Source organism: Streptomyces sp. NPDC013187 (genome assembly GCF_042899705.1).
Taxonomy (GTDB): domain Bacteria; phylum Actinomycetota; class Actinomycetes; order Streptomycetales; family Streptomycetaceae; genus Streptomyces; species Streptomyces hawaiiensis_A.
Genome location: NZ_JBIBAF010000025.1, coordinates 1 through 56,023, shown reverse-complemented (window position 1 = coordinate 56,023; position 56,023 = coordinate 1). Strand labels below are relative to the sequence as shown.

51 protein-coding genes and 4 pseudogenes (1 of these 55 cut by a window edge) are annotated in these 56,023 nt (G+C 70.8%); 31 read left to right on the top strand and 24 right to left on the bottom strand.

Going from position 1 to position 56,023, the window contains the following annotated elements; translation table 11 throughout:
- A protein-coding gene (locus tag ACFY5B_RS36925) for an IucA/IucC family protein (RefSeq protein ID WP_389978739.1) crosses the window boundary here: on the bottom strand, positions 1–909 show its 5' portion. Its footprint begins 585 nt before the window's first position; 909 of the gene's 1,494 nt are visible here — the first part of the coding sequence; its start codon is at positions 907–909; the stop codon falls past the left edge of the window.
- A gap of 101 nt (positions 910–1,010) precedes the next feature.
- On the opposite strand from ACFY5B_RS36925, the gene ACFY5B_RS36920 reads away from it, so the two are divergent.
- Entirely contained in the window at positions 1,011–2,546 is a 1,536-nt protein-coding gene (locus ACFY5B_RS36920; protein ID WP_389978736.1) for an IucA/IucC family protein, read from the top strand.
- Between the two features lie 63 nt (positions 2,547–2,609).
- Positions 2,610–2,981 (top strand): (2Fe-2S) ferredoxin domain-containing protein, encoded by a 372-nt coding sequence (locus tag ACFY5B_RS36915; RefSeq protein WP_389978733.1) that lies wholly within the window; start codon positions 2,610–2,612, stop codon positions 2,979–2,981.
- A 135-nt stretch (positions 2,982–3,116) separates the two neighbouring features.
- Here the strand turns inward: ACFY5B_RS36915 and ACFY5B_RS36910 are convergent, their stop codons facing one another.
- The 4 genes from ACFY5B_RS36910 to ACFY5B_RS36895 all read right to left on the bottom strand — a co-directional run bounded on the left by ACFY5B_RS36910 (position 3,117) and on the right by ACFY5B_RS36895 (position 6,666).
- Entirely contained in the window at positions 3,117–3,536 is a 420-nt protein-coding gene (locus ACFY5B_RS36910; RefSeq protein WP_389978730.1) for a universal stress protein, read from the bottom strand.
- Positions 3,537–3,538: 2 nt separating this feature from the next.
- Positions 3,539–5,038 (bottom strand): APC family permease, encoded by a 1,500-nt coding sequence (locus tag ACFY5B_RS36905; protein ID WP_389978727.1) that lies wholly within the window; start codon positions 5,036–5,038, stop codon positions 3,539–3,541.
- Between the two features lie 151 nt (positions 5,039–5,189).
- Complete coding sequence (locus tag ACFY5B_RS36900; RefSeq protein WP_389978724.1) at positions 5,190–5,738, bottom strand: DUF1360 domain-containing protein; 549 nt, start codon at positions 5,736–5,738, stop codon at positions 5,190–5,192.
- Positions 5,716–6,666 (bottom strand): Rieske 2Fe-2S domain-containing protein, encoded by a 951-nt coding sequence (locus ACFY5B_RS36895; RefSeq protein WP_389978721.1) that lies wholly within the window; start codon positions 6,664–6,666, stop codon positions 5,716–5,718. Before ACFY5B_RS36895 ends, ACFY5B_RS36900 begins: the two co-directional genes overlap by 23 nt.
- 283 nt (positions 6,667–6,949) lie before the next feature.
- On the opposite strand from ACFY5B_RS36895, the gene ACFY5B_RS36890 reads away from it, so the two are divergent.
- The 3 genes from ACFY5B_RS36890 to ACFY5B_RS36880 all read left to right on the top strand — a co-directional run bounded on the left by ACFY5B_RS36890 (position 6,950) and on the right by ACFY5B_RS36880 (position 9,562).
- On the top strand, positions 6,950–8,233 hold the full coding sequence (locus ACFY5B_RS36890) for a cytochrome P450 (RefSeq protein WP_389978820.1): 1,284 nt from the start codon (positions 6,950–6,952) through the stop codon (positions 8,231–8,233).
- A gap of 97 nt (positions 8,234–8,330) precedes the next feature.
- On the top strand, positions 8,331–9,245 hold the full coding sequence (locus ACFY5B_RS36885) for a HipA family kinase (protein WP_389978817.1): 915 nt from the start codon (positions 8,331–8,333) through the stop codon (positions 9,243–9,245).
- The gene (locus ACFY5B_RS36880) at positions 9,242–9,562 is read left to right on the top strand and encodes a SelT/SelW/SelH family protein (protein WP_389978719.1); all 321 of its coding nucleotides are present in this window, start codon (positions 9,242–9,244) and stop codon (positions 9,560–9,562) included. The genes ACFY5B_RS36885 and ACFY5B_RS36880 overlap by 4 nt, the downstream gene beginning before the upstream one ends.
- A 7-nt stretch (positions 9,563–9,569) precedes the next feature.
- Here ACFY5B_RS36880 and aceB read toward each other — a convergent pair whose 3' ends face one another.
- Positions 9,570–11,195 (bottom strand): malate synthase A, encoded by a 1,626-nt coding sequence (gene aceB, locus ACFY5B_RS36875; protein WP_389978716.1) that lies wholly within the window; start codon positions 11,193–11,195, stop codon positions 9,570–9,572.
- Positions 11,196–11,441: 246 nt separating this feature from the next.
- On the bottom strand, positions 11,442–12,056 hold the full coding sequence (locus tag ACFY5B_RS36870) for an NTP transferase domain-containing protein (protein WP_389978713.1): 615 nt from the start codon (positions 12,054–12,056) through the stop codon (positions 11,442–11,444).
- A gap of 242 nt (positions 12,057–12,298) precedes the next feature.
- On the opposite strand from ACFY5B_RS36870, the gene ACFY5B_RS36865 reads away from it, so the two are divergent.
- Positions 12,299–12,628: a DUF5955 family protein gene (locus ACFY5B_RS36865; protein WP_389978710.1), complete on the top strand. Its 330-nt coding sequence runs from the start codon at positions 12,299–12,301 to the stop codon at positions 12,626–12,628.
- A gap of 95 nt (positions 12,629–12,723) precedes the next feature.
- Here the strand turns inward: ACFY5B_RS36865 and ACFY5B_RS36860 are convergent, their stop codons facing one another.
- Entirely contained in the window at positions 12,724–13,521 is a 798-nt protein-coding gene (locus tag ACFY5B_RS36860; protein WP_389978707.1) for an IclR family transcriptional regulator, read from the bottom strand.
- Positions 13,522–13,758: 237 nt separating this feature from the next.
- On the opposite strand from ACFY5B_RS36860, the gene allB reads away from it, so the two are divergent.
- Together allB and alc are read left to right on the top strand one after the other, a co-directional pair.
- Positions 13,759–15,099, top strand: a complete 1,341-nt coding sequence (allB, locus tag ACFY5B_RS36855) for an allantoinase AllB (protein ID WP_389978704.1) — start codon at positions 13,759–13,761, stop codon at positions 15,097–15,099.
- Between the two features lie 35 nt (positions 15,100–15,134).
- Positions 15,135–16,250, top strand: a complete 1,116-nt coding sequence (alc, locus tag ACFY5B_RS36850) for an allantoicase (RefSeq protein ID WP_389978701.1) — start codon at positions 15,135–15,137, stop codon at positions 16,248–16,250.
- A gap of 280 nt (positions 16,251–16,530) precedes the next feature.
- Here alc and ACFY5B_RS36845 read toward each other — a convergent pair whose 3' ends face one another.
- Complete coding sequence (locus tag ACFY5B_RS36845) at positions 16,531–17,274, bottom strand: SDR family oxidoreductase (protein WP_389978698.1); 744 nt, start codon at positions 17,272–17,274, stop codon at positions 16,531–16,533.
- 131 nt (positions 17,275–17,405) lie between these two features.
- Between ACFY5B_RS36845 and ACFY5B_RS36840 the strand changes: the two genes are divergently transcribed.
- The 3 genes from ACFY5B_RS36840 (at position 17,406) to ACFY5B_RS36830 (ending at position 19,470) form a co-directional block, all read left to right on the top strand.
- Positions 17,406–18,227 carry an AIM24 family protein gene (locus tag ACFY5B_RS36840; protein WP_389978696.1) on the top strand — a complete coding sequence of 274 codons (822 nt, stop codon included), beginning with the start codon at positions 17,406–17,408 and terminating at the stop codon, positions 18,225–18,227.
- A 93-nt stretch (positions 18,228–18,320) separates the two neighbouring features.
- A complete protein-coding gene (locus ACFY5B_RS36835) occupies positions 18,321–18,947 on the top strand; it encodes a dihydrofolate reductase family protein (protein ID WP_389978694.1) in 627 nt (208 codons plus the stop codon).
- Positions 18,948–19,074: 127 nt separating this feature from the next.
- Positions 19,075–19,470: a ribonuclease gene (locus tag ACFY5B_RS36830; RefSeq protein ID WP_389978691.1), complete on the top strand. Its 396-nt coding sequence runs from the start codon at positions 19,075–19,077 to the stop codon at positions 19,468–19,470.
- A 39-nt stretch (positions 19,471–19,509) separates the two neighbouring features.
- Here the strand turns inward: ACFY5B_RS36830 and ACFY5B_RS36825 are convergent, their stop codons facing one another.
- Positions 19,510–19,710, bottom strand: coding sequence for a hypothetical protein (locus tag ACFY5B_RS36825; RefSeq protein WP_389978689.1), 201 nt, complete (start codon positions 19,708–19,710; stop codon positions 19,510–19,512).
- Positions 19,711–19,888: 178 nt separating this feature from the next.
- Between ACFY5B_RS36825 and ACFY5B_RS36820 the strand changes: the two genes are divergently transcribed.
- Positions 19,889–21,163: a sensor histidine kinase gene (locus ACFY5B_RS36820; protein ID WP_389978686.1), complete on the top strand. Its 1,275-nt coding sequence runs from the start codon at positions 19,889–19,891 to the stop codon at positions 21,161–21,163.
- Between the two features lie 46 nt (positions 21,164–21,209).
- Complete coding sequence (locus tag ACFY5B_RS36815; protein WP_389978683.1) at positions 21,210–21,887, top strand: response regulator; 678 nt, start codon at positions 21,210–21,212, stop codon at positions 21,885–21,887.
- Between the two features lie 271 nt (positions 21,888–22,158).
- Here ACFY5B_RS36815 and ACFY5B_RS36810 read toward each other — a convergent pair whose 3' ends face one another.
- Positions 22,159–23,181: a Gfo/Idh/MocA family oxidoreductase gene (locus ACFY5B_RS36810; protein ID WP_389978814.1), complete on the bottom strand. Its 1,023-nt coding sequence runs from the start codon at positions 23,179–23,181 to the stop codon at positions 22,159–22,161.
- A 128-nt stretch (positions 23,182–23,309) separates the two neighbouring features.
- Here ACFY5B_RS36810 and ACFY5B_RS36805 point away from each other — a divergent pair, with 128 nt between their 5' ends.
- The 10 genes from ACFY5B_RS36805 to ACFY5B_RS36760 all read left to right on the top strand — a co-directional run bounded on the left by ACFY5B_RS36805 (position 23,310) and on the right by ACFY5B_RS36760 (position 36,187).
- Positions 23,310–24,047 carry a GntR family transcriptional regulator gene (locus ACFY5B_RS36805; protein ID WP_389978811.1) on the top strand — a complete coding sequence of 246 codons (738 nt, stop codon included), beginning with the start codon at positions 23,310–23,312 and terminating at the stop codon, positions 24,045–24,047.
- Between the two features lie 108 nt (positions 24,048–24,155).
- Positions 24,156–25,304 carry an ROK family glucokinase gene (locus ACFY5B_RS36800; RefSeq protein WP_389978680.1) on the top strand — a complete coding sequence of 383 codons (1,149 nt, stop codon included), beginning with the start codon at positions 24,156–24,158 and terminating at the stop codon, positions 25,302–25,304.
- Positions 25,301–25,882 (top strand): sugar kinase, encoded by a 582-nt coding sequence (locus ACFY5B_RS36795; RefSeq protein ID WP_389978677.1) that lies wholly within the window; start codon positions 25,301–25,303, stop codon positions 25,880–25,882. The genes ACFY5B_RS36800 and ACFY5B_RS36795 overlap by 4 nt, the downstream gene beginning before the upstream one ends.
- Positions 25,883–25,999: 117 nt before the next feature.
- Entirely contained in the window at positions 26,000–28,870 is a 2,871-nt protein-coding gene (locus ACFY5B_RS36790) for a DEAD/DEAH box helicase (RefSeq protein ID WP_389978676.1), read from the top strand.
- A 52-nt stretch (positions 28,871–28,922) separates the two neighbouring features.
- Positions 28,923–31,238, top strand: a complete 2,316-nt coding sequence (locus ACFY5B_RS36785) for a hypothetical protein (protein ID WP_389978673.1) — start codon at positions 28,923–28,925, stop codon at positions 31,236–31,238.
- A 372-nt stretch (positions 31,239–31,610) separates the two neighbouring features.
- Positions 31,611–32,099, top strand: coding sequence for a GNAT family N-acetyltransferase (locus tag ACFY5B_RS36780; protein ID WP_389978670.1), 489 nt, complete (start codon positions 31,611–31,613; stop codon positions 32,097–32,099).
- A 417-nt stretch (positions 32,100–32,516) separates the two neighbouring features.
- A complete protein-coding gene (locus tag ACFY5B_RS36775; protein ID WP_389978667.1) occupies positions 32,517–32,669 on the top strand; it encodes a hypothetical protein in 153 nt (50 codons plus the stop codon).
- 373 nt (positions 32,670–33,042) lie between these two features.
- Entirely contained in the window at positions 33,043–34,749 is a 1,707-nt protein-coding gene (locus tag ACFY5B_RS36770; protein WP_389978664.1) for an alpha/beta fold hydrolase, read from the top strand.
- Entirely contained in the window at positions 34,746–35,327 is a 582-nt protein-coding gene (locus ACFY5B_RS36765; protein ID WP_389978661.1) for a hypothetical protein, read from the top strand. Before ACFY5B_RS36770 ends, ACFY5B_RS36765 begins: the two co-directional genes overlap by 4 nt.
- A 95-nt stretch (positions 35,328–35,422) precedes the next feature.
- On the top strand, positions 35,423–36,187 hold the full coding sequence (locus ACFY5B_RS36760) for a class I SAM-dependent methyltransferase (protein ID WP_389978658.1): 765 nt from the start codon (positions 35,423–35,425) through the stop codon (positions 36,185–36,187).
- A gap of 258 nt (positions 36,188–36,445) precedes the next feature.
- Here ACFY5B_RS36760 and hisG read toward each other — a convergent pair whose 3' ends face one another.
- The 7 genes from hisG to ACFY5B_RS36725 all read right to left on the bottom strand — a co-directional run bounded on the left by hisG (position 36,446) and on the right by ACFY5B_RS36725 (position 43,501).
- Positions 36,446–37,345, bottom strand: a complete 900-nt coding sequence (gene hisG / locus ACFY5B_RS36755) for an ATP phosphoribosyltransferase (protein WP_389978655.1) — start codon at positions 37,343–37,345, stop codon at positions 36,446–36,448.
- 9 nt (positions 37,346–37,354) lie between these two features.
- Positions 37,355–38,059, bottom strand: a complete 705-nt coding sequence (locus tag ACFY5B_RS36750) for an SDR family oxidoreductase (protein WP_389978652.1) — start codon at positions 38,057–38,059, stop codon at positions 37,355–37,357.
- Positions 38,046–38,771 (bottom strand): phosphoribosylaminoimidazolesuccinocarboxamide synthase, encoded by a 726-nt coding sequence (locus ACFY5B_RS36745; protein ID WP_389978649.1) that lies wholly within the window; start codon positions 38,769–38,771, stop codon positions 38,046–38,048. The genes ACFY5B_RS36750 and ACFY5B_RS36745 overlap by 14 nt, the downstream gene beginning before the upstream one ends.
- A gap of 43 nt (positions 38,772–38,814) precedes the next feature.
- Positions 38,815–39,990, bottom strand: coding sequence for an adenosylhomocysteinase (locus tag ACFY5B_RS36740; protein WP_389978646.1), 1,176 nt, complete (start codon positions 39,988–39,990; stop codon positions 38,815–38,817).
- Between the two features lie 75 nt (positions 39,991–40,065).
- Positions 40,066–41,271, bottom strand: a complete 1,206-nt coding sequence (locus ACFY5B_RS36735; RefSeq protein ID WP_389978643.1) for an MFS transporter — start codon at positions 41,269–41,271, stop codon at positions 40,066–40,068.
- Positions 41,268–42,344 (bottom strand): HD domain-containing protein, encoded by a 1,077-nt coding sequence (locus ACFY5B_RS36730; protein ID WP_389978640.1) that lies wholly within the window; start codon positions 42,342–42,344, stop codon positions 41,268–41,270. The genes ACFY5B_RS36735 and ACFY5B_RS36730 overlap by 4 nt, the downstream gene beginning before the upstream one ends.
- Positions 42,338–43,501, bottom strand: a complete 1,164-nt coding sequence (locus ACFY5B_RS36725) for an NAD(P)-dependent oxidoreductase (RefSeq protein WP_389978637.1) — start codon at positions 43,499–43,501, stop codon at positions 42,338–42,340. Before ACFY5B_RS36725 ends, ACFY5B_RS36730 begins: the two co-directional genes overlap by 7 nt.
- A gap of 341 nt (positions 43,502–43,842) precedes the next feature.
- On the opposite strand from ACFY5B_RS36725, the pseudogene ACFY5B_RS36720 reads away from it, so the two are divergent.
- Positions 43,843–44,121, top strand: a pseudogene (locus tag ACFY5B_RS36720) (LacI family DNA-binding transcriptional regulator); the annotation flags it as partial.
- 63 nt (positions 44,122–44,184) lie between these two features.
- Positions 44,185–44,964 carry a LacI family DNA-binding transcriptional regulator gene (locus ACFY5B_RS36715; protein ID WP_389978808.1) on the top strand — a complete coding sequence of 260 codons (780 nt, stop codon included), beginning with the start codon at positions 44,185–44,187 and terminating at the stop codon, positions 44,962–44,964.
- Between the two features lie 277 nt (positions 44,965–45,241).
- Here ACFY5B_RS36715 and ACFY5B_RS36710 read toward each other — a convergent pair whose 3' ends face one another.
- The 3 genes and pseudogenes from ACFY5B_RS36710 to ACFY5B_RS36700 all read right to left on the bottom strand — a co-directional run.
- A complete protein-coding gene (locus tag ACFY5B_RS36710) occupies positions 45,242–46,426 on the bottom strand; it encodes a GTP-binding protein (RefSeq protein ID WP_389978634.1) in 1,185 nt (394 codons plus the stop codon).
- Between the two features lie 4 nt (positions 46,427–46,430).
- Positions 46,431–46,601, bottom strand: coding sequence for a 50S ribosomal protein L32 (gene rpmF / locus ACFY5B_RS36705; protein ID WP_389978631.1), 171 nt, complete (start codon positions 46,599–46,601; stop codon positions 46,431–46,433).
- Between the two features lie 191 nt (positions 46,602–46,792).
- Positions 46,793–46,930: pseudogene (locus ACFY5B_RS36700) on the bottom strand (transcriptional regulator); the annotation flags it as partial.
- A gap of 95 nt (positions 46,931–47,025) precedes the next feature.
- Between ACFY5B_RS36700 and ACFY5B_RS36695 the strand changes: the two are divergent.
- Positions 47,026–49,014, top strand: a complete 1,989-nt coding sequence (locus tag ACFY5B_RS36695) for a heavy metal translocating P-type ATPase (protein WP_389978628.1) — start codon at positions 47,026–47,028, stop codon at positions 49,012–49,014.
- Positions 49,011–49,427 (top strand): (2Fe-2S) ferredoxin domain-containing protein, encoded by a 417-nt coding sequence (locus ACFY5B_RS36690; RefSeq protein WP_389978625.1) that lies wholly within the window; start codon positions 49,011–49,013, stop codon positions 49,425–49,427. Before ACFY5B_RS36695 ends, ACFY5B_RS36690 begins: the two co-directional genes overlap by 4 nt.
- Positions 49,428–50,324: 897 nt before the next feature.
- Here ACFY5B_RS36690 and ACFY5B_RS36685 read toward each other — a convergent pair.
- A pseudogene (locus ACFY5B_RS36685) lies at positions 50,325–50,699 on the bottom strand (IS5/IS1182 family transposase); the annotation flags it as partial.
- Between the two features lie 5 nt (positions 50,700–50,704).
- A complete protein-coding gene (locus tag ACFY5B_RS36680) occupies positions 50,705–52,534 on the bottom strand; it encodes a pentapeptide repeat-containing protein (RefSeq protein WP_389978623.1) in 1,830 nt (609 codons plus the stop codon).
- 267 nt (positions 52,535–52,801) lie between these two features.
- On the opposite strand from ACFY5B_RS36680, the pseudogene ACFY5B_RS36675 reads away from it, so the two are divergent.
- From ACFY5B_RS36675 to ACFY5B_RS36665, 3 genes and pseudogenes are all read left to right on the top strand, one after another.
- Positions 52,802–52,975, top strand: a pseudogene (locus ACFY5B_RS36675) (IS5/IS1182 family transposase); the annotation flags it as partial.
- A 157-nt stretch (positions 52,976–53,132) separates the two neighbouring features.
- Positions 53,133–53,423: a hypothetical protein gene (locus ACFY5B_RS36670; protein WP_389978620.1), complete on the top strand. Its 291-nt coding sequence runs from the start codon at positions 53,133–53,135 to the stop codon at positions 53,421–53,423.
- Complete coding sequence (locus ACFY5B_RS36665; protein WP_389978617.1) at positions 53,420–53,764, top strand: hypothetical protein; 345 nt, start codon at positions 53,420–53,422, stop codon at positions 53,762–53,764. Before ACFY5B_RS36670 ends, ACFY5B_RS36665 begins: the two co-directional genes overlap by 4 nt.
- 365 nt (positions 53,765–54,129) lie before the next feature.
- Here the strand turns inward: ACFY5B_RS36665 and ACFY5B_RS36660 are convergent, their stop codons facing one another.
- On the bottom strand, positions 54,130–54,987 hold the full coding sequence (locus ACFY5B_RS36660) for a hypothetical protein (protein WP_389978614.1): 858 nt from the start codon (positions 54,985–54,987) through the stop codon (positions 54,130–54,132).
- Positions 54,988–55,577: 590 nt separating this feature from the next.
- On the opposite strand from ACFY5B_RS36660, the gene ACFY5B_RS36655 reads away from it, so the two are divergent.
- Positions 55,578–55,799: a hypothetical protein gene (locus ACFY5B_RS36655; RefSeq protein WP_389978826.1), complete on the top strand. Its 222-nt coding sequence runs from the start codon at positions 55,578–55,580 to the stop codon at positions 55,797–55,799.
- The last annotated feature ends 224 nt before the right edge of the window (positions 55,800–56,023 follow it).

Genomic DNA, 56,023 nt, shown 5'->3' with positions numbered 1-56,023 from the left:
GGCCGCCGCCGCGCCCAGGGTCCGGGTGACGTGCAGCAGGCCGTCCGTGCGCGCCGCCAAAGTCGCGGCGAAGTCCGACAGCACCGCCGATGCGGCGACCGAGGGCAGGGAGATGTCCCGCACCGAGGACGTCAGCCGGGCGCTCAGCGAGGTCTTCACCTGCGGCCCGCCGGGCAGGGCCAGTGTCCGCAGGGACATCAGCGGATGCGCGGGGCGCCGCTCCTCGCACGTCCGCTTCAGCACATGCCCCGCCTGCCACGGATGCACCGGCAGCACCACACTGCCCCCGTCCCGCAGCTCGTCCGGCCACACGCCCGTCACCAGGCACTCTTCCGCCCGCACCGGCACCAGCCCCAGCTCCACGACCGGCCGGTGCTCGGGCGCGTAGGCCAACTGTTCGGCCACCGAGAAGCCGGGCCGGGACCGGCACGTCGGATGGAACGGGTGCCCGTCGACGATCCGCTGCTCCCACTCCCAGTCGCTCTCCGGCCAGTCCTCCCGGTCATCCTCCTGCCCCGCCCGCGACAGCGCCAACGAGGCGACGCTGTGCCCGAGTTCGGCTGCGAAGGAAGCCGAGTGCGGTACGGCGAGGTCCGTCATCAGCCGCGCCGGATCCGCGTACGCCGCCTCGCCCAGCCGTACGACGGTGACGTACGCGCCGGTCGCGTACGGATCCGGCCGGGGGCCGTGCAGCCGGCGGCCGTCGGACAGGGACAGCGTCAGGCCCTCCCGGGCCGGCTCCCGGCGGGCGACCCAGGGCAGCGGCTCGTGGGCGAGACCGCGCCACAGCCGGGACAGCACGGCCGCCCGGGCGCCGGGCAGGGCGGCCTCGTACCGCGGCAGGAGCCCGGGTCGTACGACGGACAGTTCGTCGGCGACCTCGGCCTCGGCGGTGGGGGGACGGTGCACGGGCGGGCTCCTCGGGTACGAATAGGGGCGTCACAGCGGAATGGCGACGACCGACATACTGATCATCTCCGCCCGGAACGCTGGAAGGACCACAGGGACGAGTGGAACGCGTGGACCTCATGCCCCCGCCCGCCGACGACGACTCGGCCCCAGGTGACGACCCGGCCACCGGGTCCCTCGCCGACGCATATGCCGCTGTCCCCCTGCTGAACTGCCTGCTGCGGGAGGTCGCCCGGCCGGTGCGCCGGGAGGGCGACCGGCGCGTCCACCGGCTGCCCGGCACCGACCGGCTGCTGCGGGTGCGCGGAACGCGGCGGCCCGCCGAGCCGGAGATCGAGGTCGGGGGCGCCTGGCAGCGCGTCGGCCACACCGAGCTGGTCAAGCTCGTCGCCGAGGAACTGCGCCGGCACACCGGGCTGTCCAACCACGAACTGCCCGCCGAGATGCTCGACAGCCGCGACGCCGTGGCCGCCCTGCTCGACGCCCGGGCCCGGGCCACCCCGCCCGACGACCTCTACCTGCGCTCCGAGCAGTCCCTCCTGACCGGCCACACCCACCACCCGGCCCCCAAGGCGCGCGGGGGCGGTCCCACCGCCCGCTGGCTGCCGTACGCGCCCGAGGCGTACGCCCGCTTCCCGATCACCCTGCTGGGGCTGCGCGAGGACACCGTCGTCGAGGAGGGCGACACCTCCGCCCTCGACGGACTGGGCACGGCCCCGCCCGGCTACCGGCTGCTCCCGGCCCACCCCTGGCAACTGGAGCTGTCCGCCCCCGAACTCGCCACCGCCTTCGCGGACGGCAGGCTGATCCGGCTCGGCACCGCCGCCTGGGATGCCTGGCCCACGGCCGCGATCCGCACGCTCTACACGCCCGAGCGGGATTTCTTCCTCAAGTTCAGCCTGGACGTGCGCATCACCAACGACATCCGCCGCCTGTGGCGCCACGACCTGCTCGCCCTGCGCAGGTCGGACGCGGCCGTGTGCGCCGCCTTCCAGACGTTCGGCGGGCCTTCCGCCTGGCTCGGCGACCGCGGCTACCGCACCGCCGACTTCGCCTTCGAGGCCCTGGCCGTCCTCGTCCGAGACGGCTTCGCCGGCCGCCTGCTGCCCGGCGCGGCACCGGTGCTCGCCGCCGCTCTCGTCGAGGGCTTCGACGGCAGCCCGCTCGACCGCGCCGCCGACCCAGGCGTCTGGTGGGCGGCGTACCTGGCCCAAGTCGTGCCCCCGGCGCTGACGGCGTTCGCCGAGCACGGTGTCGTCATCGAGGCCCACCTGCAGAACACGCTGGTCGCCGTGGACGCCGACGGGCTGCCGGTGCAGGCGCTGTACCGGGACGCCGAGGGCGTGAAGCTGCTGCCGGACGTGACGCGGCAGGTGGGCTGGGAGCGGCTCGTGTACTGCCTGATCGTCAATCACCTCATCGAGATCGCCGGCGCCCTCGCCGAACGGCACCCCGGGTTCGACCCCTGGCCCGCAGCCCGCCGCGAACTCGCCCGTCACGACCTCCCCGAGATCCGCACCCTGCTCACCTCTCCGACCCTCCCCGCGAAGACCAACCTGCTGCTGCGCTGGACCGGCGCGGACGGTGCCGACGCCCGCTACCGGCCCCTGCCCAACCCGCTCGCGCAGGGAACCTGACCCACCGGGGCCCGGCGCCCGCATGAAAAGATGATCACCACAGCCAGCGAGAGAGGGGGTGGCATGTCCGCGACGCCGGACGCAGGGGTGCCCTGCCGCATCGTCGTCTGCCGTGACTGCTGCTGCGGCAGCCCCAAGGTCACCGGCGTCGACCACGCCGCCCAGACCGAGCGCCTGCGCGAGGCCGCGCCGGTGCGCGTCTCCGACTGCCTCGACGTCTGCGACCAGGCCAACGTCATCGTCGTCCAGCCCTCCGTCGAGGGCCGGGCCGCCGGGGGCCGTCCGGTGTGGCTGGGGCTGGTCAACGACCCGGCCGCCACCGAGGACGTCGTGTCCTGGGTACGGGCGGGCGGCCCCGGCGTCGCGCCGGTGCCCGACATCCTCGACCTGTACGTCTTCAGCCCGCTCACCAGACGCGCCGCCGACAGCTCATGAAACTCGCGCTCATGAAGCAGGGCTCATGAAGCAGGGCTCATGAAGCAGGGGTCATGAAAGAGGGCCTGTTGACCAGGGCTCATGACACGGGCCGCATGACACGGGCCGCATGGCACGGCCGGCGTGGCAGGAGCCTCATGACTCCGTCGCCGGAACGCAGAGCACCGGCACGCCGGACAGGTGCAGCAGCTTGTGCGGGGTCGAGCCCAGCAGCGCCCCGCGCACCGGGCTCTCGCCCCACGTGCCCACCACGATGACCCGGGCGCCATGACGTGCCGCCGCCTCGATCAGCGCCTGCGCGGGCCGCTCGTCGATGAGCTCCACCGACGTCCGCACCCCGGCCTCGTCGGCCACCCGTACCGCGTGGCCGAGCGCGGTGTTGCCGGCCTCGCGGACGGCCTCGTGATGAGCGCCGTACTCCTCGCCCGTGACGCCGGGGGCCGCGACGCCGTAGACGATCACCAAGGGTTCGTCGTACGCGGTCGCCACCTCGATGGCGACGCGCAGTGCGCTGAGGGCACCCGGGGACTCGTCGTAGCCGAGGACCACCGACATCTTCAGGACTCCTTGCCGTCGACGAGGGCCGGGTCGACCACGCCCGGGTGTTCCGACCAGAAGGCGGGCGCCGTCAGCCGCCACACGACCATCAGGACGACGCCCGCGACGACGATGCCGATGCCGATGACGAGCGGCGGACCGATCCCGAACCAGGAGACGCCGCTGTAGGAGTTGTCGGGGTCGGACATGTCCGCCACGGATTCGACCAGCAGCCACGCCAGCAGTCCCGCGCCGATCAGCGGTCCGAGGCCGATCAGGAAGAGGTTGCGGGCACTGCGGGTCAGCTGGCGGCGGTAGTAGACCGCGCAGGCCAGACCCGTGAGGGCGTAGTAGAACGCGATCAGCAGGGACAGGGCGGTGAGGGAGTCGAAGAGGGCGTTCTCACTGATGTGGAACAGGACGAGGTACCAGACGACGGCGATGCCCGCGACCCACCAGGTACTCACGTCGGGGGTGCGGAAGCGCGGGTGGATGTGGCCGAAGTGCGCGGGCAGCGCGTGCCGGCGAGCCATGGACAGGCCCGTGCGCGAGGCCGGGATGATCGTCGTCTGTGTGGAGGCGAGCGCGGACGTCGACACCGCCAGCAGCACCACCCAGTCCCAGCCGCCCATCGCCTCCTCGGCGAGCAGCGCGAAGACGAACTCCTCCTCCGCCGCGTTCTCGGCCAGGTAGTCCGTGCCCGCGTAGGCGACGACCGCGAAGGCGACCGCGACATAGGTCACCACCAGCAGCACCGTCGACCAGACGGCCGCCTTGCCGGGGGCGGTGGCCGAGTCCTCGACCTCCTCGGTGAGGTTGACCGCCGACTCCCACCCCCAGTAGATGAACACGCCCAGCAGCAGGGACGCGGTCAGTGACGCCCCGCCGGCTCCGAACGGGTCGAGCCAGCCGAACTCCGGATCGATGGCGTCGAGGGTGCCGGTGTCCGCGTAGACGCGGGAGAGCGCCACCACGGCGAAGGCGAGCAGGCAGGCGACCTGAGCCAGGATGAGGACGTTCTGCACCTTGGCCGAGATCTCGGTGCCGATCACGCAGACGGCCGTCATCACCAGGATGAGCAGCACCGTCAGCACCTGGCGCACCACGTCGTGTTCCGCCCAGCTGTCGAGGCCGACGGCGAGCAGGAAGAACGTCACGGCGACGTCCGCGAGCGATCCGACGACCAGGACGCCGGTCATCGTGATGGCCCAGCCGCCGAGCCAGCCCGCCCACGGCCCCATGGCCCGGGTGACCCAGGAGAACGTCGTGCCGCAGTCCTGGTCGACCTTGTTGAGGTAGTAGAACGCCGAGGCGATCAGCAGCATGGGCACGAACGACGCGAGCATCACGCCGGGGGCGTAGATGCCGACCAGCGCCACGACGGGACCGATCACCGCCGCCACGGAATACGCGGGGGAGGTCGCGTTGAGCCCGATGACCAGGGCGTCGAGGAATCCGATCGCATCGGGCTTCAGGCTCGCCTCCGGGGGCGGGCCCGAGTCCGTGATGTCCTTGGCCATGCTCCCTCGCTCCCGTTGTGTGTGCGTCCATACAACAGGCACTTTCGAGGGACTTTGGTGATTTATGTACCTTCAGTGCGTCATGTCGCTTCCGGGCCCCAGGCCGCGCGCCGGCACGAGCGCGACGGACGTACGGCGCGGGCGGCCGCGGTCAGTCGCCGGTCGTCTTGTCCAGCAGCGCGCCGTACGCGAGCTGCAGCGTGTCCGCCCCGGCCAGGGCGGTGAGCGTGCCCATGGCCGTACGGGTCGCGCGCGGCCAGAGCAACTGGCCGGCGGTCAGCGCCGAGGCGACCCAGACGCTCATGCAGAACGGGCAGGTCGCGAGCTCGCCGGCGGTGTGCCTGCCCTGCTCGGGCTGAGCCTCCTCGTGCAGCTCGGCGGGACCCTGCGGCCCGACGTACCGGGTGAACGGGGCCCGCAACGGGCTGGTCACCGATGCCTTCGTGAGCAACCGGCTGAGCCGGAAGGTGGCCACCGAGGTCAGGACCACGTCCCAGGCCTCGGGCCGCTCCGGCAGCGGGCGCCCGCGACGTCGTACCGCCGTGGCCCATGCCGCCGTGAACGCGGTGAATCCCGCCATGGCCGCGGTGTAGCCGCCCAGCGGCCGGTCGTGCCCTGCCGCGTAGTCCCCGTGGGCGCGCCGGAGGGCTCCGCGCAGCCGGCGCGCGAGTCGGCTCTCAGGTCCTGTCGCCGTACCCATGGGCGGCCCCCGTTCGTGCTGCGTTCCGTCGCCCGGCAGGTTCCCCGTTCCCCGCGTGCCTCCCACCGTCCTGGTGACGCAGGCGCACCTCGACATGGCCGTCGGTGACCCGCGTTTCGAAGGAGGGCTGGGGCGCGGTGGCCGGTCCGCGCACGTTCCAGCCGTCGGAGAGCCGGAAGACGCTGCCGTGCCACGGGCACCGCACACATCCGTCGGCGACGGTGCCCTCGGACAGCGGCCCCGCGAGGTGGCTGCACCGCTCGGCGAGTGCGTGGATCGCCCCACCGGTCTCGCGCACCACGAGCACCGGCACGTCGTCCACGCTGCGCCGCACCGCCTCACCGGCCGGGAACTCGGCCACGGCCCCGATCCGGTGCCAGCCCTGCGAGACGACGTTCGGGACCTCCTCGGCGTGGTTGGCGCCGGAGGCCTGCCGGTAGGCCAGGTGGCCGCCGAGCATGCCGCCGATCCCGACCGCGGTCAGCCCCAGGAAGCCGTACGCCCGGCCCGCGCCCTCGCGCCCCTTCAGGCGGCAGGCGAGCGAGGCGGCGTACAGGCCGACGGCCGCCGTGTTGGACAGGGCGTGCACCAGCCCGACGCGCTGCTGCGTGCGGTGCAGCTCCGCCCAGTCCACCCAGCCCGCCAGGGCCGCGGGGGCGGCGGCGCCCAGTCCGACCCCGACCAGCAGCCGTGATTCGCGCGAGCGGCCGGGGCGCAGATCCAGGACGGCCGCCGACAGCCAGCTTCCGATCGGCACCTGCACCAGCAGCGGATGCGCCGGGTGCCCCAGCGACCTGCCGTGCAGCAGGTCCCGGCCGCGTCCCAGGGGCAGCGCCCGCACGCCCCTGCGGAGCGTCGCTATCACCGCATCGGCCCTGGCCTCCCGCTCCAGGCGGTCCAGCACCCACAGGACCCGGTTCTGCCGCATCAGCCGACGAGGTGGGGTTGCTCTCATGCGTCGCCGGGTCCCCACCGCCACCGGCGGCAAACGGAGCGCGGTGCGGCGGTGTTCCCGGCCCGCCGGCCGCCCGGGGACCGCGCGGATCCGGCCGTCGCCGTCGGCGGACACCCCTGCCGGTGCGGGCGGGCGCGTCGCGTCGGCGGACACCCTGCCGGTCCGGGCGGGCGGGCGCGTCGCGTCGGCGGACACCCTGCCGGTGCGGGCGGGCGCGTCGCGTTTCCCTGCAGAGCCGGCGGGCACCCGCCGCGCCATGAATCCCGGTCGCAGTCCACTGATCGCCGACAGCTCTCTCGCTCTCCTCGCCAAGGGGTACGCGTGGCTGCCCGATCGGAGGCGCCGCACCTCCGCCCCTCTCGTGCGCACCCGGCTCATGGGACAGCCGGTCGTCGCCCTGCACGGCCCCGAGGCGGTGCGGTTCTTCTACGACGAGCGGCACGTGGAGCGCCGCTCGGCGCTGCCCGGACCGGTACTGAGCACGCTGTTCGGGCACGGAGCCGTGCACACCCTGGACGGGCCGGACCACCGCGTGCGCAAGGACATGTTCCTGTCCCTGCTCACCGGTGCGGAGGCGGTCGCCGGTCTGGTGGACCGCGTCGCCGCGGAGTGGGACGAGGCGGTGGAGTCGTGGTCCGGCCGCCGGGTCGTGCTGTTCGACGAGACGAGCCGCGTGCTCACCCGCGGCGTGTGCCAGTGGGCCGGACTCGTGGTCGAGGACGTCGGGCCACTGGCCCGGGACCTGGTCGCCATGGTCGACGGTTTCGCCACGGCGGGCCCACGCCACTGGCGGGCCCGCCGGGCACGGGCCCGCTGCGAGACCTGGCTGGCACGTCTGGTCGAGGACGTGCGGGCGGGGACCGCCACCGCGCCGGCCGGGTCGGCCCTGGAGGGGATCGCCCGCCACCGGGACGCCGACGGCCGGCTCCTCGACCCGCACACGGCCGCGGTCGAACTGCTCAACGTCATCCGCCCGACCGTCGCGGTGTGCTGGTTCGTCACCTACGCCGGGCACGCACTGCGCCTGAGGCCCGGGCTGCGGGACCGCCTGACCGGCGACGACCCCGCTCACGCCGTGGCGTTCGCCCACGAGCTGCGGCGCTTCTACCCCTTCGCGCCCTTCGTCGGCGGCCGGGCCGTCACCGACCTGGAGTGGCGCGGCGAGCCCATCCGGTCCGGCACGCTGGTCCTGCTCGACCTCTACGGGCAGAACCACGACCCCGCCCTCTGGGACGATCCGTACACCTTCGAACCCCGGCGTTTCCTCGAGCGGCCGCCCGCGGACGACGACCTGATCCCCCAGGGCGGCGGCGACCGGACCACCGGCCACCGCTGCCCCGGTGAAGACGTCACGATCGCGCTGCTGCGCGCCCTGGTGCCGCGGCTGGCCCGCCTGGAGTACGAGGTGCCCGACCAGGACCTGCGGATCCCGCTGAACCGCATGCCGGCCCGGGTCCGCAGCGGCTTCGTCATGGACGCCGTCCGGGCGCCCGCGCCCACACCCGCACCCGCTCCAGCGGCCACGCCTGCGGCACCCTGAGGCCGGCCGGGATCCGCCCGCGGCCAGGGCCGCTGCGCGGCCGTCCCGCCCGGTTACCATGGCCCCTTCGGATTCTGCCCCCGTGGAGCCCTGGACCATGCTGAGAGAGGTCACCGCGACCCGCTACGTCGAACCCCTGCGGTCCGGCGGCTCCGTACCCGGTGTCATCGAGGCGGACGACCTCGGCACCTATGTCGTCAAGTTCACCGGCTCCGCGCAGGGCCGCAAGGCGCTCGTCGCCGAGGTCATCGTGGGGGAACTGGCCCGCGCCCTGGGCCTGCGCTTCCCCGAGCTGGTTCTGGTGCACTTCGACCCGTCGATCGCCGACCACGAGCCGCACCAGGAGGTGCGGGGTCTGCACGCGGCCAGTGCGGGCGTCAACCTCGGCATGGACTACCTGCCGGGCGCCCGGGACCTCACGCCGGAGATCGCCCGGATCTTCCCCGTCGCTCCGCTGGAGGCGGGGAGGATCGTCTGGCTCGACGCCCTGACCGTGAACGTCGACCGCACGGTGCACAGTTCCAACCTGATGCTCTGGCCCACCCTCGGCGTCGCGCCCCCGCGGCTATGGCTGATCGACCACGGCGCCGCCCTCGTCTTCCACCATCGCTGGGACGCCACCGACCCCCGCAAGGCCTACGACTTCCGGCATCACGCCCTCGGCCACCACGGCCCCGACGTCCGGGCCGCCGACGCCGAACTGGCGCCCCGGGTCACCGAGGAACTGCTGTGGCGGATCCTCGCCGAGGTCCCGGACGCCTGGCTCGCGGACGAGCCGGGCTTCGCCACCGCGGACGAGGCGCGCGAGGCCTATGTGACGTACCTCCACGCACGCGTGCGGGCCTCCGCGGCCTGGCTGCCCACCGACTTCCCCAGCCGGGAGGAGCTCGCCGCCGAGGAGGCCCTGCGGGCGGCGAGGAACCAGCAAGGACGCCCCGCGTGGCTCAGGCAGGTGCCCGACCTGCACGGCAAGCCCGCGGCACAGCAGGATTGGTCGGTGCACCTCGGATGACGGACGTTCAGCGAATCGAGAGCGAACCGCCGGAGGACTCCCCCGGCGCCTCGCGGCGGGTCGAGATCGAGTACTGCACCCAGTGCCGTTGGCTGCCCCGCGCGGCCTGGCTGGCGCAGGAGCTGCTGACGACCTTCGAGGCCGAACTGACAGAACTGGCCCTGAAACCCGGCACCGGCGGGGTGTTCGTCGTCCGCGTCGGCGACGAGGTCGTCTGGGACCGGCGCGAGCAGGGCTTCCCGGAGCCGACGGCCGTGAAGCGGGCCGTACGCGACCGAGTGGCCCCGGGCAGAACCCTGGGCCACTCGGAGCGGTAGCGGCTGTTCAGCCCTTGAGCTGCTCGTAGGCCGGCAGCGTCAGGAAGTCGGCGTAGTCCTCGTCGAGGGAGACCGTCAGCAGCAGGTCGTGCGCCTGCTGCCAGTTGCCGGCCGCGAAGGCCTCGTCGCCGATCTCGGCCCGGATGTTCGCGAGTTCCTCGGCGGCGACCTTGCGGGCCAGGTCGGCGGTGACCTGCTCGCCGTTGTCGAGGACCACCTCCGCGTTGATCCACTGCCAGATCTGGGAGCGGGAGATCTCGGCGGTGGCCGCGTCCTCCATGAGATTGAAGATGGCGACCGCGCCGAGGCCGCGCAGCCAGGCCTCGATGTAACGGATGCCGACCTGCACGGCGTTGACCAGCCCCGCGTAGGTGGGCTTGGCGTCGAGCGAGTCGATGGCGATGAGGTCGGCCGCCTTGACGTCGACGTCCTCGCGCAGCCGGTCCTTCTGGTTGGGCTTGTCGCCGAGGACCTTGTCGAAGGACTCCATGGCGATCGGCACCAGGTCGGGGTGTGCGACCCAGGAGCCGTCGAAGCCGTCGCCGGCCTCGCGGTCCTTGTCGGCGCGGACCTTCTCGAAGGCGACCTTGTTGACCTCGGCGTCCCGGCGGGACGGGATGAAGGCCGCCATGCCGCCGATGGCGTGGGCGCCGCGCTTGTGGCAGGTGCGGACGAGGAGTTCGGTGTACGCGCGCATGAAGGGGGACGTCATCGTCACCGCGTTGCGGTCCGGCAGGACGAACCTGGCGCCGCCGTCACGGAAGTTCTTGACGATGGAGAACAGGTAGTCCCAGCGGCCGGCGTTCAGCCCCGAGGCATGGTCGCGCAGCTCGTAGAGGATCTCCTCCATCTCGTAGGCGGCGGTGATCGTCTCGATGAGGACGGTCGCGCGGACCGTGCCCTGCGGGATGCCGCAGTACTCCTGCGCGAAGACGAACACCTCGTTCCACAGGCGGGCCTCCAGGTGGGACTCCGTCTTGGGGAGGTAGAAGTACGGTCCCTTGCCGAGGTCCAGCAGGCGCTGGGCGTTGTGGAAGAAGTACAGGCCGAAGTCGACGAGGGCGCCGGGCACCGGGGTGCCGTCGGCGTCGACGAGGTGACGCTCGTTCAGGTGCCAGCCGCGCGGGCGCATGACGACCGTGGCGAGCTCCTCGTTCGCCTTCAGGGCGTACGACTTGCCCGACTTCGGGTCCGTGAAGTCGATGTTCCGGGTGTAGGCGTCGATCAGGTTGACCTGGCCGCCGACCACGTTCTCCCAGGTGGGCGCGGAGGCGTCCTCGAAGTCCGCGAGCCACACCTTCGCGCCCGAGTTGAGGGCGTTGATGGTCATCTTGCGGTCGGTGGGACCGGTGATCTCGACCCGGCGGTCGTTCAGCGCGTCCGGGGCCGGGGCGACCCTCCACGAGCCGTCGGCGCGGATCGCGGCCGTCTCCGGAAGGAAGTCGAGGGCGGAGGTGCGGGCGATCTCGGCACGGCGCTCGGCGCGGCGGGCGAGGAGTTCGTCACGCCGGGGCGTGAACCGCCGGTGCAGCTCGGCCACGAAGGCGAGCGCCGCTTCGGTGAGGACCTCCTCCTGCCGGGGCAGGGGCTCGGCGTCGACGATGGCCAGCGGGGACGGCGCTGGAGCGGACATGAACGGTCACTTCCTTCAGCGAGCTGTGAAGACGAGCCGGCGTGCTCGGCACCGGGTGCCAGTCTTCCCGGATACGGCGTTCGGCGCCCGCGATGGGGGTGCCCCCGGCTCGAGCGAAGCCGAGAGCTGGGGGAAGACGGGCGCTTCTGAACAGTGGATACTAGTTTCCTCATGGTGGAAGTTCAATCGTCTGTTGATGTCGAGACTCTCCGAGTCGAGGCAAGGTGGCGCTCCGTGCCACCCCGTTCACTCAAGGTGGGCCAGATCGGCTTCGGTGTCGATGTCGAAGGGCCGGGCGACGTCCCCGCACTCGACGAGGGCGATCGTCTGCCGGTGCTCCCGCAGATAGGCGCGTGCCCCCCGGTCTCCGGTGGCAGTCGCGGCGATGCCCGCCCAGTGCGCGGTACCGAACAGCACCGGATGGCCTCGCACACCGTCGTACGCGGCGCAGGCGAGCGTCTCCTCGCCCTCGAACGCCGCGAGGACCCGGGTCACCGCCTCGGGACCGATGCCGGGCTGGTCCACGAGTGCCACCAGGGCGGCCCGGGCGCCCGTGCCGGCGAGCGAGTCGAGCCCGGCACGCAGGGAGCTGCCCATGCCCCGTGCCCAGCCGGGGTTGTCGACCAGGGTGCAGCCCGGCAGTGAGGCCCGTGCCCGCACGTCGTCGGCCTGTGCGCCCAGGACGACGTGGACGGCCGCGCAGCCGCCCTCCCGCAGCACCCGCACCGCGTGCTCCACGAGGGGCCGTCCCCGGTGCGGGAGCAGTGCCTTGGGCCGACCGCCGAGCCGCCGCCCGCCACCGGCCGCGAGCAGCAGTCCCGCAACCGCCTGCGTCCCGCCCGTCGTCTCCCGTGTCGTCATGACTCCTGCATACCGCACGCCTCGTACGGGGGTGCGACGGCGCGAGGCGCGCGTCGGACAGGCGTACGCCCTGGGCCAGAAAGTAACTCAGCGAAACAAGTCGATGACGCAATGGACTGGCGCCCGGCGGCCCGCGTCGTTTACTGTCGCCCGCACCGACCGGCCGGGCGCCCGACGGCTGCCCGGGGTGGGGGACTTCGGTCGGACGGACGCGCGCGCGTCGAGGTGCGAGGGGGAGGACTGTGTTGCGGAGCGTCGAGCAGAAGCGGCAGGGGCCTGTGACCGGCGGTGGCGAGGACCCGCGCGTGACGGAGCTGCGCTCCGCCGTGTCGCGGTTGCGCCGCCGACTGGCCGCCCATCCCGGCGAGTTCGCCGACCGGACCATCGCCGAGGAGGAACTGGCCGCAGTGGCCGCCATGGCCGCCGACGGCATCCCCGAGATCCCCCGCCTGCGCCGCTCCCTCCTGCTCATCGCGGGCGCGATCGGCTCGGTGAGCGCGCTGTCCGTCGAGCTGACGGAGGTCCGGCGGGCTGTGGACCTCTTCGGGGGGCCGGTGCGGGGCCAGGGCTAGAGCGCCCGCATCCGCGCGATCGCCCCGTCGCCCGGGCTCGGGCCGGCGGGCGCGGGGCAGGGGCTGGGGTGCCCGCTGCCCCGATGTTCAGCCTGTTACGCGGGGCTCTGGCTGGCGAGCGCCACGGACAGTTCCCCCGCGACCTGCTGGAGCACCGGCACGATCTTGTCCGTCGCGGCCTCCGTGACCCGGCCCGCCGGGCCCGAGATGGAGATGGCCGCGGCGGTGGGGGAGTCGGGTACGGGAACCGCCAGGCAGCGCACCCCGATCTCCTGCTCGTTGTCGTCGATGGCGAAGCCCTGCCGGCGCACGTCCTCCAGGGCCGCGAGGAACCCGTCGGGTGTCGTGATCGTCTTCTCCGTCGCGGCGGGCATGCCCGTACGGGAGAGCAGCGCCCGCACCTCCTCGGGCGGGAAACCGGCGAGCAGGGCCTTGCCGACGCCCGTGGAGTGCGGCAGCACCCGCCGGCCGACCTCCGTGAACATGCGCATCGAGTGCTTCGAGGGCACCTGTGCCACGTAGACGATCTCGTCCCCGTCGAGCAGAGCCATGTTCGCCGTCTCGCCGGTCTCCTCGACCAGGCGCGCGAGGTAGGGCCGTGCCCAGGTGCCCAGCAGTCGTGAGGCCGACTCGCCGAGGCGGATCAGGCGCGGGCCGAGCGCGTACCGCCGGTTGGGCTGCTGACGTACGTAGCCGCATGCCACCAGCGTGCGCATCAGGCGGTGGATGGTCGGCAGGGGCAGGCCGCTGCTCGCGGACAGCTCGCTCAGGCCTACCTCGCCGCCCGCGTCCGCCATCCGTTCGAGCAGGTCGAAGGCGCGCTCCAAAGACTGGACGCCGCCGTTGGCGGAGGACCGGGCGGAGTCGGTGGTGCTGGCGCTGGACGTCGGCACGGCGCGTTCCTTTCGGGGCGGGCGGGAAGGGCAGAAGCCTACCCGGCAGTCGGTTGACTCCCCGCTTGTACGTAGCTACGTTCTGCGTACTGGAAGTTTAATTCCGCTTTGTGGAAACGTCCAGGAGTGTTCGAGAAAGGGCGCCGCGGTCAAGTGTGCCCTTGACTGCGCGGAAGAGGGAGTGAAGACTCCTTCAACAGAAAGTTGAATTCCGTTAAGCGGAAGTAAGGGGTTCGGGTGTCCGACGCTGAACTGGTGCTGCGCTCGACGCGAGTCATCACCCCCGAGGGAACGCGTGCCGCATCCGTGGCGGTGGCCGACGGCACGATCACGGCCGTCCTCCCGTACGACGCGCCCGTCCCGGAGAACGCCCGCTTGGAGGACCTGGGCGACCACGCCCTGCTGCCCGGCCTGGTCGACACCCACGTGCACGTCAACGACCCGGGCCGCACCGAGTGGGAGGGCTTCTGGACCGCCACCCGCGCCGCGGCCGCCGGTGGCATCACCACCCTCGTCGACATGCCCCTCAACTCCCTCCCGCCCACCACGACCGTCCCGCACCTGCGCACCAAGCAGCAGGTCGCCGCCGACAAGGCGCACATCGACGTCGGCTTCTGGGGCGGCGCCCTGCCCGACAACGTCAAGGAACTCCGGCCGCTGCACGAGGCCGGAGTGTTCGGCTTCAAGGCCTTCCTGTCGCCGTCCGGCGTGGACGAGTTCCCGCACCTGGGGCGCGACCCCCTCGCCCGCACCATGGCCGAGATCGCAGCCTTCGACGGACTGCTCATCGTGCACGCCGAGGACCCCCACCTCCTGGCCACCGCCCCCCAGCAGCCGGGCCCGAAGTACGCCGACTTCCTCGCCTCCCGGCCCCGGGACGCCGAGGACACCGCCATCGCCCAGCTCATCCGCGAGGCGAAGGCCCTCGACGCGCGCGTGCACGTCCTGCACCTGTCCTCCAGCGACGCCCTGCCGATGATCGCCCAGGCGCGGGCGGAGGGCGTCCGCATCACCGTGGAGACCTGCCCCCACTACCTGACCCTCACGGCCGAGGAAGTCCCCGACGGCGCCAGCGAGTTCAAATGCTGCCCGCCCATCCGCGAGGCCGCCAACCAGGACCTGCTCTGGCGAGCCCTCGCCGACGGCACCATCGACTGTGTCGTCACCGACCACTCCCCGTCCACGGCCGACCTGAAGACCGACGACTTCGCGACGGCCTGGGGCGGCATCTCCGGACTCCAGCTGAGCCTGGCCGCGGTGTGGACCGAGGCGCGCAAGCGCGGGCACGGCCTGGAGGACGTGGTCCGCTGGATGTCCGCGCGCACCTCCGCACTGGTCGGGCTCGACGACCGCAAGGGCGCCATCGCGGCGGGCCGCGACGCCGACTTCGCCGTCCTCGCCCCCGACGAGACCTTCACCGTCGACCCGGTCGCCCTCCAGCACCGCAACCGCGTCACGGCGTACGCGGGCAAGACCCTGCACGGCGTCGTGAAGTCCACCTGGCTGCGCGGGCAGCGCATCGTCGCCGACGGCGAGTTCACCGAACCGAAGGGGCGGCTCCTCACCCGGACCCACTGAACCCCCTCGACACCCGAAAGGAAGACCTGATCATCGTGACGGCGATCCCCAGCTTCACCGGCGACGCGAACCCCTACGGAGGCGGCGACCCGTACGCGGACTACCGCACCGCCGACTTCCCCTTCACCTCGTACGCCGATCTCGCCGACCGGCGCCTCGGGGCCGGTGTCATCGCCGCCAACGACGAGTTCTTCGCCCAGCGCGAGAACCTGCTGGTGCCCGAGCCCGCCGAGTTCGACCCCGAGCACTTCGGGCACAAGGGCAAGATCATGGACGGCTGGGAGACCCGCCGCCGCCGGGGTGCCTCCGCCGACCACCCCTGGCCGACCGAGGAGGACCACGACTGGGCGCTGGTCCGCCTCGGCGCCCCCGGCGTGATCCGCGGGATCGTCGTCGACACCGCCCATTTCCGCGGCAACTACCCGCAGGCGGTGTCCGTCGAGGGCACCTGCGTACCGGGCTCCCCGTCGCCCGGGGAACTCCTCGGGGACGACGTGAAGTGGACGACCCTCGTCCCGCGCACCCCGGTCGGCGGCCACGCGGCGAACGGGTTCGCCGTCGATGTCGAGCAGTGCTTCACGCACCTGCGGGTCAACCAGCACCCCGACGGCGGCATCGCCCGCCTGCGCGTCCACGGAGAGGTCGTCCCCGACCCGGCGTGGTTGGAGGCGCTCGGCACCTTCGACGTCGTCGCCCTGGAGAACGGCGGCCGGGCCGAGGACGCTTCCAACCTCTTCTACTCGCCCGCCTCCAACACCATCCAGCCGGGCCGCTCCCGCAAGATGGACGACGGCTGGGAGACTCGCCGCCGCCGCGACCAGGGCCACGACTGGATCCGCTACCGGCTGGCCGCCCAGGCTCAGATCCGCGCCCTGGAGATCGACACCGCCTACCTCAAGGGCAACAGCGCCGGCTGGGCGTCGGTGTCGGTGAAGGACGGCGAGGACGGCGACTGGCAGGAGATCCTGCCCCGCACCCGCCTCCAGCCCGACACCAACCACCGCTTCGTCCTCCCGGCCCCGGCGGTCGGCACGCACGCGCGCGTGGACATCTTCCCGGACGGCGGCATCTCCAGGCTCCGTCTGTTCGGCTCCCTGACCCAGGAGGGCGCGAGCCGGCTGGCGGCCCGCCACCAGGAGCTGGGCGGCTGACCCCGTCCCGGCCCGACCCGTGGGGCGCACCGGCCGGACAGCACCGGTGCGCCCCACGGGCTCCACCGGCGGGGACGGTGCTGGTGCGCCGCGTGTGCCTCACCCCTGCACCTGTGGGACAGCACCCCTTCGCCCGTGGGGACAGCACCCCTGCACCTGTGGGACAGCACCCCTTCGCCTGTGGGGACAGCACCCCTGCACGTGTGGGACAGCACCCATGCATCTGCGGGGACAACACGCCGCGCCCACTGGTCTCACCGCACCGCGCGCCACGCGGGCTTCACGCCGCGTGCCCGCCGTCCACTGAGAACTCCGCCCCGGTCACATACGTCGCCCCCGCCAGGTAGGCGACCATCGACGCGACCTCCTCCGCCGTCCCGAACCGCCCCAGGGCCGTCATCGCCGCCTGACCGGCCGCGAACGGCCCGTCCGCCGGGTTCATGTCCGTGTCGATCGGGCCGGGAAGGACGAGGTTCGCCGTGATCCCGCGCCCGCCCAGTTCCCGGGCCAGTGCCTTCGTCAGTCCGGCCAGGGCCGCCTTGCTCATCGTGTAGAGCGTCCCGCCGGGCCCCGGCACCCGCTGGGCCATGCAACTGCCGACCGTGATGATCCGCCCGCCCTCGGGCATCCGCGCGGCGGCCGCCTGCGAGGCCAGGAAGACCCCCCGTACGTTGACGCCGAGGACCCGGTCCACGTCCGCGAGCGACAGAGCGTCCAGCGGCCCGAGCACCCCGACGCCCGCGTTGTTGACCAGGACGTCGAGCCCGCCCAGCGCGTCCGCCGCCGTGTCCACCACCCCGGCCGCCTCGCCGGCCTGCGCCGCGTCGGCGCGCAGCGCCACCGCCCGGCGCCCCAGAGCCTCCACGGCCCGTACGACGTCCTCGGCCGCCTCCTTGCCGTTCACATAGCCGACGGCCACGTCCGCGCCCTCCCGGGCCAGCCGCACCGCCGTCGCCGCGCCGATTCCACGGCTCCCGCCGGTCACGAGAGCCACCTTGCCGTCCAGAATCCCCTGAGAAGTCATGGGTCCATCCCAGCGGCCGCGCGGCACCGGCACCGGCGGCTAACGGACGTCGAGGCCCCCGGGCCCGTTGCGGGTGCCCCGGCCCGGAGTACATCCGGAACCTTTCCCTCCGGCTCTTCCGTTCTCCCGTCGTGACACTTCAGCAAGAGATCGTCGGCAACGCCATGCAGATGGCGGTCGTCAGCCTGCAGCCCGGTCAGACGGTGTACTGCGAGGCCGGAAAGTTCCTGTTCAAGACCACGAACGTGACCATGGAGACCCGCTTGGGCGGCCCGTCGAGCGGCGGCGGGCAGCCGCAGCCCGGCGGCAGTGGCTCCGGCGGCATGGGCGGGCTGCTGCGCCAGGCCATGGGCACGGCCATGCAGGCGGGCCAGCGCGTCCTGGCGGGCGAGTCGCTGGCCTTCCAGTACTTCACCACCCGGGACGGCGAAGGCACCGTCGGCTTCGCGGGCGTGCTCCCCGGGGAGATGCGCGCGCTGGAACTGGACGGCACACGCGCGTGGTTCGCGGAGAAGGACGCCTTCGTGGCAGCCGAGTCCACGGTCGACTTCGGCATCGCCTTCCAGGGCGGCCGTACCGGCAGGAGCGGCGGCGAGGGCTTCGTGCTGGAGAAGTTCACCGGGCGCGGCACGGTGATCATCGCCGGCGCGGGAAACTTCATCGACCTGAACCCGGCCGACTTCGGCGGCCGCATCGAGGTCGACACCGGCTGCGTCGTCGCCTTCGAGGAGGGCATCGAGTACGGCGTCCAACGCGTGGGCGGCCTCAACCGCCAGGGTCTGATGAACGCCGTCTTCGGCGGTGAGGGCCTGTCCCTGGCCACCCTGGAGGGCAACGGCCGCGTCATCCTGCAGTCCCTCACGATCGAGAGCCTCGCCAACGCCCTGAGGAAGGCCCAGGGCGGCGACAAGCAGGGCCCGACGGGCGGGCTGTTCTCCACGAACGCCCAGTGAGCGGGCACCCGGCCCAGCGATGAGTTGCGGGTGCCGACGAGGTCTGAACCGATGACAGCAGACCCCGCCCGATCCGGAAGGAAGGCACCCGCCATGGGCAAGCTCGTCTCCACCCTCTTCGTCACCCTCGACGGTGTCTACCAGGCCCCCGGCGGCCCCCAGGAGGACACCCGCGGGGGCTTCACCCACGGCGGCTGGAGCTTCCCGTACGCCGACGAGGACTTCGGCCGGTTCATCGGCGAGGTCTTCACCCGCCCGGGTGCCTTTCTGCTCGGCCGCCGTACGTACGACATCTTCGCGACCTACTGGCCCCGGGTGACCGACCCCGGCGACCCGGTGGCCTCCCGGCTCAACTCCCTGCCGAAGTACGTGCCCTCCTCGACCCTGACGGACCCGGGCTGGGCCGGCACCACGGTGCTGACCGGCGAGCTCGCCGAGGAGGTCGCCGCCGTGAAGGAGCGCACCGACGGCGAGGTCCAGGTGCACGGCAGCGGCGCACTCGTCCGGTCCCTGCTGGCGCTCGACCTCGTCGACACCCTGCATCTGCTGACCTTCCCGGTGGTGCTCGGCTCCGGATTCCGGCTGTTCACGGAGGGCGCCGTACCGACCGCGTTCGAGCATGCCGGCGGGACCGTCACCGGCGCGGGCGTCTCGGTGCAGACGTACGACCTGAAGGGCCGTCCGGAGTACGGCGAGTTCGGACTGCCGGAGGGCGCGTGAGGGAGCCTGAGCACGGGTGAGGGTGCCGGTGGGTGGGTGAACTCCCCGCGAACGCACGGGGCTTCACAGGAAATTCTCCTAGCTTGTCATTGACATGCCAGCATCTACGCGCGTCATCATGAACGTCATGAATTTCCCCCCACGCGCCTCGCGGCTCGGCGCAGCAGCCGCCCTCCTGTCCGCCCTCCTCGTCGGCGGAACCGTCTCCGCGACCACGGCCGACGCGGCCCCCACCGCCGTCGGCGACATCTGCTACAGCGACCTTCCGTCCCAGGCCCACGACACGCTCGACCTGATCGAGCAGGGCGGCCCCTACCCGTTCGACCAGGACGGCACCGTCTTCCAGAACCGGGAAGGCGTCCTGCCGAGCAAGTCGTCCGGTTACTACCACGAGTACACGGTCATCACCCCGGGCTCCTCCACCCGCGGCGCGCGACGCATCGTCACCGGTGAGCAGAACCGGGAGGACTACTACACGGCCGACCACTACGAGTCGTTCGACCTGGTCGACTACGGCTGCTGAGCCCTGACGGAAACCGCGGGCCGGACGTCCGTCGGCACGTCAGACGGACTTCCGGCTCCCGGCCGCCGCGAACAGGGCGACGCCCAGCACGAGCAGCGTGACACTCGCGTAGACCTCGTAGCCGTCGAGGAACCCGAGACGCTGCACCAGACCCCAGTTCCAGTCGGTGAACTCGTGCACCAGGCCCGCCCCGCCCTGGACCAGGGCGAGGAAGCCGAGAATCTCCAGTACCTGCTTCATGCCCCCAGCCTCGTCCCGCGGACCCCCCACGCGCATCGGCCGCGAGACGAACCCCCCGGGCCGGAAGTCCCCGCTCCGGTGCCATGACGGCATCGAAAGTCTGCGATGCGGCGACTTTGGTCGACGATCCCGCTCGAGGTCGGGTGCGCCGGGCTCGCGCTGCGTAGATTTGGCGTCCGTGAGTGGTGACGCATTGGGGCACGCCTCCCCGGTACCGGTGGCGGAGACGCCCGCGCCGTTCACCGGGCGCAGATGGTTCTTCCCGTCGGCCCTCCTGCACGACCTCGACCCCGACGCGGCACGGGCCGGGCGGCGCCCCCGGCGCACCGTCCGCGACTGGGTCGTCGACTTCTCCTGTTTCCTGCTGGCCGTCCTGGTGGGCGCGACCGCCATGGAGGCGCTCGCCGACAACCCCCATGTGCCGAACGGACTCGCCGTCGTCGACCAGGTGATCGGTGCGCTGGCCTGCGCGGCCGTCTGGCTCCGGCGCCGGTGGCCACTGGGGCTGGCCGTGGCGCTGACCCCCCTCAGCTTCCTCTCGGACACCTCGGGCGGCGCGGGCCTCATCGCCCTGTTCACCCTGGCCGTGCACCGGCCCTTCCGTTACGTGGCCTGGGTGGGCGGCATCAACGTGGCGCTGGTGCCGCTCTACTACTGGGTGCGCCCCGACGCCGACGTCCCCTACCTCGTGAGCGTTCCCTTCGCCGTGGTGCTCACCGTGGCGATCGTCGGCTGGGGGATGTTCGTCCGGGCCAAGCGGCAGCTCATGGTGAGCCTGAGGGACCGCGCCCGGCGTGCCGAGACCGAGGCGCGGCTGCGGGCGGAACAGGCGCAGCGGCTCGCCCGCGAGGCCATCGCACGGGAGATGCACGACGTGCTCGCGCACCGGCTGACGCTGCTGAGCGTGCACGCGGGCGCCCTGGAGTTCCGGCCCGACGCGCCCCCGGCGCAGACGGCGCGGGCCGCGGGCGTGATCCGGGAGAGCGCGCACGAGGCGCTCCAGGACCTGCGGGAGATCATCGGTGTGCTGCGAGCGGGCGAGCCGGACGACACGGGACGGCCGCAGCCGACGCTCGCGGCGCTGGACACCCTGGTCGCCGAGTCCCGCGAGGCCGGCATGAAGGTCTCCCTCGACCACCGCGTCGAGGATCCCGGCGGCGTTCCGTCCTCCGTCGGCCGCACCGCCTACCGGATCGTCCAGGAGGGCCTGACCAACGCGCGCAAGCACGCCCCGGGCACGGAGGTGCGGGTGACCGTCACCGGCGCACCGGGCACGGGCCTCACCGTCCGCGTGCACAACCCGCCGCCCGAGGGTGAGGTGCCGGCCGTCCCCGGCTCCGGGCAGGGCCTGATCGGCCTCACGGAACGGGCGACCCTCGCCGGGGGCGGGCTGGAGCACGGGCACACGCCGGAAGGCGGGTTCGAGGTGCGGGCGTGGCTGCCGTGGGGGTGACCTTTTCCGCCCTCACGCCCGGCCCGGGCGTGATTACGTGAGGCTCATGACTGCGATCAGACTGCTCCTCGTCGACGACGATCCGCTGGTGCGGGCCGGATTGTCCTTCATGATGGGCGGCGCCGACGACATCGAGATCGTCGGCGAGGCCGCCGACGGCGCCGAGGCGGAGGTCCTCGTCGACCGCACCCACCCGGACGTCGTGCTCATGGACATCCGGATGCCGACGGTGGACGGTCTCACGGCGACGGAGCGGCTGCGCGCCCGCGAGGACGCCCCGCAGGTGGTGGTGCTCACCACCTTCCACGCCGACGAGCAGGTGCTGCGCGCGCTGCGCGTGGGCGCCGCCGGGTTCGTCCTCAAGGACACCCCGCCGGCCGAGATCCTGTCGGCCGTGCGCCGGGTCGCCGCCGGCGACCCGGTCCTGTCGCCCGCGGTCACCCGCCAGCTGATGCGGCACGCCGTCGGCACCGCCGCCGACACGCGCCGCACCCGCGCGCGCGGCCGCCTGACCGTCCTCAACGACCGCGAGCGCGAGGTCGCCGTCGCGGTCGGCCGCGGCCTGGCCAACGCCGAGATCGCCGCCGGCCTGTTCATGAGCGTCGCCACCGTGAAGACGCACGTCTCGCGCATCCTGGCCAAGCTCGCCCTGAACAACCGGGTGCAGATCGCGCTGCTCGCCTACGACGCGGGGCTCCTGGAGGAGGAACAGGAAGAACACTGACCGGCCGGGCACGCCGTCCCTCCGACGCTGTGGGGAGACCCGCCGGGAATCTCCGCCCACTGGCCCGTCAGGTGGATGGCGGGGGTGGTGCCGCCGGGGGCTCGGTTCGTTTGCCGTCAGGTGATGCCGGGGTGGCGCCGGGGTGGTGCCACCGCGGATCTCGGTTCGCTCGCACGTCAGGTGAATGCCGGGGTGGTGCCACCGGCGGTCTCGGTTCGCTCGCCGTCAGGTGAATGCCGATGGCCCTACCCAGGATCTCGGCCCGCCCGCGTCAGGCGATCCCCGGGGTGCCGCCGCCGGGGATCTCCGCCAGGTGTACCGGCCTGCGCTCGCGCCGCGACAGTTCGCACGCCTCCGCGACCCGCAGGGCCTGCAACGCCTCACGCCCGTCGCAGGGGTTGGCCCGCTCGCCCCGGACGACCTCGACGAACGCGTTCAGCTCCGCCTCGTAGGCGGGTCCGAACCGCTCCAGGAAGCCCGTCCAGGGCTTGTCCGCGGCCGGCGGCCCGGTCGGCTCGGTGGACGCGATCGGCGTACGGTCGTCCAGGCCGACCACGATCTGGTCGCGCTCCCCGGCGAGCTCCATGCGCACGTCGTAGCCGGCCCCGTTCATCCGGGTCGCGGTGAGGGTGGCGAGCGTGCCGTCGTCCAGGGTGAGGAGCGCGGCCGCCGTGTCGACGTCGCCCGCCTCGCGGAACATCCGGGGTCCGGCGTCGGACCCGGCGGCGTAGACGTCCGTGACCTCCCGGCCGGTCACCCAGCGCAGCACGTCGAAGTCGTGGATCAGCGTGTCCCGGTACAGTCCGCCGGACAGCGGCAGCCATGCGGCGTCCGGCGGCGCCTGGTCGCTGGTCAGGGCCCGCACGGTGTGCAGCCGCCCCAGCCTGCCGGACCGTACGGCCTCGCGCGCCCCCGTGTAACCCGCGTCGAAGCGGCGCTGGAAGCCCATCTGGAGGACCGTCCCGGCCGTTTCGACCTCGGCGATCGCGCTCAGGCTCCCCGGCAGGTCCAGCGCGATGGGCTTCTCGCAGAACACCGGCAGACCCGAGCGTGCTGCCCGACCGATCAGTTCGGCGTGGGCCGACGTCGCCGTCGTGATCACCACGGCGTCGACCCCCCAGCGGAAGATCTCCTCCACGCCGGGCGCCGCCGTCTCGCCCAGCCGGTGCGCCAGTTCCTGGGCCCTTGCGGGGTCCGCGTCCGTGAGGATCAGGGAGCCGACGTCGCGATGCCGACTGAGCGTGTTCGCGTGGATGGTGCCGATGCGGCCCGTACCGATGACGCCGATGCGCATGAAAACAAAGTGCGTGCACAGCTCGCCGCTGTCAATCGGCATGTCCGGACAATCTGACTACACGACTTCCCGTCAACAACGCACAGAGCTACGCTCGGCCCGTGCCGAAACCAGAAGTGGACCCGACCGTGCAGCTCGAGCTGAGCGTGGACCGCAGCTCCCCCGTGCCGTTGTACTTCCAGCTGTCCCAGCAGCTGGAGGCCGCGATCGAGCACGGCACGCTGACCCCCGGCAGCCTGCTGGGCAACGAGATCGAGCTCGCCGCCCGGCTCGGCCTGTCCCGGCCGACCGTCCGCCAGGCGATCCAGTCGCTCGTCGACAAGGGCCTCCTCGTACGCCGCCGCGGCGTGGGTACCCAGGTCGTGCACAGCCAGGTCAAACGCCCCCTGGAGCTCAGCAGCCTCTACGACGACCTGGAGGCGGCGGGCCAGCGCCCGGCCACCAGGGTCCTGGTCAACAAGCTCGTCCCCGCCTCCGCCGAGGTCGCCGCCGCACTCGGCGTCGCCGAGGACAGCGACGTCCACCGCGTCGAGCGGCTCCGTCTCGCCCACGGCGAGCCCATGGCCTACCTCTGCAACTTCCTGCCCCCCGGCCTCATCGACCTCGACACCGATCAGCTGGAGAACACCGGGCTCTACCGGCTGATGCGATCGGCGGGCATCACCCTGCACAGCGCCCGCCAGTCGATCGGTGCCCGGGCGGCGACGGCGGAGGAGGCGGAGCGCCTGGCGGAGGAGACGGGCGCCCCGCTGCTCACCATGCAACGCGTCACGTTCGACGACACGGGCCGGGCTGTCGAGTACGGCACACACACGTACCGCCCGACGCGCTATTCCTTCGAGTTCCAGTTGCTGGTGCGCTCTTGAGGGGCGCGGGGAACTGCGCGACAAGCCCCCACCGCCCCGCAGCCGCCAGCGGTCCGCACCACCCCTGTGATCCGCACCCTGCCTCCCCGTGAGGCAGAATCGGCGGCGATGAGCACCTACCGCGACTTCACCGCCCCCATCGGCTCCCGCCGTGCCACCGTGCTCCGCACCGTCGGCACCCGGGAGCGCCGCTCGCACCTGACGGCCCCCCGCGTGCCCACGGTCGGCATCGACATCGGCGGTACGAAGGTGATGGCGGGCGTCGTCGACGCCGACGGCAACATCCTGGAGATGCTCCGCACGGAGACCCCGGACAAGTCCAAGAGCCCCAAGGTCGTCGAGGACACCATCGCCGAGCTGGTCCTGGACCTCTCCGACCGGCACGACGTGCACGCCGTCGGCATCGGTGCGGCCGGCTGGGTGGACGCGGACCGCAACCGCGTGCTGTTCGCCCCCCACCTGTCCTGGCGCAACGAACCGCTCCGCGACCGCCTCTCGGGCCGGCTCTCCGTCCCGGTCCTCGTGGACAACGACGCCAACACCGCCGCCTGGGCCGAGTGGCGCTTCGGCGCCGGCCGTGGCGAGGACCATCTCGTCATGATCACCCTCGGCACCGGCATCGGCGGCGCGATCCTGGAGGACGGCCAGGTCAAGCGCGGCAAGTACGGCGTCGCCGGCGAGTTCGGCCACATGCAGGTCGTACCCGGCGGCCACCGCTGCCCGTGCGGCAACCGTGGCTGCTGGGAGCAGTACAGCTCCGGGAACGCCCTGGTCCGCGAGGCCCGCGAGCTGGCGGCGGCCGATTCGCCGGTGGCGTACGGGATCATCGAGCACGTCAAGGGCAGCATCGGCGACATCACCGGCCCGATGATCACCGAGCTGGCCCGCGAGGGCGACGCCATGTGCATCGAGCTGCTCCAGGACATCGGCCAGTGGCTCGGCGTGGGCATCGCCAACCTCGCCGCCGCCCTCGACCCGTCCTGCTTCGTGATCGGCGGCGGGGTCTCGGCCGCCGACGACCTGCTGATCGGCCCGGCCCGGGACGCATTCAAGCGGCACCTCACCGGCCGCGGCTACCGCCCCGAGGCCCGTATCGTCCGGGCCCAGCTCGGCCCCGAGGCCGGCATGGTCGGCGCCGCCGACCTCGCCCGGCTGGTCGCCCGCCGCTTCCGCCGTGCCAAGCGCCGCCGCGTGGAGCGCTTCGAGCGGTACGAGCGCTACACGCAGTCGCTCCGCAGTACCCAGGAGACGCCGTGACCGCCTCCCTGCCCCACCAGGGAACTTGGCCCGACGAACCGGACCGCCCGGTCGAGGACCGTCGCCACATGATCCGCCGCAGGGCCCTCACGCTGCTGATCATCGTGCTGCTCATCGGTATCCCGGCCGGCTACCTCGTGATCTCCGCGAACCAGAGCCGCGACAGCGGCAAGGACAAGGAGGCGAAGTACTCGGCGACCGGCCTGACCGAGGGCTGGCCCTCCAAGCTCCAGCGCCGGATCTACCAGGTGCCCGTCCCGCACCCCGCCTGGCACGTGGCGTACTACGAGACCAACAACTGGAAGACCAGCCGCCTCTACACCCAGTTCGAGACCAACGCGGCCGGCCTGGACGCCTATCTGACCGGCCTGGGCGTGACCCGCGAGGATCTGAAGCAGGGCCACATCACCATCGGCGCCCGCGACCGGAAGGTCACCGGCTGGAAGTTCGCCACGAACGACTCCTGGTACGGCTTCGTCCACCGGCAGAAGAACCCGGCCCCCACCCACGACGTGGTCGTGGACCTGTCCAACCCGGCGTACCCCTGGGTCTACGTGGTCGCGCGGACCGTGCCCTGACCGTCGCCGGAGCCGATTGTCAGACCCCGCCCGTAGAGTCGGAGGCAGCTGATCCGACACGCGGGGCGGGATCGGAGGCAGCTGATCCGACACGCGGGGCGGGAGGTGGCAGGACGTATGGGAGAGACGGTTTCGACGACCGAGCGGGCGGGGGAGGCGACGGTCCCGGTCCGGCTCCCGGCCGTCTTCCTGCCCGCGCCCCTCCCGCGCGAGGGGCACATCGCCTTCTGGGACCCCGACGGCGAGCCCCTGCCCGCCCGGGAGCCGGGGGACGCCGACGACACCGAGCACGCCGCGGAGACCGAGCTGACCGTCGTACGACGGCACGGCGCCACCGGCGTCCGGCGGCGCACCACCCCCGCGCTGACCCTCCCACTCGATGCCGCGCTGCCGCTCCTCGTGCGCGCCCGGCACGACCCCGCGGCCCACCCCGCCACGGCCTGCTGGGGCGCCGCCGCCCTGCACGCCCTGCGGCTGACCGCCCGCGGCCGGCTGCTGCCCGGCCTGACCGCCACGGGCCACGACGCCTGGCGCGCCGGCCCCCTCGACCCGGACGACATCGCACACCTGCGCGCGGTGGCCGCCGCCCTTCCCTACGAGGGCCATGCCGTGCCGCTGCCCGGCCCCGGCCCGATCCGGCTGGCCGAACCGGAAGCGCTGGTGCGGGCCTTCCTCGACGCCGTCGCCGACACCCTGCCCCGCACCCCGGCCGCGCCCCACACCTCCGGCCGGCCCTTCGCGGCACGAGAGGCCCAGCAGCTGTCCACCGCCCACGACTGGGCCGCCGAAGTCGCCGCCGGGATGGACGCCGGCGTGCGGATCTCGCTCCGCCTGGACCTGTCGGCCTACGACCTGTTCGACGAGGCCTCCGCCGGCGGCGCCCGCAGCGCCGGCGCGGCGATCGTCCAGGTGCACAGCCTCGCCGACCCCACCCTGGTGGCCGACGCGGCAGCCCTGTGGGCGGGGGAGGCCGACGACGCCTTCGGGCCCCGCGCGCGCGTGGACGCGGCCCTCGCCGTCCGCCGCGCGGCCCGTGTCTGGCCCCCGCTCGACCGGCTCGCCGACCAGGACGTGCCCGACGTGCTGGCCCTGACCGAGGACGAGCTGAGCGACCTCCTCGGGGTCGCGGCGACCCGGCTCGCCGCCGCCGGGGTCGCCGTGCACTGGCCGCGTGACCTCGCGCAGGACCTGTCCGCCGCGGCGGTGGTCCGCCCGGCCCCCGGCTCGGCGACCGACGGCACCGGCTTCTTCGAGAGTGAGGACCTCCTCCAGTTCCGCTGGCAGCTGGCGCTCGGCGGCGACCCGCTCACCGACACCGAGATGGACGCCCTCGCCGAGGCGCACCGCCCCGTCGTCCGGCTGCGCGACCAGTGGGTGCTGGTCGACCCGGCGCTCGTGCGCAAGGCCCGCAAACGGGACCTCGGCCTGCTCGACCCGGTCGACGCGCTGTCCGTCGCCCTCACCGGCACGGCCGACGTGGACGGCGAGACGGTCCAGGCCGTCCCGGTCGGCGCACTGGCCGCCCTGCGCGACCGCCTGACCGCGGGAATCCGCCCGGCCGAACCGCCCCCGGGGCTGCGAGCCACCCTCCGCGACTACCAGCTGCGGGGCCTGGCCTGGCTCGACCTGATGACCTCCCTCGGCCTCGGCGGCTGCCTCGCCGACGACATGGGCCTCGGCAAGACCATCACCCTCATCGCGCTGCACCTGAAGCGGGCGCGCGGCGAACCCACCCTGGTCGTGTGCCCGGCCTCCCTGCTGGGCAACTGGCAGCGGGAGATCACCCGCTTCGCCCCCGGCGTGCCCGTCCGCCGCTTCCACGGCCCGGACCGCAGCCTCGACGGCCTGGACGGCGGTTTCGTCCTCACCACGTACGGCACCATGCGCTCGGCGGCCCCCGCCCTGGCCGAGCGAGCCTGGGGCATGGTCGTCGCCGACGAGGCGCAGCACGTCAAGAACCCCTACTCGGCCACCGCCAAGGCGCTGCGCGCCATCCCGGCCCCCGCGCGCGTGGCCCTCACCGGCACGCCCGTCGAGAACAACCTCTCGGAGCTGTGGGCCCTGCTCGACTGGACCACCCCCGGCCTGCTCGGCCCGCTGAAGTCCTTCCGCGCCCGGCACGCGCGCGCCGTGGAGAACGGCGAGGACGAGGAGGCGGTGGAGCGCCTCGCCCGCCTGGTGAGGCCCTTCCTGCTGCGCCGCAAGAAGTCCGACCCGGGCATCGTGCCCGAGCTGCCGCCCAAGACGGAGACCGACCACCCGGTGCCGCTCACGCGGGAACAGGCCGCGCTGTACGAGGCGGTGGTCCGCGAGTCGATGCTCGCCATCGAGACGGCCGAGGGCATGCCCCGCCGCGGCCTGGTGCTGAAGCTCCTCACGTCGCTGAAGCAGATCTGCGACCACCCCGCGCTGTTCCTCAAGGAGGAGCACACCGCTGCCGCCGGCGACCGGCTCGCCGCCAGCTCCGGGAAGCTCGCCCTGCTGGACGAGCTGCTGGACACGCTGCTCGCCGAGGACGGGTCCGCCCTCGTCTTCACCCAGTACGTCGGGATGGCCCGCCTGATCACCTCCCACCTGGCCACCCGGGCCGTCCCGGTCGACCTCCTCCACGGCGGTACGCCGGTCCCCGAGCGGGAGCGCATGGTGGACCGCTTCCAGGCCGGTTCGACACCGGTCCTGGTGCTTTCGCTCAAGGCGGCGGGCACCGGCCTCAACCTCACCCGGGCGGGTCATGTCGTGCACTTCGACCGCTGGTGGAACCCGGCCGTCGAGGAGCAGGCGACCGACCGTGCCTACCGCATCGGCCAGACCCAGCCGGTGCAGGTGCACCGCCTCATCACCGAGGGCACCGTCGAGGACCGCATCGCCGAGATGCTCCAGTCCAAGCGGGCCCTGGCCGACGCGATCCTGGGCTCCGGCGAGTCCTCCCTGACGGAACTGACGGACCGGGAACTGTCCGACCTGGTGTCCCTGCGGAGGTCGTCATGACGTCCCGCCAGGGCTGCGAACCGCCCGCCCCGCCGTCCCCGCGGAGTACGTCATGAGCGCCCGCCCGTCCGACGAGGTCCGCCGGGCCCTGCGCGAGGCCCGGGAGCGAGCGGCCCACGACGCAGCTCCGGCCCCGGCCGCCCGCCCGGAGCCGCCGTCCCCGTCCGGGGAAGCGGCAGACGAGGGAGCGCCCAGGCCGGCAGACGTGGCACGCGAGGCACTGCGGAGGGCGGTGTCCGAGCAGCGGGGGAGCGGGCGGGCGGACGCCGATGCCGTCCAGGCCGCAGACTCCTCGGGGGGCGGCGACGAGCCCGCGGACGCCGGTGGTGCCGGGGTGGCCGCCGGTGGGCGGGCGGACGGTGGTGTGCCCGGGGGTGCCGGTGGTTCCGGGGTGGCCGCCGGTGGGCGGGCGGACGGTGGTGTGCCCGGGGGTGCCGGTGGTTCCGGGGTGGCCGCCGGTGGGCGGGCCGACGCTGGCGCGCCCGAGGTCGGCCGTGCCACCGAACGCTCCGGCGGGCCGGAGGGGAGGCCCGGCCCCCAGGCGGACGGTGGTGGTCCGGAGGGCACCGGCGCACCCCGTGTCGGCAGTGCGCCCGAGGGCCTCCCGGCGGCCCTGACACCGGAGCCGCAGCCATCCGGTGACCCACGGACGAGCCCTCCGCAGGCCACTTCGACCGGTGGGGCCTCCGCGCGTTCCTCCGGTCCGGCGGGTACCGGGCCGCGGGCCGCGGACGTCGCGCGCGAGGCGCTGCGCGCGGCACGGGACGACGCGCGGCGGGCCCGGGAGCAGACGGAGCGGGAAGGTGCCCGCCGCAGGCGCCGGGCCCGGCAGAGCGCCGTGGACGACAGAGCAGCGGCTGCGCGACGAGCGGGCACGGACGCCCCCGGCCGGGATGCGCGTGATGTGGGGCAGCTGCTGTCCGGCGCCTTCCTGATGCCGGACCTGCAGGACACGGCCGCCGACGACCATGAGCCGACGGCCTGGCGGGTCGAGCGGCCCGCTCGCAACGCCTCTCCTCCGAGCTCCGCACCCGTCGGCGCCGAGCCGCTTCCGGCTCCGCCGGCCACCTCGGCGTCCCGCACCCCTCCGCCCTCCCGAACCCCCCGCTCCATGGCCGCCCCGACGCGCGACCACGAGCTCCGCCGCACCTTCCCGCCCCTCCCGCCCCGGGAGGATGACCGCTTCGCCGAGAGCTGGTGGGGAAACGCCTGGGTCGGGGCGCTGGAGCAGGGCGCGCTGGACGTGAAGCGGCTGGAGCGCGGGCGGGGATACGCGGGGCAGGGCCATGTCGACGCCATCACCGTGACACCCGGACTGGTACTGGCCTACGTCCAGGGCAGCCGCCCCCGCCCGTACCGCGTCCAGGTACACCTGCGCACGCTCGACGACACCGACTGGGACCTGTTCCTCGACGCCGCCGCCGACCGCCCCGGGCACATCGCGGCGCTGCTCGACAAGGAGATGCCCCAGTCGCTCGCGGAGTGCGGTGTGCCGCTGCTGCCCGGCCCCGGCGACCTGGAGCCCCGGTGCAGCTGCCCCGACCGCGGCCACCCCTGCAAGCGCGCGGCCGCCCTCTGCTACCAGACCGCCCGGCTGCTCGACGCCGACCCCTTCGTCCTGCTCCTGCTGCGCGGCCGGGGCGAACGAGAGCTGCTCGACGCGCTGTCCCGGCTGAGTGCCACCCGTGCCGCGCGCGCCGCGCAGGACAAGGGTCCGGCGCCCCTGCCCGGCGTGCGGGCCGCCGAGGTCCTCGCCTCGCGCGCCCTCCCGCCCCTCCCGGCTCCACTGCCTCCACTCGCACACCCCGAGCAGCCCCCCGCCTATCCGGCGGCCCCCGGCGGCCCTGACCCCTTCGCGCTGGACCAGCTGGCCACGGACGCCGCCGCCCGCGCCCACGCCCTGCTCGGCACCGGCCGTGACCCGGTCGGGCAGCTGACCTTCTGGCAGGACGCGGTCCGTCTGGCCGCCGCCCGCCCCGGGGCCGGACTCACCGCCGGCACCCGGGCGCTGTACGCGTCCCTCGCCTCAGCGGCGGGCCGCACCACGTCGGAGCTGGCCCGTGCGGTGGCGGCCTGGCGTCAGGGCGGACTGGAGGGCCTCGCCGTACTGGAGGAGCCGTGGGACCCGCCCGCCGGCCGGTTCGACCGTGCCAGGCCCCTGCTCCTCGCCGCCGACCTGCCCGCCTTCCGGCCCTGGCGCAACCACCTCACCCACCCACAGGGCCACGTCCAGCTGCGTCTCGGCCGCGACGGCCTCTGGTACGCCTACGAGTCCGAGCCGGGCCACGACGACTGGTGGCCGAGAGGTACCCCGGACCTGGACCCGGTCGGCGCCCTCACCGGCCTCTGGGTGCCCGGCGACCTGTGAGGGCCCCGGGCAGGCGCAGTTCGGCAGCCCCGCTCCTTCACCGCCCGCGCTGTGTATCGCCCATGTATGGACGCTTCCTGACGTGACGCCGGTGGAGACGCCATTGGGGCGTCACCGTGATCGAAGCGCTTCGACATAACCCTGTGTAACGGTAATTGGATTGAACGCGCGCCTTTTAGATCTTGAGCTGAAGAGAACTGTTTATCGAAGCGCTTGACCAGATGCGGGGAACACCGCGGAGTCCCTGTCGCTCCAGCGCTCCAGAGCCGACTCATCGCGCCGGACGAAACGGCGGGGCGGGCGGTGCAGGAATCCTGCCCGAGCAGCCGACCCGCCGCATGACGGCTCATCCCGGTGCGAAATACTCTCCTGATGGGTTCACGCACTTCCCCGGTCAGCCGGCCGGTCACGATACGGAGGGCCGTCGCGCGGGATGCCAAACGGCTCACGCGGCTCGTGCGTGGCTCAGGCTCCTACGAGGGTGAGTACGCTGCCGCAGTCGCGGGCTACCGGGTCGGTCCTGACTACATCGAGGCCCACCGTGTCTTCGTGGCCGTCGGCGCCGACGAGCATGGAGGCCGGGTCCTGGGGTTCTACTCGCTGGTCCTCGCTCCGCCGGAGCTCGACCTGCTGTTCGTCGCCGACGAAGTGCAGGGGCGGGGTATCGGACGGCTGCTCGTGACGCACATGCGGTCTGAGGTCCGTGCCGCCGGGCTCGACCGTGTCAAGGTCGTGTCGCATCCTCCCGCCGAGGGCTTCTACCACCGCGCAGGTGCGGTGCGGACCGGGACCGCGTTCGCGAACCCGCCCGCCGTGCCGTGGGACCGTCCCGAGTTCGAGTTCCGCGTTTCTTCGGAATGACGCGGTCCGGTCGCCGGGAACCCGGCTCCACGCCCTCGCTGCCCACATCCGGTTGAGGCCCCCGGACTCATCCAGTGGCCCCAGCCTGGCGGCCCCGGCCGCCGCACAACGCCCATTCAGATCACCTCTGAGTGGATCAACTTTCAGTCACGCAAGGCCTTGGCGACGCCGCAGCATGGTGGCGCGCGATGACCTGGACACGTCTTCACGGCAGGGCCGAAGCACCGCTCCGATGGTCAACCCGCCACATCGGGACGATTGGGTGCACCAGCGGACGCCGTGACCGGTGACATGACTGGCTCGAAACGACTTGCCCAGCGGGGTGTTACGTATAACCTTGCTTCGCTGGCCATGTCGTCGGCTGGCGATTGGCGCAGCCGGAAAGTCACATTCATCCGACTACCCCAAGGGGCAATCGTGAACGACATCACTGCCTTCATCAACGAAGACGCGCGCCTCGATGAGGTCCCGATCGAGCGGGCCGAAGGCACCGTACTGGTGGACCAGGGCGTCACCGTGCTGGCGACCACGTCACCGAACTTCTGCCTTACGTTCGCCATCGGGGAGTGAATCGCGAGACCGACGCCCTCGACTCCGTGTAAGTGGGTTCAGTGGATTCAGTGGATGAGCTGATCGCTCAAGTGATGAATTCGCGCTGACGGAGCCGACACGCACAGAACTCTGCCGGGCCAGAGGCCAATTCTGGCCCGGCAGAGCGGGCAGCGCGTGCACGAAGACCAGTTCACCGGTAGAAGGTTTGGAGGCCCTCGTGAAACTGCCTACCAGAATCCTATCCGCACTGACCGGACCGATCCCTGTGACCCGATCAAAGGCCATCGGGGTCTCGGAGCGCCTGTCCGCCCTCACCACGCTGACCTCCTCTCTGGAATACCTGGCCCAGCGAAGGCAGACCAGACGGGGCGGACTCCACCACTGGCCCACGATGGCCCGTGACGTGTCCGGCCCACCCCTGACGGGCAAGTTCCTCGACGCCATCAGCGGGGAGAAGACCACCGCGGCGTTGCATGTGGCCCGGGCCGCGGTCAGCGCGGGAATGCTGCTGCCGGGTCAGGCGCGCTGGCGGGGTGCGGGCAACCTGTTCCTGGGCGTCTCGACCGCCATGCTCCATGTGCGGCACCGGTACGGCACCGACGGCTCCGACCAGGTATCGGTCCTGGTGCAGACGGCCACCGGTATGGCGCGCCTCTCCACACGTCCGCAGACCCAGGACGCCTTGCTCTGGTACGTGGCGCTGCAGGCCAACGCCTCGTACCTCGTATCCGGTTGGATGAAACTGCTGAGCAGGTCATGGAGGGATGCGACCGCGCTCAGCGGCGTCATGCGAACGGCGACGTACGGCCACGAGGCCACCTACAAACTGGCGAAGAAACATCCGAAAGCCGCGAAGTGCCTCACGCACGGCGTGCTCGCGCTTGAGTGTCTCTTCCCGGTGGCCTATCTGGCCGGCGGGAAACTCGCTCGGCCTGTGATCGCCTGCGCAGGCGCGTTTCATGTCGCGAACGGCCTGGTCATGGGGCTGGGCCGGTTCGTCACCGCCTTCACTTCCATGTACCCGATGGTCGCCTATACCTCGACCCCGAGGACGCACCCCTCCGTGGCCGACCGCGACGACCGAGCCCTGGTGGCCGGCGCGGCGCTGCTGGCCGGAGCGGCGTCCGTGGTCGGTGTGGTCGCGGTCCAGCGACGCATGCGCACGCTGCAAGGTTCTCCACGATCCGCGTTTCTGACGACCCGCCATCGAAACGAAATCCAGTACGAGCGAAGTGAGGGTGACGACCCCGCCCTGCCGGTTCTCGTCTTTGTCAACGGGATGGTCTCCACCTCCGAGCACTTCACTTGGATCACGGAGAAGATCTGCCGGGAGAGTGGGTACGGTGTGGTCACCTACGCTCGTGCCGGATATGCCGGCAGCAAGTACCGGAGCATCTCTTCCTATCGGCTGGCGGAATCAGTTGACGATCTGATCGACCTGGTTCGCGGTGTTGTCCCGGAAGATCGCGAAGTCGTGCTGGTCGGTCACTCGCTCGGTGGTGAACTGGCCCGCCGGGCGGCCGCGGACCTGGGGGACCGGCTGCAGGGCATCGTCTACCTCGACTCCTCTCACCCCGACGAGTTGAACCGATCGAGCCAGCAGCGCAGTTCCGCCGAGATGCTGGTCCGCGTGATGAACACGATGGTGCGCTCCCTCAACGCCGGACTCGGCATTCTCCTGTCACGACCGGCCTGGGTGGGCGCGCTGCCTGCCAACTGCCGTAACCGTGTGTTCGCTCAGTACACCGACGCACGTCTGTGGGAGGCCGGCCGCCGTGAATGGGCCGCCGTCGAGAAGGATTTCCTGGACTTCTCGGGGAAGCTGCCCGCCATCGCAGCGCATGCCCTGGTGATCTCCGCACAACAGACTGTCGACCGGGACCCGGAGCAGTTGTTGATGCACAACGAACTGGCCGAGACGCACCAGGGGGAGGGGCGCCACGTGAGGAGCTTCGTGCTGGAGGGCGCCGACCACGACTCGCTGCTGACCGATGGCCGGTTCGCCACCGAGGCGGGCCGCCGGATCCTCGCCTTCCTCGACGAGATCCAGGCGGCTGATTCACCGCAGGTGCCCGCCGTGGAAGAGATGGCGCAGTGAAACAGACGTTGAAGAGCGCCTTGTCGGGCCCCGGTGCGGTCGCGCGGATCGCGGGCGCGGCCATGCTGATCGGCACGCTCGCCGCACAGCACCCGAATCCGATGTTCAACCGACTTCAGCGCAAGGACACCTTCGCGCTGCTGCCGATCTGGCGCTTCTTCGCTCCGGAACCGGCCATGCATGACTACCACTTCTTTTACCGCACGCTGAATACCGCAGGCGAGACTTCGCCCTGGCAGGCGGTTGATCTGATAGCCGGGCGGCGGTTCCACCAGATCCTCTGGTTCCCCGGCCGGCGAGTGGAGAAGGGCGTCTTCGATATCTGCACTGAGATGCTGAAGACACTGGAAAAGGGATTCTCCGAGGTGATCCGCACGCCTGCCTACCGGGTGATCACGGCGTATCTGCGGGAGCAGGTACGCCGTGAAGCCGCCGCAGGGGTCGACGGGTTCCAGTTCGCTCTGGCACGCGCCGCCGGGCACGACACCTCCACCACCCCTGAAGTGCTCTTCGTCTCGCCGTACACCCCGATGGACCCAGCCTCCGCCACCGCCCGCCCTCGCGTGACGGCCGGCTGACCGCACGGGGTTCACGGACGTCTCTCGACGTCCTGGGGGATCCGCTGGGAAGAAGCGCAGATCGCCGATGGGCCGTAAGAAAGCGAGAAGCAGGCATGACGAGTACTGACGACAGCGCTTACGGCCTTCAGTTCGGCGGATGGTATGACCGCATATATCCCAAGGACGGCCTGGCCGGGCTCACGGCGAAGAAGCTGGCGTCACTGCACCCGAACCACGGGCTCGGCACCCTGGAGCTGGGCGTAGGGACTGGGCGTATCGCCATCCCGCTGTCCCGTGAGACCGGCGAGGTCGTGGGTGTGGATTCCTCCCCGGAGATGCTTTCGACACTGGAGAAGGACGTGACAGCCGCCGGGGCCGCCGTAGAAGGGGTCCGCGGCGACATCCGCACCTACACCGACGACCGTCAGTACGGGCTGGTCTACTGCGTGTGCGGCACCCTGTCCATGCTGCTCACCCCCGCCGATCAACAACAGGCCGTCAGCCGGGCGGCCGAGCGGCTCGCGCCCGGCGGCGTCCTGGTGGTGGAGACGCACAACAGATCCGGCATCCTCGCCTGGCACGGTGATCAGCACCGGATGACGTACTTCGTGCCCTACCCGGAACCCGGCACCGGCCTGCAGACCCACTCGACGCTGGCTCCCGAACGAGACCTGTGGCAGTGCTCGCACATCTGGTTCGAGGCGGACGGCACTTCACGGGTCGGCACGGAGATGAGCCGCCTCACCGCACCGGAGGAGGTCGACGGCTACGCCGCTGCGGCCGGACTCAGGTGTGAAGCCCGTTACGCCGACTGGAACCTGGCCCCCTACACACCGCAGGGTGCGATGTTCGTGAGCGTGTACGTCAAGGACACCTGATCGGCACCACCCTGTCGGCACACCATCAGTAGGGCCTGCGGTGACAGCAACTGCCGGTCGTCAGCCGATCGGCCGGGGAGGTGCGGCAGGACCGATGCCGCGATCGTGGCCACCGGACCGCCACCACGGCATCCGCACCGAACCTGTCCCCGCGGCCGTACCGCGCTCCGGTGGACCGGGAGACGGGCTGACCGTGACACCACCCTGCCAGGACTCGGCGAGAACCACAGGGTGCGACGGTCCACGGTAGATCAGTCGTCACAGCGGTGGCTGGGGGAGCGACGACATGCTCATGCCGCCGTCGGTCTGGGTGACATCCAGTGCGCCTGCTTCCAGCAGACGGTCGATGGTGTCGGGCAGCCCGGCGCGCTGTGCCAGCCCTTGGACGACAACGAGGTCGGTGCCGTGCAGGCCGGACCCGACACGCCAGGAACGCTCGGGCATGGAGCGGGCTACCCGGTCCAGACAGTGCGCGGGCACGCGGACGGTCAGCAGCGCGTTGGTGGACCTCGCGTGAGCGGCGTCCAGCAGCCGGGCCATCCCCTGGATCCTTCGTTGCCGGCCTGCGTCGCACCACGCCTGCGGGCTGGCGATGAGCCACGGGGTGCAGGTGCGGATCGTCTCGATGATCCGCAGGCCGTTGTGGTCGAGCGAGGAACCCGTCTCGACGACGTCCACGATGGCATCAGCCAGTTCCGGGACCTTCGCCTCGGTGGCGCCGTACGAAGGGACCACCTCCGCGTGGACCCCCGCCTCCTTGAGGAACCGGCGGGCGATGGTGGGGTATTCGGTGGCGATCCGGGTGCCGGGCCCGAGATCCCGCACGGTCTGCGCCGCGTGCTGGACCGGAACAGCCAGCACCACCCGCCAGGGCGAGTCCGTGGCCTTGGAGTAGGTGAAGGGCACCACGCTCTCGACCTTGGCCTCGGTTTCCTCGACCCAGTCGGCGCCGGTCAGCCCGGCATCGAACGACCCGTCCGCGACGACCAGAGGGATTTCCCGCGGTTTGAAGAAGGCGACCCGTATCGGGCCGCCGTAGGCGATGGTGCCCCGATAGGTGCGGTCTGAGGGCCTGGTCACTTCCAGGCCGGCCGCCGTGAACAGGCCCAGGGTCCGCCGCTCGAGCGAAGACCCCTTGGGCAGTGCGAGGGAGAGCATGCGGTCCTCCTAGACGTGCAGCAGCCGGTCGATTCCGATGACGGGGGGTTCGGGGAGCGATGCCGGTCTGATCTCGATCTCACCGACCAGCAGGTCCTTGGGGAAGTCGTCGATGATCGAGGCGACGCCCTGGGCGACTGCCCGAGTTGTCATCTTGTGGGGATCCGCGTCCCCGTCCAGGTTGGCGATCGCGCCCGGCGAGATCAGGCACGCCCGCACACCGTTGTTCCGTTCCTCCAGCAGCAGCGTCTCCACGAAGGCCGCCAGAGCGGCCTTCGTCGCACTGTAGGTGGCACCGCCTTCGAAGTACCGTGTGCCGGCGTGGCTTCCCATGAAGACGATCAGCCCCTTGCCGGATCGCAGGGCCGGCAGCACAGCCTGGGTCAGATGGAGGTTCGCGCTGAGATTCACCGCCAGGGACCTGTCCCAGTCCGCCCGGCGGATGTCGGCGATCGGTTCCAGGAGGCGGTCGACCGCGTTGGAGACGCACACGTCGAGCCGGTCCGTCGCCGCGAGTACTCGGGCGACGCAGTCCCTGATCTGGTCGGGATCCGCGAGGTCGCACCGCTGTTCATGGAGCCATTCCTCGCCGGTCGGCGTGCGGTTGAGGGAGAAGAGACGGTAGCCCCGCTCATGCAGTTCCCGGGCGATGCTCCTGCCTGTGCCGCGGTTCGTCCCGGTGAGCAATGCCACCGGGCGGTCAGTCGAGCCCATCGAACAGCCTCCGCCATTGCGAAGTGATCGTTGCCCGGGACGCTCCCTCGCGGAAGAGGTCCTTGTCCAACGGGGATCCGTCAGGGTGGCGCAGGCGCATGCAGTCCTGCGAGACCTCGGATATCAGCACAGGCTCGTGGTCGTCCGTGAATCCGAAGATCAGGCAGAAGTCCCACAGTTCGACGGGGTGCAGCCAGTCGCCCAGAACGGTGTTCACCGCCAGAGCCTGCCGGCGCAGTTCCTCCACCGGCAGGCCCAGTGCGCGCAGGTAGTCCTCACCGATCGGCTGGTCCTCGGGGTCGACCCGGTAGTCGAATTTCACCACCGGCGTGGGCAGCGGCTGGTTCTCCTCGAACAGGCCCGGATACTTCACCAGCGTGGAGCCGACAGCGCGGTTCTTGACGATGACCTCGAACGGCGGCGCGGGGTGGTACTCAGCCACGTAACAGGTGGCGGACAGGCGGCGGGAGAAGGCGGTACGGATCCCCGCACCCGACAGTCTTGCGGCGGCCCGTTCGTAGAAGTCGAGCCGTAACGGGCCGGTGTCCTCGACCAGTTCGTCCCGGTCGTAGGTGAAGCTTCGCAGCGAGGGGATGATCTCGACGAGGCACAGGCCGTCGGGCAGCAGCCACAGTTTCTTGCTGCGACCCTCGAGGTCCGCGGGCCTTCCCTGCTTCCAGGAGAGCAGGTCCCCATCGGGGGAGTCACTCACGCCGTTGTCTGTCTGCACAGGTTGCTCCACTGCAACTCCTCTTTCAGTACGCAGGTTGATGACGGGGTGGACGCGCCCCGCCGGCCAGGGCCACATACGCCCGCGCCACCTGGGCGTCGATCTCGGCCGGGACCGGGACGACGCACTGGTCGGCAGGGATACGGCCGGTCGCGATGGCTTCCAGGCAGCGGGCCTGCAGGGTGAATCCGAGGTCCATGGACTCGACGGAGTTCCCCAGGGGACGCGGCCCGCTCAGGTTCACCATGTGGCCCCCGGCGAGGATGCTGATGCGGGCCCCGCCGCTCAGAGTCAGGGTTTGCAATCCATCGGCCGGCTCGGTGCACTTCAGGACGGCGGGGTGGGTAAGCAGTCCGGGTACGTCGATCTCCCACGGGAGATGACCCGCGTTGGCCAGGATCACGCCGTCGGACAGCAGGGGGAGGTCATCCGCGGTGAGAATGCCGGGGTTTCCCGTGGAGGTCACGATGATGTCGGCCGATGCCAGTGCCTCAGGTCGGTCGGGGACCGCGTAGCCGTCGAAGAGCGCCTCCAGGCGCCGGACGGGGTCCGTCTCCCACACCGCCACACGTGCATGCGCGTTGGCGAAGTTCTTGGCGATGCCACGCCCGCAGGCGCCATATCCGACGACGGTGACACGCTGTCCGTTGGTGGCCCGGTTGGTGATGCGCAGGAATGACTCCAGCACGCTCTGCCCGACCGCATGGGTGTTCTCCGCGAACTGCTTGATCGGACTGTCGTTGATCACCAGGACGGGGCGCTTGATCCGGGTACGCACCGGCACCAGCTGTGCCCGCCCCGACGTGGTTTCCTCCGTCCCACCCAGCAAACTCTCGTAGGGGTCGTCGAGGTAGCGCAGGAACAGGTCACCGCCGTTGTCCAGCAGTAGATCCGGCCGGGTCGCCAGGACCTGGCGCAGGCACGCGTCCTGGGTCTGTGGGTCGAGAGTGCGGTCGCCGATGACGGTGACCCCCTGATCCCTCAGGAAGGTCAGCGTGGCTTCCTGTGTGGTCTGGAGGTTTCCCGTCGCGATGACGTCCGCGCCGCCCCGTGCCAGTACCAGGAGCAGGGTCGCCGTCTTGGGTTCCAGATGGATCGCCGCGCCGATCCGCATCCCCGAAAAGGGCCGCTCCCGCTCGAAATCAGTCGCTGTTGCGGCCAACAGGCGGCAACTGCTGGCCACCCATTCCATGGTTGGCATCCGGGCCATCCCCCTGTCACTGTCTGCTTACGAGATCGCGGCCGATCCGGCCGTGGAAACGAGTCGCGGTGCGGGTCATGCCGTGGAGACAGCCGACGCCTCGGTGTCCGCACTCCTGTCCGCCACCAGTCGTGACTGCCCGGTCAGGAGGATGAGGACGCTGACGGAGAGGCCCAGCACGCCGCACGCCGCCGCCCATGCCGGACCCTCGTGTTCCAGGATCAACCCGACGACGGCGGACCCCAGCGCCGATCCGGAGGTCATCAGCGTGACGAGCCAGGCGAACGCCTCGGTGACGGTGCCGGTCGGGGCGAGCTCGCCGACCAGTACGAAGGAGACCGTCAGCACCGGGGCGAGGAACAGCCCGGTCACCAGCATCAGGCAGGACATCAGCGCAGGCGCGGGCAGGAGGCACAAGAGCCCATAGCCCACAGCCAGGCCGACGGTCAGGAGCAGGGTCCGCCGCGCAGGTGGGACCGGCCAGCGGCGCACGGCGCCGTAGGCCAGTCCCCCGACCAGGGCACCGAGGGCGTTGAGAGACAGAAGCGTCGGCGCACCGCCGGGCAGCCGGTGTTCCTCCGCGTAGGCCACGACGACGACATTGAGCGTGCCGATGGCGACGCCCACACCGGTCAGGCTGACCAGCAGGACGACGAGACCGTGGCTGCGCAGCGGGCCGAGCCAGTCCGCCTGGCGGGCAGGGGCGCGCCAGGCCCGGGCGGGGGCGGCCGTGACGACGACGAGGACGCCCCCGAACCCCAGCAGGGCGGCAGCCCACAGCGCTTCCACGGGTGAGGCAATGAAGACGCAGCCGGCGACGATCAACGGCCCGCCCACGAAGATCAGTTGCTGGGACGCCGAATCCAGGGCGTAGGCCGACTCCAGTTCCTCGGCGGCGACGACGTCCGGCCAGAGCGCCCGCAGACAGGGTTCGAGTGGAGGGGTCGCGGCTCCCGCCAGGACCGCTCCGATCACGACGGCGTCCTGCCGACCGGGGGCCGCCGCGATCACAACGAACCCGCAGCCCGCCAGAACGGCTGTCGACAGCAACACCAGGGGCTGGCCGACGCGGTCCACAAGGCGGCCGAGCAGGGGCCCTCCCACGGCCGCGGCGATGGCGAACGCCCCGACGGCAAGTCCCACGAACGCATACGGTGCGCCTGCGTCGCGCAGCGTCAAGGGGATGGCGACGGCGGCCATCGCGCTCGGCAGCCGCCCGACGAGGGTCCCCACCAGCAGTCGGCTCGCGTACGGACTCCGCAGTAGGCTCACGTAACTCATGGGGCGTCCTCGCCGCCGACGGGATTCGATGCGTCCTCGGTCAGGTGCAACTGGAGGGCGGCCGGTCTGCCCTCACGCAGCTGCACCTCGATGTCGCCGACGGCGGTGAAACGGCGGTGGACAGGGGCTTTTCCGATGCTGATCCACACGACATCGGCCTCCGCGTCCAGCAGCCACTCGCCCGCCGGGTCCGCGATCCATGCCCGCGAGCGCTGCGCGTGAGGTACACAGTGAGTGAGCGCCTCCGGAGCACCCACCAGGTCCACCTCCACAGGCTGTCCCTCTTCGTCGAGGGCCAGCCGGACACGCCCCCGGAAGCCGATGCGGGTCACACTGCCATGCGGCACGGGCTGTTGCGTCACGGCCAGGAAGCGGGTGAGCGGATCCCAGTGGACGCGGGCACCACCGAGGCGGGAGCCGATGTCCTCGTTCTCCCATTGCGAGCGGAACTCGGCGGCGAACCGGTGCAGTTGGAAGGCACGCTCGGCGGCCATGCGCTGGGCCGGCTCCGTGAGCATGTCCTTCTCGAGATGGACCAGCTTCTCGTACAGATGAGCCAGGACCGACGACGTCTCGCCTTCTGCGTACAGTTCTTTCAGCTGGGCGCCGGGCTCCCACAGCGGCTCTCCGAGGAGCCCACCGAAGGCGAAGGCGCGTCCGATGCCGAGGGCGCCCATCGCGTCGAGGTTGTCCGCGTCGTGCACCGCGGCGGCTATCACGTCCTCGCCGTCGAGCTCGTCACCGCCGAAGCGGTAGCGCCCGGTCAGTTCGACGGCGTGCAGGATCGTTTCATGCGTTTCCTGCGGGACCTCGCACCGTACGAGCACGTCCAGTACGGCGGTACAGACCTCCTCGGGGCGGATGGGCCGCCGTCCCTGCCTGGCCTCCTCCACCCGGTGGTAGTCGTGGACGTAGCCGGCAACCTGGGCGGACAACGGATCGGCGCCCAGAGCCGCCGCGATGTCCCCGGCCAGGGCCGCGACCCGGTCGAGGTGATGGATGTCGTGCGCCGGGTCGGCGGCGGCGAAGTCGGCCAGGACATGTGCGCGGACCCGATCGAGAAGCTTTACCACTGGCGCCCGTACTCCTCGCGCCACTGCTGGGCCAGTTCCTGCTGCATCCGGGAGTCGAGGCGATGCATCCCCGGGCTCCACGCGCGCTGTGCCAGCTCGCGCGTACAGAGGTACAACTCGGTGTAGACCAGGTCGAGTACGGAGCCGAGGATGCTCTGCTCCAGGAAGTTCACCGGCTTGCCCTGATTGAGCAAGTACACCGTGCGGTTGGCGATCTGCAGTTCCATGACCTCGTCGGTCTCGACGAGGGTGTCGGCACTGCGGCACAGTCCTTCGACGTCGAACTCGACCTGCTTGGAGCTGCCACTGGCCAGCACCACGCCGTCACGCAGCAGGGGCAGGTCCTCGGCGGTGAGGGCGCGGTGTCCCGAGACACCGACGATCGCCTCGGCCCAGCCCAGCAGGTCCTCCCGCGTCCCCACCCGGAAGCCGTGGACCACCGCTGCCGACATCCGGACCTCGTCCGGGTCGTAGACCGCGACGTGGGCGCCGGTCCGCCGCAGGTGTTCGGCCAGGGCCGTACCGATGCCGCCGTAGCCGAGCACCAGCACCCGCCGCTCACTGAGCAGCCGGTAGAAGCGCAGTCGCAACAGCCGCTCGACGCTGTAGGCCACCGAGCGGCCCACCTGGACGTCCTCGAGCGCCTTGAGCGGGCTGTCAGCGATGGTGAACACGGGAAGCGGTAACGGCATGTTCCGCTCGTACCGCCACTGTCCCTGTTTGGTGTCCTCCACTATGCCCCGCACGTTCGGGTACTGGGCGAGCTCGCCGACCGCGTCGGCGCAGTATCCGCCCACTTCCTGTACGACGACGGGGAGTTCACTCTCGCGGGCGGCATGCCCCGCGTCGCGGACAGCAATCGTTCCGACGTCCCCGATCGATTCGGGCATGGTGACCGGAAGGTCGTCGAGCCTGGCGAGGGCTTCGGGCTGGGCGCTGTAGGGGACGGGCACCACCCCGACCAGGTCCATACAGCGGTCGAACAGCCTCACGAAGGGGACGGCGGTGTCGAGAAGGTGCGTGACGAGTACGAGGCGAGCGGGCGGCATCGGCCAGCGGGCCTGGGCGCTCTGCAGCACCGGCAGGTCTCCGGCGCGAGCCGCGTGGCCGACACCCGAAGGGGCGACGGGGGCGGCCGGGCTGAGGGTGTTCGTCACTTGATGCTCCTGTCGATGGGGGGCAGCGGGTGGGGGGATGGCAGAGCAGTTGCGCGCGGCCACCGAGCCCTCGGGGCGGCTTTGGCCGCCCAGGGCCCGCTATCGGACGAGTTAATCGAATGACCTTGTGTCTGAGGAGTTAGGTTATACGTAACACTGCGCTGGGCAAGTCGTTTCGAGCCAACCTCACCGCCGGTCGCACCCTGCTCGATGGCCTACCGCGACCTCTTGAGCCGCGCTGCGTCCGGGAAGGTGCCTGAAGGGGCGCAGGCCGCCTGGGAATTGGGATCGGGGGCGGTAGTCTCTACTCGCGGCGTGTGCCGCACGCCACCGACTACAGCATGCCCTGCAGCAGGTGTGCAGTGGCTTTCCCCTGGAAGGTGTCCATGGTCACCGGGTTCCGTAGCGAGGGCGTGCCCGACAGAGACCGCCCGGACTCCGCGGTGGACACACCGTCCCCATCAGGCACCGCACCGACGCGACGGCCCACTTCTCGCGACGTGGCGCGGCTCGCAGGGGTCTCCCAGGCCAGTGTGTCCCTGGTGTACTCGGGAAAGGGCAGCAGGCGCGTCTCCGAGGCCACGGAGAAACGGGTGCGGGACGCCGGCGAACGGCTGGGCTACCGACCTCAGGCTGCAGCCCGCCAACTCCGCGTGGGGCGAACGGGGTTGGTGCTTCTGGCCGTGCCCAGCATCCGAGGGCCCTTATTCGCGCAGGTGTTGGCCGGCGCCCATGACGCAGCCGAGAAGCACGGCCTGACGGTCGTGGCGAGTTCCAATTGGAACAGCGGGACCATGGCGCGGGTCCTCTCGGCGAACCAGTTCGACGGCTTGATGATCTGCTCGCCGAACGACCGGCAGATCGATGAACTGCCGCCTTCCGTGCCCACCGTTCTCATCGACTCCGACCCTGCCCTGTCCACGCAGAACCGGCTTGTCGTCGTTCTCGACGTGGCGGGCGGTATGCGCACGGCCGTCGAGCACCTGATCGACCTGGGGCACCGCTCGATCAGCCACCTGCGTTACCGGCGGACCTCGTACAGCTTCCGAGCCCGGCACGCCGGGTTCGCGGACGCCACCCGGAGCCTGCGAGTCACCGAGTTCTCCATACCTCCCGAGGAGGCGCTCGACCCGACCCTGGAAACGGCTCGCAAGCTGCTGAGCGATCTCACGCCCCCCCGCGCGGTGGTCTGTGACGACGACATCGCCGCGGCCGGTGTCTACCACGCTGCCGCCGCGTTCGGCATGCGGGTGCCCGATGACATCTCCGTCGTGGGCATGGACAACACCGACGTCGCGGGGCTGTTGCTACCCGGCCTGACGACGGTCGATCTGCACGGCGAGCAGCTGGGCAACCTGGGGATCGAGGCGATGGCGGCGATGCTGCGCGGGGAAACCGTGGAGCCTTTGAAGGAGGTGCGGACACACCTTGTGATACGGCAGTCCACCCGCCCCGCCGGATGACGACCGCCCGCCCGCGCATGCCACGGGTCTGGTGGACCTGCTCGAACCGAAGTCGTAGCCGCTCGACGCGACGATCTCCTCGGCCCGGGGGCACGCACGCGGGGCGGGTTCCGGTCTACGGTTCTCCACCGCCCGGCCGTGCAGCGGGATCAGAGGTATCTCCTGGACCGTGCCCAGGCGCACACCGCGGTCCGTCGTCTTCGTGGCCTTCCCTCGCTCGGGTGCGTACCGGGCCGGGCGGTGCCGTAGCCGCGGAACCCCGCCCGGCCCGGAGTCTTCAGACGTACGTCACCGGCATCGGTGCCTGCTCCGCGTGCTCGTGCTCGCAGGCGTCGTCGATGCCGTAGGTGTCCCACCCCGGGAACGGATCGACCGGCGGGACGCTCTCGCCGTCCGCCATGAGGCAGTCGGTGAGGGCTGCCTGCAGCGCCTCGGCGTGCAGATGTGCGCCGATGAAGACGAGTTCCTGTCCGTCAGGGCTGTCGGTGTCGCGTGCGGCGGAGGGCTCGAAGCGGGCGACGGAGCCCGCCTGCGACCACAGGCCCGTCACGTGCGGGCGGCTGGCCAGGGTGAAGAATCCCTTCGAGCGCAGGATCTGCCCGTACGCGCCGCTGTCGAACTCCTCGGTCACGAACGCCCACAACCGTCCCGGGTGGAAGGGCAGTTCGGAGCGGAAGACAGTGGAGGAGATGCCGTACTCCTCGGTTTCCGGGACGTGGTCGCCGTTGAGCTCCATGACCCAGCCGGGGGCCTGCTGGGCGCGTTCCAGGTCGAACAGCCGGGTGCCGAGGACGTCCTGGAGGGCCACCCGCCCGTGGACGGCGGGGACGACCCGGGCGACGGGATTGAGGCGGGCGAGCGTCGCCCGCAGCCGGTCGGCGGTGTCGGCGTCGACCAGGTCGAGCTTGTTGAGCACGATGACGTCGGCGAACTCGATCTGGTCCATCAGCAGGTCGCTGACCGTGCGCTCGTCATTCTCGTACTGGTCCAAGCCGCGCTCGACGAGTTCGTCGCCGCCGGCCAGCTCGGGCAGGAAGTTCGCCGCGTCGACGACCGTGACCATGGTGTCGAGGCGGGCCAGGTCGTCGAGGGTGGCACCGTCGTCGCGGGCGAAAGCGAAGGTGGCGGCCACGGGCATGGGCTCGGAGATGCCGCTGGACTCGATGAGGAGGTAGTCGAAGCGGCCCTCGCGGGCCAGCCGGTCGACTTCTTCGAGGAGGTCGTCGCGCAGGGTGCAGCAGATACAGCCGTTGGTCATCTCGACCAGGCGTTCCTCGGTACGGGAGAGGGCCGCGTCGCCGCCGCGCACGAGCGCGGCGTCGATGTTGACTTCGCTCATGTCGTTGACGATGACCGCGACGCGCAGGCCCTCGCGGTTGCCGAGAACGTGGTTCAGCAGGGTCGTCTTGCCTGCGCCGAGGAACCCGGACAGGACGGTGACGGGCAGTCGCTCGTAGGTCATCGGCTCAGCCCTCGGGGCGCAGCAGCCCGCGCTCGTACGCCTTGGCCGGCCTCTGGGGGACGAGACAGGTGGAACCGTCCACCGTGATCGGCACGGCCTGCGGTGTGGCGGCCCTCCACTGGGCGCGGCGGTGGCGGGTGTTACTGCGGGACATCTTCCGCTTGGGAACGGCCATGAGGGTCTCCTCGCTCGCTGGGGCGCCCTGGACGCTACATGAAAATGGGATCCATTACTAAGTTCTAGGTCAAGAGCTGGCAAGGGTCCGGCGGAAGGAGGTGGGCTCGCCGGGCCGGCCTCGTCGGCCATGTACGCGGAGGAGCGGCCCCTGCGGGTGCCGGCCACCAGGCCGAGGTTGCGCAGCGGTCACAGCCGATGGGAGCAGGCGGACTGCTCCATGCCCACCCCGGCGGCCAACTCGGTGGCCGGCAGTGGCCCTTCCCGCGGTCGGGCGAGGGGTAGCAGCCGAGACGGGGTGGCCAGGGCCTGCAGGGCGGTGACCACTCTACGTCTATGAACACATGAAGGTGTCTTCATGCATTCCTGTATCGTGGGCCGAGTCGTAACCCGTCGTCCCCTGTGTGTGAAGGACCGCCGCTGTCATGTCTTCCACTCTCACCCGCCCTGCGCCCGGCGGTGTCCGTGATGCGGTCGCCCCGCGGCGTCGAACGCGGATCTTCGCGCTGCCAGAGGCCCGCTGGGCGGTGGCCGCGCTGGTGCTGTTCCTGCTCGCGCTGCCGCTGCACCTGCTCGGCGCCCCGGCCTGGGTGTGGGGGCCGCTGTACGCCGCCACCTATGTCACCGGCGGCTGGGAGCCGGGCTGGGCGGGCCTTCAGGCGCTGAGGGAAAAGACTCTGGACGTGGACCTGCTGATGGTGGTGGCCGCGCTCGGCGCCGCGGCCATCGGCCAGGTCCTCGACGGGGCGCTGCTGATCGTCATCTTCGCCACCTCCGGCGCCCTGGAGGCAATCGCCACCGCCCGCACCGCGGACTCGGTGCGCGGCCTGCTCGACCTTGCCCCGACCACGGCCACCCGGGTGCTGGACGACGGCGGCGAGGAAAGCGTGCCCCCCGAAGAGCTCACAGTGGGCGACATCATTCTGGTCCGGCCCGGCGAGCGGGTCGGCGCCGACGGCCGGGTACTGGACGGCGCCGGCGAGGTCGATCAGGCCACCATCACCGGCGAACCACTGCCGGTGGCCAAGGAGGCCGGGGATGAGGTGTTCGCCGGCACCCTGAACGGCACCGGCGCGCTGCGCGTGCGGGTCGAGCGTGACCCGTCGGACTCGGTGATCGCCCGGATCGTGAAGATGGTCGAGGAAGCCTCCGAGACCAAGGCGCCGACCCAGCTGTTCATCGAGAAGGTCGAACAGCGGTACTCCATCGGCATGGTCATCGCCACGGTGGCGCTGTTCGTGGTGCCGCTGGCCTTCGGCGCCGACCTGCAGTCCACCCTGCTGCGGGCGATGACCTTCATGATCGTCGCCTCGCCGTGCGCGGTGGTCCTGGCCACCATGCCGCCGCTGCTGTCCGCCATCGCCAACGCCGGACGCCATGGCGTCCTGGTCAAGTCCGCCGTGGTGATGGAGCGCCTCGGGCAGATCGACCAGGTCGCACTGGACAAGACCGGCACCCTCACCGAGGGCACCCCCCACGTCACCGACATCCGCCCGCTGGACGGTTCCGGCCTGGACGAGCACACCCTGCTGACGCTGGCCGCCGCGACCGAGCACCCCAGCGAGCACCCGCTGGCCCGCGCGGTCGTCGACGCCGCCCGCGGACGCGGTCTGGACGTCCCCGCCGTGGAGGACTTCACCTCCACCCCCGGTCTCGGCGTGACCGCCACCGTGCATGGCGCGAAGATCCAGGTGGGTGCCCCGGCTCGGCTGCTGGACGACCTCACCGGACAGAACGCCGACACCGCGCACAATGCGGTCGCCGAGCTTGAGGCCGCCGGCCGTACCGCTGTCCTGGTCACCCGCGACGGCGTCCCCGTCGGCGTGCTCGGCATCGCCGACCGCCTGCGCCCGGACGCCGCCGCCACCGTCAGCGCCCTGGCCACACTGACCGGCACCGGTCCGATGCTGGTCACCGGCGACAACGAGCGCGCCGCCCACCGGCTGGCCTCCGAGGTCGGTATCACCGGGGACGACGTCCACGCAGGGCTCCTGCCGCAGGACAAGGTGGAGGCCGTACGCCGCATGGAGGCCCGCGGCCGCAACGTCCTGGTGATCGGCGACGGCGTCAACGACGCCCCCGCGCTGGCCGCCGCCCACACCGGCATCGCCATGGGCCGCGCCGGCTCGGACCTCGCCCTGGAGACCGCCGACGCCGTGGTGGTCCGCGACGAACTCGCCACCATCCCCGCCGTCGTCGCCCTCTCCCGCCAGGCCCGGAAGCTGGTCGTCCAGAACCTCGTGATCGCGGGCGTGTTCATCACCGGCCTCGTCATCTGGGACCTCGTAGGAAACCTGCCGCTGCCCCTCGGCGTAGCCGGCCACGAGGGCTCCACCGTCATCGTCGGCCTCAACGGCCTCCGCCTGCTGCGCGACGCCGCCTGGAACCGCGCCCGCTCCGGAGACGGACAGTGAGCCGCCGCAGCCGCCGCAGCCGCCAGGCCGCCCCGGCCGCTCCGGGGGCGGCCCGCTGCATCGTCACCGTCTGCCGGGGCTGCTGCTGCGGCACCGACAAGGTGCCCGGCCTGGACCACGCCGCTCAACTCGCCGACCTGCGCGGGTCCCTGGGCGACCTGGCCACTGTCCGGCCGGTCAACTGCCTGGATGCCTGCGAGCACGCCAACGTCATCGTCGTCCAGCCCACCGCCGAAGGCCGCAGGGCCGGCGGACGCCCGGTCTGGCTCGGCTCGGTCAATGACGTAGACGCGACCGCGGACATCACGGCCTGGATCAGGGCGGGCGGCCCGGGACTCGCAGACCCGCCTGACATCCTCGACCTCTACGTCTTCACCCCGACCCGCCGCATCCGCGAACAACTGGCGCCATAACCACCACACCGCAGCGTCGAGCAGCCCCGGTCAGGAGGGACAACCTGCGTGCACCCACCCCGCATGACGGGCAGCCCGGCGCTGCTCGGACGCCGACGGGTGCCGTCCCGTGTCGGGCTTGACTCGTATGAGAGCCGGCCGGGTGCCATGTCACGGATGTGTCGATCTGCGGGGGTGGGGCGGCGCGTGCCCGCACAAAGCCTGTGGGTTTGTGTCCCGACAGGGGCCCTGCCGATACAGCGCAGTCACGGTTCCGACCGCCCGCCCGGCTCGGTGCCGGCCCTGACTGCCGTTCAGCCGGGAGGTGAATGCCCATGACCCGCACACTCAGCGCTCGCGGGACATGCCCGTTGTCGTTGACCGCAGGGCAGACCACCCTGGGCGTGGACACGCACCGGATGTTCATGTCGCCGCCGTGCTCTCCGGGTCCGGTGAGGTGCCCGGCACCGCGGCCTTTCTGCGGGTGATATGGCGAGGCCCCGCCGCGGTCCGTCCTGGCGGGGTCTCTGCCCGGATCCGTGAGACGTCGAAGCCGCACCGGAGCGCTCCGGTGCGGCTTCGACGTGAGGTTGAACGCGTTGGCGCGCACGATGCGGTCGGTGCCTCGAAGGAGTCCGTGTGCCTGTGACTCTCTCGGGTGCCTGATTTGCGATCGCACCCGCTCATCCGTCCGTACCGGGGTGCGTTTTCCTCCCAGCGCGACCGGGACGCGTGAGTGGGGGAGCGGTTACGGCCGGACCGACTGGCTGGCCCCCGGCAGCTGAACTGGCCATCTCGGCCTGTGGCCAGGCCACGGCTGCATCGCTGTCGCGTGTGACGTCCATGTAGGCGTCGATCCGTACTCCCGTAACTACTACGAACGCCGCATCGAGAACCCGCGCGAGACAGTGAGCTCTTTCAGCGTTGCCCTTCCAGAGTGAGGACGGCCGCAGCGAGACGTCATTCGATTCGGGTTGCACCGACGTGGTGCAAGATCTGCCACGACTTCATGCGGGAGACGCCTCGCTCGACCGGGGTCCAGCCTTGGCCGAGTGCGCGTGGACCATCCGCGGTGGGAGGCCCAGGTCGTATCCCGCTGGCAAATCTTGATGGTGTGGCGGGTGCGGGCCACAGACAGTTCGTGGCACCGGCCCGGTAGCGTCGACGACAACCACAGCAGCCGACCGACCGCATCGGTCACCCTGCAATTTCATCCTGCGCTGGTGTTTGGCCGAGTAGTAACCCCGGCCGTCGCCCATGCGGTTCGTGCTCAGCCAGGGTGTCGTCGAGCAGTGTCCCTATCGCTTTACGCGGCCTCGGATGGCGAGCGCTGCGAGAGTGAGGAGGATCGGCTCGGAGAACCGTGATGTCATCTCGATGTACTCGCCGGCTACGGTCAGTTCCTGTCCGCTGGAACGGAACACCACTGAGTTGAGCGTGACTTTGAGCGCCTTCTCGAAACGTTGATCGGTGAACCTGTTTTTTGTTGGGTTCTTTGGGTCATCTTTGTCGATCTCGAAAGTTACCGTGCCGCCGCCGACCGGGACGGATCCGGTCGCCTTTTGTTTAGGAGCATACTGCGGCAGGCCGAAGCCCATCATCAGCAGAATGGTCACGAGCATTGAGACTGCGAGCCAGGCGACGGCGCGTGAGGCTCGCAGGCCGTATCCGGATAATAACCAGTAAGCCCACAGGAGGCTGCGTTCACCTAGCGGAGTTCCAGTGCGGTCGTGGCGGCGCATTTCCATCTCGCCGTAGTAGAAATCGGCGGCGCCGGGTTCATTCTTGCCGTCCTCGAGTGCCTTGCGCAGTTGCCGATAGAGAGCAGCCACGTCTTCCGGGTCAGGAGTGAGGTCCGAATCGGGGTGATGCTGGCTAGTGCGCCAGTGACGTGATGAAGAAACACTGTATGGCTGATCAGCCATCTGCGCCCGCCAGTGGTGTTCCTCTGCCAGAGTGCGCCTACGAGTCCACCTGTACGGCCAAACGCCGTGGAGACGGTGCAGGCCGATAGGAGTGGAGCCGAAGGTGCAGTGGCCTTCGAAGCGGATCTGGTCCAAGTGGAAGGCACCAGCGAACACGCACTCACTTAGATCGGTGTCAGTCAGTACTAGGTTTGCAGCATCGACTCCGTAAACTGAGGCCACGCGCACTGTGCTCTCACAGTCGGCCAGGAGACTCTCGTCCACCCGCCTACCGCGACTGGTGAAGGGAACTGGATGAGCGGCTACGGACATGGGAAAAGAGAGCACCGCCTGGGTTAGGTCTGCTTTCGCGTAGCGGAGGAGCAGTGTCGCAGTTGCTTCCCATCGAGTCCTCGCACAGCGCACCATGCGCGCCGCAATCTCCAAAGTCACGGGCACGTCGAACATCGCACTAGATAGGTCAACTTCGCTCGCGCACATGATCGGCCCGAACCACGACATCACCCTAAAACGCGCCCCAGTGAATCGGACGCTGTCGCAGAATTGGGCCCCTTCGAACCAAGCCGAGGCGGAGAACTCGGCGCGTACGAGCCATGCGGCGCGACCGAACTTCGTATCCAGGAACCAGGCGTCAGTGGAGAAATGTGCCATATCGAACCAAGCGCCAGAGAATAGGGCTTGCGTGAACCAGGCGTCACCGTCGAAGCGGGCCCCAGTAAATCTAGCGTCGCCACCAAAGTTCGTTTCCCCGAACCCCGCAGTTTGTGAGAACTGCGCCCTATCAAATAGGGCATCACCTGAAATTTTCACCCCCCCGAACCGTGCAGGCCCTGAGAAGCGAGCATGAGAGAAGCTGGCGTTTCCGGATATTTGCGCCATCTCAAACCGCACTGCGTCCGCGAACTGTGTCCGGTCGAACCCAGCGTCGCTATAAAAATGCGTACGCGTGAACCCTGCGACACCTCTGAATTCTGCATGAGTAAACCAGGCATCACCGAAAAAGTGAGCCTCGTCGAACCATGCGGTTCCGAAACGAGGATGTCCTGTTGTGGGATCGCGGAGGGTGCGCAGGAGGGAATGGAGGAGTGGCTCGGTGAACGGAGTGCCGCGGTGGTCGATGTCAGCGCCAGGCGCCAAGGTGCTCAAGTAGGTGTCACGATCTCCGTCGGCCACATGAGCTAAACACGAACTGTGTCCGGGCACGTAGACACCTCGGCAGCCCACGGGGTCGGTCGCAGGGTCGGCCCCGTGCCCACAGTGGGGCCACGCGGGAGCAGCACGGTTTGGTGAAGGCTCAGCCATATGGAGACGTGTACATCATCGGCGCAACACGTGAATAGGATTTCGGGACATCGAGGGTTTTCAGCATGGCCACTGATCGGCTGATGCTCGTGGTGTGCGCAACGCACGAGGCTACCGTGCCGTTGGGGGAGGTGTTCGACGTCTCAACCCACAGGCACAGGAGTCGCGTTGGTTCCGTATTCTGCCGCACTCGACCTGCCCCATGCCCTGGTCGAGTGGGTCACCATGCTCATCGTCACCCGCGAGGGTGACCGCCGCTGCAAACTACCGCCGCACCAGCGTGCGCGAACTCCTCACCAGCGACACCACCCCGCTCACCCGCGAGCAGGCCCAGGCCCTGGCCATCGACCTGTCCCGCCGCAGCACCCCCGCGGAGGGCGGGTTCTGCACCTTCCAGCCCGTCGTCGAGGGCGGCGCCTGCCCCTTCAACCTCGACTGCCACAACTGTGACCGTCCTGTCCGGCGCGGACCTGCTCTACTGGCGTCGCAAGCGTGAGCAGTGGCTGCTGCTGGCCGAGGGTCACCGGACGACGCCACCGCCGACTACCTCCATCGCTACTTCGAACCCACCGCCCGCGCCATCGACGGCCTGGAAAAGGCCCTGGCCGGCCTTGGCCTCCTCGACGACGCCCTCGCCCTGGACCTGCGCAAACCCTGGGACTACTTCCACCGCGTGTGGTCCACCGCCTTCCGCACCGCCGACCTCGCCGACGCGGGCAGCGACGAGCAGGACGAGTACAGCGATACATGCACAGCCGAGGGAGACGACCCCGAGCAGGAAGCCGCATGAACACCGACGCCATTCCCCCTGAACAGGGCGACGAACGCGAGGCGACGTGGCGCGAACGCGCCCTGAACTCCGAGGACGCCCTCAAGGCCGCCCACACCGAGATCCTCACCCAGCGCACTCGGATTGGCGAACTCCTGAGGCAGATAGGGGACTTGCTGGACGAATGGACCGAGGGCGCTATCCAGCGGATCACCACCCTCAAACAGCGCGTCCGCCAGCTCACCACCGACAACCGCACCTTCGACGAACGACTCAAGGCCCCCCGCTCCAACCTCCGCTTCCAGGACCGGCGCGTCGCCGACCTCGAAGCCCGCATGGCCGAACCGGCACCGAAGTCCTGATCCTCCTGCCCAGCCACTTCACGGCCCGTCCTCCCTCCCGGTGGACGGCTCGTGCACTCCGAATGCCACCGTCAGCATCACGCTGGCGACAGCGAACGGGCCGGATAACCCTGCTGACCTGCGAAGCCCTCGTGGCTTGCTTGAGCCGGATGCGCTGAAAGGTGCACGTCCGGTTCTGAGGGGGCCGGGTCACGGGAACGTGATCCGGCTACCCGACCACAACCGGGGACGAGGCGCTCATGCTGGAGCGGGCCTACAGTTCGATCTCGATGTCCTCCACGTTGGTGAACTTCCGCCCCCGCTGCTGCTCGGCGGCGACTGCTCCCGAGTGGACGGCGTACATGGAGGGCTGGATGATGTTGCGCTTACGTCCAGCTCGGTGCCGCCCCTTTGGGGTCTCCGAACGGCACTGGTCGACCGGTGAGGGCGTCCAGGAGGAGGCGGTCACCGAGCGGCTGCGACAGTTCGACCCTCACGTTCTGTTCGATCATGTCGGCGGGGCATGTGCCGCTTTCGGCCCCCTTGATGGAGGCGTACAGTACTACGCTCTCATCTGTCTCCAGCGCTTTGACGATGGGGCCGTCGTCGCAGGATCCGTGAGTGGCCTTCACAGATATGGAGCGGCCATCTGCCGCCGTTCCGGCCAACCGGGCGATGCTCCTGAGACCACCAGTAGCCCCTTGTCGGGCTTGTCCGATCGGCGGCTTGGGGAGCTTTGAGGGGGTTACGGCGACACGCTTGAGCGGGGTGTCGTAGCTCTCCAGCGTGAACAACCATGCGGGAACGGTCGCGTTGCCGCGGCTTGTCACGATGGTTGTTGTACCGAGACGGGCCCTAGTCACGGTCAGTCGGGGTCCGTCGCTGCGGTTAAGAGCGAACGACTGGTATGCCTTCTGTGCCCCGATCAGTGGGCGGGTGAGATCTTCCCCGTTTCCCCAGTCCACCTTCCCGAGGGCGGGGGCTGTGCTGGGCAGATCGCCGCCCAGGACGAAGTTCTTCGTTTCGTAGGCTCGTTCGTCTGCCTTACTGTGCCAGCCGGATTCCGGCTTCTGCACCGCGTCGGCCATCGGGTAGTAGCCCTGCGCCCAAGCAGCGGCGGCTGCAGATGCCCGCCAGGCATCGGCTACTTGCAGGGCGCGCTCTTCCTGCATGCGCAGCGACTGATCGTTCGCATGACCGTCGTCTGTGCGCTGATCATTGCCGCAGCCAGCAAGGAGGCTCATGCTCAGGAGTGATACCAATAGTATGCAGACGGAGCGCTTCGGTTGCGTATTCATTGAGTCCTCTGTGGCGGTCGACGAGGGTCAGGTACGGAACACAAGGGCGCGGGGACTCTTCAGCGTCCAGCGCTGCACCACTCCCACACCTTCGACGCGGACGGGCGCATCCGGGTTCACTCACGGCCTCTCGCCGCCTGCTATCAGAGCGTGGTGGTGAACCGTGCTGGAGCTCGATGATCTGTGGCTTTCCTGTCCCCGTCCTGCGCCCGGGCTATGACCCGCGCCCGCCGGTCTGGCAGCCCGGGATGGACGCTCAGTCCCTGCCCGGGGCCTACCGGCAGGCGTTCGCGGCGGCTGCGGGACCGGTGTCCGCGCAGGAGCTGACGCGCGTGCTGGGCCGGGACGCGTCTCGGTTGGGGGTGCGTTTCCTCTGGGGGAACAAGAAATACCTGGTCAGCACCTTGCGTCTGCGGCAAGCGCGGCACAGGAGGTCGCGCCGAGTTCCCAGCACCGACCACGTCCGTGCTGGTCGGCAGCGAGGTTCCCCAAGAAGAAGCGCACCCGAGCCCCAACAACGGCCACAACTACCCGTCGTGGGACAGGTAGCCTATGAGTCGTCGCAGTTCAGAGCCGGTTCGCGAGCTCCTGCGGTCGGTAAAGTCGAGTACAAGCGCGGCGTCGACGCCGGCGTCATCAACCAGGGTCTGCTCTACCTTTCGTGGCTGATGGACCACCGTGCCGAGTTCGAGCACCTGGTCGCCCAGGCATTCCTCACCCTCAGGCGGCTCGACACAAAAGTCCGCACACCGGCCTGACTCTCTACCAGGTCCTCGACGTTCTTCAGGACCTGCTGAGGTGCTGGACCGGTATCTGCACCACCTGCGGGCGCCCCCTGCCCAGCCTCCGGAGCAGCCACAGACAGCCCAGAACCTAACGAAGCACTACTAGTGACCTGAGTCGGAGATTCATCGTTGGTTCGGTATGAGTCGTCCGGGTCCTAAGATTCCGCCGTTGTCGGTGACCGATGCCCAGCGGGCTG

What these genes read in the sequence shown, in the direction of transcription:
- ACFY5B_RS36790 (WP_389978676.1), top strand. Translation starts at nt 26,000, where the DNA reads ATGGGAGAGACGGTTTCGACGACCGAGCGGGCGGGGGAGGCGACGGTC.
- ACFY5B_RS36660 (WP_389978614.1), bottom strand. Translation starts at nt 54,987, where the DNA reads ATGAGCCTCCTTGCTGGCTGCGGCAATGATCAGCGCACAGACGACGGT.
- ACFY5B_RS36785 (WP_389978673.1), top strand. Translation starts at nt 28,923, where the DNA reads ATGAGCGCCCGCCCGTCCGACGAGGTCCGCCGGGCCCTGCGCGAGGCC.
- ACFY5B_RS36750 (WP_389978652.1), bottom strand. Translation starts at nt 38,059, where the DNA reads ATGGGCTCGACTGACCGCCCGGTGGCATTGCTCACCGGGACGAACCGC.
- ACFY5B_RS36770 (WP_389978664.1), top strand. Translation starts at nt 33,043, where the DNA reads ATGGCCCGTGACGTGTCCGGCCCACCCCTGACGGGCAAGTTCCTCGAC.
- rpmF (WP_389978631.1), bottom strand. Translation starts at nt 46,601, where the DNA reads ATGGCCGTTCCCAAGCGGAAGATGTCCCGCAGTAACACCCGCCACCGC.
- ACFY5B_RS36760 (WP_389978658.1), top strand. Translation starts at nt 35,423, where the DNA reads ATGACGAGTACTGACGACAGCGCTTACGGCCTTCAGTTCGGCGGATGG.
- ACFY5B_RS36870 (WP_389978713.1), bottom strand. Translation starts at nt 12,056, where the DNA reads ATGACGACACGGGAGACGACGGGCGGGACGCAGGCGGTTGCGGGACTG.
- ACFY5B_RS36890 (WP_389978820.1), top strand. Translation starts at nt 6,950, where the DNA reads ATGAATCCCGGTCGCAGTCCACTGATCGCCGACAGCTCTCTCGCTCTC.
- ACFY5B_RS36895 (WP_389978721.1), bottom strand. Translation starts at nt 6,666, where the DNA reads ATGCGGCAGAACCGGGTCCTGTGGGTGCTGGACCGCCTGGAGCGGGAG.
- ACFY5B_RS36800 (WP_389978680.1), top strand. Translation starts at nt 24,156, where the DNA reads ATGAGCACCTACCGCGACTTCACCGCCCCCATCGGCTCCCGCCGTGCC.
- ACFY5B_RS36780 (WP_389978670.1), top strand. Translation starts at nt 31,611, where the DNA reads ATGGGTTCACGCACTTCCCCGGTCAGCCGGCCGGTCACGATACGGAGG.
- ACFY5B_RS36905 (WP_389978727.1), bottom strand. Translation starts at nt 5,038, where the DNA reads ATGGCCAAGGACATCACGGACTCGGGCCCGCCCCCGGAGGCGAGCCTG.
- aceB (WP_389978716.1), bottom strand. Translation starts at nt 11,195, where the DNA reads ATGTCCGCTCCAGCGCCGTCCCCGCTGGCCATCGTCGACGCCGAGCCC.
- ACFY5B_RS36710 (WP_389978634.1), bottom strand. Translation starts at nt 46,426, where the DNA reads ATGACCTACGAGCGACTGCCCGTCACCGTCCTGTCCGGGTTCCTCGGC.
- ACFY5B_RS36665 (WP_389978617.1), top strand. Translation starts at nt 53,420, where the DNA reads ATGAACACCGACGCCATTCCCCCTGAACAGGGCGACGAACGCGAGGCG.
- ACFY5B_RS36915 (WP_389978733.1), top strand. Translation starts at nt 2,610, where the DNA reads ATGTCCGCGACGCCGGACGCAGGGGTGCCCTGCCGCATCGTCGTCTGC.
- ACFY5B_RS36845 (WP_389978698.1), bottom strand. Translation starts at nt 17,274, where the DNA reads ATGACTTCTCAGGGGATTCTGGACGGCAAGGTGGCTCTCGTGACCGGC.
- ACFY5B_RS36810 (WP_389978814.1), bottom strand. Translation starts at nt 23,181, where the DNA reads ATGCGCATCGGCGTCATCGGTACGGGCCGCATCGGCACCATCCACGCG.
- ACFY5B_RS36815 (WP_389978683.1), top strand. Translation starts at nt 21,210, where the DNA reads ATGACTGCGATCAGACTGCTCCTCGTCGACGACGATCCGCTGGTGCGG.
- ACFY5B_RS36880 (WP_389978719.1), top strand. Translation starts at nt 9,242, where the DNA reads ATGACGGACGTTCAGCGAATCGAGAGCGAACCGCCGGAGGACTCCCCC.
- ACFY5B_RS36910 (WP_389978730.1), bottom strand. Translation starts at nt 3,536, where the DNA reads ATGTCGGTGGTCCTCGGCTACGACGAGTCCCCGGGTGCCCTCAGCGCA.
- ACFY5B_RS36735 (WP_389978643.1), bottom strand. Translation starts at nt 41,271, where the DNA reads ATGAGTTACGTGAGCCTACTGCGGAGTCCGTACGCGAGCCGACTGCTG.
- hisG (WP_389978655.1), bottom strand. Translation starts at nt 37,345, where the DNA reads ATGCTCTCCCTCGCACTGCCCAAGGGGTCTTCGCTCGAGCGGCGGACC.
- ACFY5B_RS36835 (WP_389978694.1), top strand. Translation starts at nt 18,321, where the DNA reads ATGGGCAAGCTCGTCTCCACCCTCTTCGTCACCCTCGACGGTGTCTAC.
- ACFY5B_RS36695 (WP_389978628.1), top strand. Translation starts at nt 47,026, where the DNA reads ATGTCTTCCACTCTCACCCGCCCTGCGCCCGGCGGTGTCCGTGATGCG.
- ACFY5B_RS36830 (WP_389978691.1), top strand. Translation starts at nt 19,075, where the DNA reads ATGAATTTCCCCCCACGCGCCTCGCGGCTCGGCGCAGCAGCCGCCCTC.
- ACFY5B_RS36900 (WP_389978724.1), bottom strand. Translation starts at nt 5,738, where the DNA reads ATGGGTACGGCGACAGGACCTGAGAGCCGACTCGCGCGCCGGCTGCGC.
- ACFY5B_RS36825 (WP_389978689.1), bottom strand. Translation starts at nt 19,710, where the DNA reads ATGAAGCAGGTACTGGAGATTCTCGGCTTCCTCGCCCTGGTCCAGGGC.
- ACFY5B_RS36885 (WP_389978817.1), top strand. Translation starts at nt 8,331, where the DNA reads ATGCTGAGAGAGGTCACCGCGACCCGCTACGTCGAACCCCTGCGGTCC.
- ACFY5B_RS36740 (WP_389978646.1), bottom strand. Translation starts at nt 39,990, where the DNA reads ATGCCAACCATGGAATGGGTGGCCAGCAGTTGCCGCCTGTTGGCCGCA.